At 71.6% G+C, this 53,171-nt stretch carries 61 protein-coding genes and 5 pseudogenes (2 of these 66 running past the window's edge); 29 read left to right on the forward strand and 37 right to left on the reverse strand.

Annotation, left to right across the window (positions count from 1 at the left end; translation table 11 throughout):
• From KRR39_RS09330 to KRR39_RS09340, 3 genes are all read left to right on the forward strand, one after another.
• On the forward strand, nt 1-874 hold the 3' portion of the coding sequence (locus tag KRR39_RS09330) for a LacI family DNA-binding transcriptional regulator (protein ID WP_216941750.1). 140 nt of this gene lie to the left of the window's left edge; the window shows 874 of its 1,014 coding nt (coding positions 141-1,014); its start codon lies beyond the left edge, outside the window; its stop codon occupies nt 872-874.
• A gap of 139 nt (nt 875-1,013) precedes the next feature.
• Entirely contained in the window at nt 1,014-2,330 is a 1,317-nt protein-coding gene (locus KRR39_RS09335) for an AI-2E family transporter (protein WP_216941751.1), read from the forward strand.
• 123 nt (nt 2,331-2,453) lie between these two features.
• The gene (locus KRR39_RS09340; protein WP_216941752.1) at nt 2,454-2,666 is read left to right on the forward strand and encodes a hypothetical protein; all 213 of its coding nucleotides are present in this window, start codon (nt 2,454-2,456) and stop codon (nt 2,664-2,666) included.
• 51 nt (nt 2,667-2,717) lie between these two features.
• Here the strand turns inward: KRR39_RS09340 and KRR39_RS09345 are convergent, their stop codons facing one another.
• The 3 genes from KRR39_RS09345 to KRR39_RS09355 form a co-directional block, all read right to left on the reverse strand.
• The gene (locus KRR39_RS09345; RefSeq protein ID WP_254185634.1) at nt 2,718-3,686 is read right to left on the reverse strand and encodes a YihY/virulence factor BrkB family protein; all 969 of its coding nucleotides are present in this window, start codon (nt 3,684-3,686) and stop codon (nt 2,718-2,720) included.
• A 94-nt stretch (nt 3,687-3,780) separates the two neighbouring features.
• Nucleotides 3,781-4,149 carry a DUF3618 domain-containing protein gene (locus KRR39_RS09350; RefSeq protein WP_216941753.1) on the reverse strand — a complete coding sequence of 123 codons (369 nt, stop codon included), beginning with the start codon at nt 4,147-4,149 and terminating at the stop codon, nt 3,781-3,783.
• Nucleotides 4,146-4,385: a phage holin family protein gene (locus KRR39_RS09355; RefSeq protein ID WP_216941754.1), complete on the reverse strand. Its 240-nt coding sequence runs from the start codon at nt 4,383-4,385 to the stop codon at nt 4,146-4,148. Before KRR39_RS09355 ends, KRR39_RS09350 begins: the two co-directional genes overlap by 4 nt.
• Before the next feature lie 355 nt (nt 4,386-4,740).
• Between KRR39_RS09355 and KRR39_RS09360 the strand changes: the two genes are divergently transcribed.
• A complete protein-coding gene (locus KRR39_RS09360; protein WP_216941755.1) occupies nt 4,741-5,514 on the forward strand; it encodes a TetR/AcrR family transcriptional regulator C-terminal domain-containing protein in 774 nt (257 codons plus the stop codon).
• Nucleotides 5,515-5,601: 87 nt separating this feature from the next.
• Here the strand turns inward: KRR39_RS09360 and KRR39_RS26040 are convergent.
• The 8 genes and pseudogenes from KRR39_RS26040 to KRR39_RS09395 all read right to left on the reverse strand — a co-directional run.
• Nucleotides 5,602-6,029, reverse strand: a pseudogene (locus tag KRR39_RS26040) (NAD(P)-binding domain-containing protein); the annotation flags it as partial.
• Nucleotides 6,014-6,715 (reverse strand): SDR family oxidoreductase, encoded by a 702-nt coding sequence (locus KRR39_RS09370; RefSeq protein WP_216941757.1) that lies wholly within the window; start codon nt 6,713-6,715, stop codon nt 6,014-6,016. The pseudogene KRR39_RS26040 and the gene KRR39_RS09370, both read right to left, overlap by 16 nt.
• Entirely contained in the window at nt 6,712-7,614 is a 903-nt protein-coding gene (locus KRR39_RS09375; protein WP_216941758.1) for a cupin domain-containing protein, read from the reverse strand. The genes KRR39_RS09370 and KRR39_RS09375 overlap by 4 nt, the downstream gene beginning before the upstream one ends.
• Complete coding sequence (locus KRR39_RS09380; protein ID WP_216941759.1) at nt 7,611-8,963, reverse strand: amidohydrolase family protein; 1,353 nt, start codon at nt 8,961-8,963, stop codon at nt 7,611-7,613. Before KRR39_RS09380 ends, KRR39_RS09375 begins: the two co-directional genes overlap by 4 nt.
• A 45-nt stretch (nt 8,964-9,008) precedes the next feature.
• A complete protein-coding gene (locus tag KRR39_RS26045) occupies nt 9,009-9,392 on the reverse strand; it encodes a transketolase C-terminal domain-containing protein (RefSeq protein ID WP_367303732.1) in 384 nt (127 codons plus the stop codon).
• Nucleotides 9,393-9,468: 76 nt separating this feature from the next.
• Nucleotides 9,469-9,990: pseudogene (locus KRR39_RS26050) on the reverse strand (alpha-ketoacid dehydrogenase subunit beta); the annotation flags it as partial.
• Nucleotides 9,978-10,979: a thiamine pyrophosphate-dependent dehydrogenase E1 component subunit alpha gene (locus KRR39_RS09390; RefSeq protein WP_216941761.1), complete on the reverse strand. Its 1,002-nt coding sequence runs from the start codon at nt 10,977-10,979 to the stop codon at nt 9,978-9,980. The pseudogene KRR39_RS26050 and the gene KRR39_RS09390, both read right to left, overlap by 13 nt.
• Nucleotides 10,976-12,298 carry a M24 family metallopeptidase gene (locus KRR39_RS09395; protein ID WP_216941762.1) on the reverse strand — a complete coding sequence of 441 codons (1,323 nt, stop codon included), beginning with the start codon at nt 12,296-12,298 and terminating at the stop codon, nt 10,976-10,978. The genes KRR39_RS09390 and KRR39_RS09395 overlap by 4 nt, the downstream gene beginning before the upstream one ends.
• Nucleotides 12,299-12,465: 167 nt before the next feature.
• Between KRR39_RS09395 and KRR39_RS09400 the strand changes: the two genes are divergently transcribed.
• The 3 genes from KRR39_RS09400 to KRR39_RS09410 all read left to right on the forward strand — a co-directional run bounded on the left by KRR39_RS09400 (nt 12,466) and on the right by KRR39_RS09410 (nt 14,151).
• Nucleotides 12,466-13,086 carry a cupin domain-containing protein gene (locus KRR39_RS09400; protein ID WP_216941763.1) on the forward strand — a complete coding sequence of 207 codons (621 nt, stop codon included), beginning with the start codon at nt 12,466-12,468 and terminating at the stop codon, nt 13,084-13,086.
• Nucleotides 13,087-13,223: 137 nt separating this feature from the next.
• Nucleotides 13,224-13,583 carry a VOC family protein gene (locus KRR39_RS09405; protein WP_216941764.1) on the forward strand — a complete coding sequence of 120 codons (360 nt, stop codon included), beginning with the start codon at nt 13,224-13,226 and terminating at the stop codon, nt 13,581-13,583.
• 85 nt (nt 13,584-13,668) lie between these two features.
• Nucleotides 13,669-14,151, forward strand: coding sequence for a hypothetical protein (locus KRR39_RS09410; RefSeq protein WP_216941765.1), 483 nt, complete (start codon nt 13,669-13,671; stop codon nt 14,149-14,151).
• 38 nt (nt 14,152-14,189) lie between these two features.
• On the opposite strand, the gene KRR39_RS09415 is transcribed toward KRR39_RS09410, so the two are convergent.
• The gene (locus KRR39_RS09415; protein ID WP_216941766.1) at nt 14,190-14,402 is read right to left on the reverse strand and encodes a PLD nuclease N-terminal domain-containing protein; all 213 of its coding nucleotides are present in this window, start codon (nt 14,400-14,402) and stop codon (nt 14,190-14,192) included.
• A gap of 94 nt (nt 14,403-14,496) precedes the next feature.
• Here KRR39_RS09415 and KRR39_RS09420 point away from each other — a divergent pair, with 94 nt between their 5' ends.
• Both KRR39_RS09420 and KRR39_RS09425 read left to right on the forward strand, forming a co-directional pair.
• A complete protein-coding gene (locus KRR39_RS09420) occupies nt 14,497-15,048 on the forward strand; it encodes a dihydrofolate reductase family protein (protein WP_254185635.1) in 552 nt (183 codons plus the stop codon).
• A 62-nt stretch (nt 15,049-15,110) separates the two neighbouring features.
• On the forward strand, nt 15,111-15,464 hold the full coding sequence (locus KRR39_RS09425; RefSeq protein WP_216941768.1) for a UBP-type zinc finger domain-containing protein: 354 nt from the start codon (nt 15,111-15,113) through the stop codon (nt 15,462-15,464).
• Nucleotides 15,465-15,496: 32 nt separating this feature from the next.
• Here the strand turns inward: KRR39_RS09425 and KRR39_RS09430 are convergent, their stop codons facing one another.
• A complete protein-coding gene (locus KRR39_RS09430) occupies nt 15,497-15,859 on the reverse strand; it encodes a YciI family protein (RefSeq protein WP_216941769.1) in 363 nt (120 codons plus the stop codon).
• Between the two features lie 292 nt (nt 15,860-16,151).
• Between KRR39_RS09430 and KRR39_RS09435 the strand changes: the two genes are divergently transcribed.
• From KRR39_RS09435 to KRR39_RS09460, 7 genes and pseudogenes are all read left to right on the forward strand, one after another.
• Nucleotides 16,152-16,577, forward strand: coding sequence for an ATP-binding protein (locus KRR39_RS09435; protein WP_216941770.1), 426 nt, complete (start codon nt 16,152-16,154; stop codon nt 16,575-16,577).
• 170 nt (nt 16,578-16,747) lie between these two features.
• Nucleotides 16,748-17,272, forward strand: coding sequence for a hypothetical protein (locus tag KRR39_RS09440; protein WP_216941771.1), 525 nt, complete (start codon nt 16,748-16,750; stop codon nt 17,270-17,272).
• The gene (locus tag KRR39_RS09445) at nt 17,269-17,637 is read left to right on the forward strand and encodes an STAS domain-containing protein (protein WP_216941772.1); all 369 of its coding nucleotides are present in this window, start codon (nt 17,269-17,271) and stop codon (nt 17,635-17,637) included. Before KRR39_RS09440 ends, KRR39_RS09445 begins: the two co-directional genes overlap by 4 nt.
• Before the next feature lie 415 nt (nt 17,638-18,052).
• Nucleotides 18,053-18,628 carry an RNA 2',3'-cyclic phosphodiesterase gene (gene thpR / locus KRR39_RS09450; protein WP_216941773.1) on the forward strand — a complete coding sequence of 192 codons (576 nt, stop codon included), beginning with the start codon at nt 18,053-18,055 and terminating at the stop codon, nt 18,626-18,628.
• 133 nt (nt 18,629-18,761) lie between these two features.
• Nucleotides 18,762-18,890 (forward strand): hypothetical protein, encoded by a 129-nt coding sequence (locus tag KRR39_RS25610; RefSeq protein WP_302053571.1) that lies wholly within the window; start codon nt 18,762-18,764, stop codon nt 18,888-18,890.
• Nucleotides 18,891-18,919: 29 nt separating this feature from the next.
• A pseudogene (locus KRR39_RS26055) lies at nt 18,920-19,474 on the forward strand (LLM class flavin-dependent oxidoreductase); the annotation flags it as partial.
• Nucleotides 19,475-19,616: 142 nt separating this feature from the next.
• A complete protein-coding gene (locus tag KRR39_RS09460; RefSeq protein WP_216943016.1) occupies nt 19,617-19,910 on the forward strand; it encodes a hypothetical protein in 294 nt (97 codons plus the stop codon).
• Here KRR39_RS09460 and KRR39_RS09465 read toward each other — a convergent pair.
• Both KRR39_RS09465 and KRR39_RS09470 read right to left on the reverse strand, forming a co-directional pair.
• Nucleotides 19,846-22,146 (reverse strand): glycoside hydrolase family 15 protein, encoded by a 2,301-nt coding sequence (locus KRR39_RS09465; protein ID WP_216941774.1) that lies wholly within the window; start codon nt 22,144-22,146, stop codon nt 19,846-19,848. The genes KRR39_RS09460 and KRR39_RS09465 overlap by 65 nt on opposite strands.
• A 71-nt stretch (nt 22,147-22,217) precedes the next feature.
• Complete coding sequence (locus tag KRR39_RS09470) at nt 22,218-23,249, reverse strand: LacI family DNA-binding transcriptional regulator (RefSeq protein ID WP_216941775.1); 1,032 nt, start codon at nt 23,247-23,249, stop codon at nt 22,218-22,220.
• Between the two features lie 190 nt (nt 23,250-23,439).
• Between KRR39_RS09470 and KRR39_RS09475 the strand changes: the two genes are divergently transcribed.
• From KRR39_RS09475 to KRR39_RS09490, 4 genes are all read left to right on the forward strand, one after another.
• Complete coding sequence (locus KRR39_RS09475) at nt 23,440-24,441, forward strand: Gfo/Idh/MocA family protein (protein ID WP_216941776.1); 1,002 nt, start codon at nt 23,440-23,442, stop codon at nt 24,439-24,441.
• A complete protein-coding gene (locus KRR39_RS09480; RefSeq protein ID WP_254185636.1) occupies nt 24,438-25,385 on the forward strand; it encodes a sugar phosphate isomerase/epimerase family protein in 948 nt (315 codons plus the stop codon). Before KRR39_RS09475 ends, KRR39_RS09480 begins: the two co-directional genes overlap by 4 nt.
• A gap of 3 nt (nt 25,386-25,388) precedes the next feature.
• Nucleotides 25,389-26,387 carry a Gfo/Idh/MocA family protein gene (locus tag KRR39_RS09485; RefSeq protein WP_216941777.1) on the forward strand — a complete coding sequence of 333 codons (999 nt, stop codon included), beginning with the start codon at nt 25,389-25,391 and terminating at the stop codon, nt 26,385-26,387.
• Between the two features lie 99 nt (nt 26,388-26,486).
• Nucleotides 26,487-27,674 carry a phytanoyl-CoA dioxygenase family protein gene (locus tag KRR39_RS09490; RefSeq protein WP_216941778.1) on the forward strand — a complete coding sequence of 396 codons (1,188 nt, stop codon included), beginning with the start codon at nt 26,487-26,489 and terminating at the stop codon, nt 27,672-27,674.
• A gap of 110 nt (nt 27,675-27,784) precedes the next feature.
• Here KRR39_RS09490 and KRR39_RS09495 read toward each other — a convergent pair whose 3' ends face one another.
• The 3 genes from KRR39_RS09495 to KRR39_RS09505 all read right to left on the reverse strand — a co-directional run bounded on the left by KRR39_RS09495 (nt 27,785) and on the right by KRR39_RS09505 (nt 30,232).
• The gene (locus KRR39_RS09495; RefSeq protein ID WP_216941779.1) at nt 27,785-27,973 is read right to left on the reverse strand and encodes a hypothetical protein; all 189 of its coding nucleotides are present in this window, start codon (nt 27,971-27,973) and stop codon (nt 27,785-27,787) included.
• A gap of 127 nt (nt 27,974-28,100) precedes the next feature.
• Nucleotides 28,101-29,315, reverse strand: a complete 1,215-nt coding sequence (fdhA, locus tag KRR39_RS09500; protein WP_216941780.1) for a formaldehyde dehydrogenase, glutathione-independent — start codon at nt 29,313-29,315, stop codon at nt 28,101-28,103.
• Between the two features lie 59 nt (nt 29,316-29,374).
• A complete protein-coding gene (locus KRR39_RS09505) occupies nt 29,375-30,232 on the reverse strand; it encodes an MIP/aquaporin family protein (protein ID WP_216941781.1) in 858 nt (285 codons plus the stop codon).
• A 557-nt stretch (nt 30,233-30,789) separates the two neighbouring features.
• On the opposite strand from KRR39_RS09505, the gene KRR39_RS09510 reads away from it, so the two are divergent.
• Together KRR39_RS09510 and KRR39_RS09515 are read left to right on the forward strand one after the other, a co-directional pair.
• Nucleotides 30,790-31,170 carry a hypothetical protein gene (locus KRR39_RS09510; RefSeq protein WP_216941782.1) on the forward strand — a complete coding sequence of 127 codons (381 nt, stop codon included), beginning with the start codon at nt 30,790-30,792 and terminating at the stop codon, nt 31,168-31,170.
• An 80-nt stretch (nt 31,171-31,250) separates the two neighbouring features.
• The gene (locus KRR39_RS09515; protein WP_216941783.1) at nt 31,251-31,754 is read left to right on the forward strand and encodes a metallophosphoesterase family protein; all 504 of its coding nucleotides are present in this window, start codon (nt 31,251-31,253) and stop codon (nt 31,752-31,754) included.
• Between the two features lie 32 nt (nt 31,755-31,786).
• On the opposite strand, the gene KRR39_RS09520 is transcribed toward KRR39_RS09515, so the two are convergent.
• Nucleotides 31,787-33,064 (reverse strand): glycoside hydrolase family 15 protein, encoded by a 1,278-nt coding sequence (locus tag KRR39_RS09520; RefSeq protein ID WP_254185637.1) that lies wholly within the window; start codon nt 33,062-33,064, stop codon nt 31,787-31,789.
• Nucleotides 33,065-33,485: 421 nt separating this feature from the next.
• Nucleotides 33,486-33,992 (reverse strand): annotated as a pseudogene (locus tag KRR39_RS26060) (trehalase-like domain-containing protein); the annotation flags it as partial.
• Between KRR39_RS26060 and KRR39_RS09525 the strand changes: the two are divergent.
• Entirely contained in the window at nt 33,905-34,612 is a 708-nt protein-coding gene (locus tag KRR39_RS09525; protein ID WP_216941784.1) for a GAF and ANTAR domain-containing protein, read from the forward strand. The pseudogene KRR39_RS26060 and the gene KRR39_RS09525 overlap by 88 nt on opposite strands.
• Before the next feature lie 85 nt (nt 34,613-34,697).
• On the forward strand, nt 34,698-35,426 hold the full coding sequence (locus tag KRR39_RS09530; RefSeq protein WP_216941785.1) for a GAF and ANTAR domain-containing protein: 729 nt from the start codon (nt 34,698-34,700) through the stop codon (nt 35,424-35,426).
• A gap of 56 nt (nt 35,427-35,482) precedes the next feature.
• Here KRR39_RS09530 and KRR39_RS09535 read toward each other — a convergent pair whose 3' ends face one another.
• The 6 genes and pseudogenes from KRR39_RS09535 to KRR39_RS26065 form a co-directional block, all read right to left on the reverse strand.
• Nucleotides 35,483-35,938, reverse strand: a complete 456-nt coding sequence (locus KRR39_RS09535) for a FliH/SctL family protein (protein ID WP_216941786.1) — start codon at nt 35,936-35,938, stop codon at nt 35,483-35,485.
• Nucleotides 35,939-36,071: 133 nt separating this feature from the next.
• Nucleotides 36,072-37,313 (reverse strand): PP2C family protein-serine/threonine phosphatase, encoded by a 1,242-nt coding sequence (locus KRR39_RS09540; protein ID WP_216941787.1) that lies wholly within the window; start codon nt 37,311-37,313, stop codon nt 36,072-36,074.
• A 219-nt stretch (nt 37,314-37,532) separates the two neighbouring features.
• A complete protein-coding gene (locus KRR39_RS09545) occupies nt 37,533-38,135 on the reverse strand; it encodes an SIR2 family NAD-dependent protein deacylase (protein WP_216941788.1) in 603 nt (200 codons plus the stop codon).
• Between the two features lie 525 nt (nt 38,136-38,660).
• Nucleotides 38,661-39,563, reverse strand: coding sequence for a bifunctional helix-turn-helix transcriptional regulator/GNAT family N-acetyltransferase (locus tag KRR39_RS09550; RefSeq protein ID WP_254185638.1), 903 nt, complete (start codon nt 39,561-39,563; stop codon nt 38,661-38,663).
• Between the two features lie 48 nt (nt 39,564-39,611).
• Nucleotides 39,612-39,788 (reverse strand): VOC family protein, encoded by a 177-nt coding sequence (locus KRR39_RS24660; RefSeq protein ID WP_254185639.1) that lies wholly within the window; start codon nt 39,786-39,788, stop codon nt 39,612-39,614.
• Between the two features lie 127 nt (nt 39,789-39,915).
• Nucleotides 39,916-40,065, reverse strand: a pseudogene (locus KRR39_RS26065) (VOC family protein); the annotation flags it as partial.
• Nucleotides 40,066-40,084: 19 nt separating this feature from the next.
• On the opposite strand from KRR39_RS26065, the gene KRR39_RS09560 reads away from it, so the two are divergent.
• Nucleotides 40,085-41,203 (forward strand): glycosyltransferase, encoded by a 1,119-nt coding sequence (locus KRR39_RS09560; RefSeq protein WP_216941789.1) that lies wholly within the window; start codon nt 40,085-40,087, stop codon nt 41,201-41,203.
• A 65-nt stretch (nt 41,204-41,268) separates the two neighbouring features.
• On the opposite strand, the gene KRR39_RS09565 is transcribed toward KRR39_RS09560, so the two are convergent.
• From KRR39_RS09565 to KRR39_RS09575, 3 genes are all read right to left on the reverse strand, one after another.
• Nucleotides 41,269-41,769 (reverse strand): DUF6328 family protein, encoded by a 501-nt coding sequence (locus KRR39_RS09565; protein ID WP_216941790.1) that lies wholly within the window; start codon nt 41,767-41,769, stop codon nt 41,269-41,271.
• Between the two features lie 181 nt (nt 41,770-41,950).
• A complete protein-coding gene (locus KRR39_RS09570; RefSeq protein ID WP_216941791.1) occupies nt 41,951-42,349 on the reverse strand; it encodes a YybH family protein in 399 nt (132 codons plus the stop codon).
• A complete protein-coding gene (locus KRR39_RS09575; protein WP_216941792.1) occupies nt 42,346-43,755 on the reverse strand; it encodes a pyridoxal phosphate-dependent decarboxylase family protein in 1,410 nt (469 codons plus the stop codon). The genes KRR39_RS09570 and KRR39_RS09575 overlap by 4 nt, the downstream gene beginning before the upstream one ends.
• A gap of 215 nt (nt 43,756-43,970) precedes the next feature.
• Between KRR39_RS09575 and KRR39_RS09580 the strand changes: the two genes are divergently transcribed.
• On the forward strand, nt 43,971-44,279 hold the full coding sequence (locus KRR39_RS09580) for a putative quinol monooxygenase (protein ID WP_216941793.1): 309 nt from the start codon (nt 43,971-43,973) through the stop codon (nt 44,277-44,279).
• A gap of 434 nt (nt 44,280-44,713) precedes the next feature.
• Here KRR39_RS09580 and KRR39_RS09585 read toward each other — a convergent pair whose 3' ends face one another.
• Complete coding sequence (locus KRR39_RS09585; protein WP_216941794.1) at nt 44,714-45,097, reverse strand: hypothetical protein; 384 nt, start codon at nt 45,095-45,097, stop codon at nt 44,714-44,716.
• Between the two features lie 184 nt (nt 45,098-45,281).
• Here KRR39_RS09585 and KRR39_RS09590 point away from each other — a divergent pair, with 184 nt between their 5' ends.
• On the forward strand, nt 45,282-45,572 hold the full coding sequence (locus KRR39_RS09590) for a MerR family transcriptional regulator (RefSeq protein WP_216941795.1): 291 nt from the start codon (nt 45,282-45,284) through the stop codon (nt 45,570-45,572).
• Nucleotides 45,573-45,596: 24 nt separating this feature from the next.
• On the opposite strand, the gene KRR39_RS09595 is transcribed toward KRR39_RS09590, so the two are convergent.
• The 3 genes from KRR39_RS09595 to KRR39_RS09605 form a co-directional block, all read right to left on the reverse strand.
• Nucleotides 45,597-46,055, reverse strand: a complete 459-nt coding sequence (locus KRR39_RS09595) for a CBS domain-containing protein (RefSeq protein ID WP_216941796.1) — start codon at nt 46,053-46,055, stop codon at nt 45,597-45,599.
• A 134-nt stretch (nt 46,056-46,189) separates the two neighbouring features.
• Complete coding sequence (locus tag KRR39_RS09600; protein WP_216941797.1) at nt 46,190-46,375, reverse strand: hypothetical protein; 186 nt, start codon at nt 46,373-46,375, stop codon at nt 46,190-46,192.
• 167 nt (nt 46,376-46,542) lie between these two features.
• Nucleotides 46,543-47,214, reverse strand: coding sequence for an N-acyl homoserine lactonase family protein (locus tag KRR39_RS09605; RefSeq protein ID WP_216941798.1), 672 nt, complete (start codon nt 47,212-47,214; stop codon nt 46,543-46,545).
• A 268-nt stretch (nt 47,215-47,482) separates the two neighbouring features.
• Here KRR39_RS09605 and KRR39_RS09610 point away from each other — a divergent pair, with 268 nt between their 5' ends.
• Both KRR39_RS09610 and KRR39_RS09615 read left to right on the forward strand, forming a co-directional pair.
• The gene (locus KRR39_RS09610; protein ID WP_216941799.1) at nt 47,483-47,896 is read left to right on the forward strand and encodes a hypothetical protein; all 414 of its coding nucleotides are present in this window, start codon (nt 47,483-47,485) and stop codon (nt 47,894-47,896) included.
• Between the two features lie 255 nt (nt 47,897-48,151).
• Complete coding sequence (locus KRR39_RS09615) at nt 48,152-48,493, forward strand: metallopeptidase family protein (protein ID WP_216941800.1); 342 nt, start codon at nt 48,152-48,154, stop codon at nt 48,491-48,493.
• A gap of 25 nt (nt 48,494-48,518) precedes the next feature.
• Here KRR39_RS09615 and KRR39_RS09620 read toward each other — a convergent pair whose 3' ends face one another.
• The 4 genes from KRR39_RS09620 to KRR39_RS09635 form a co-directional block, all read right to left on the reverse strand.
• A complete protein-coding gene (locus KRR39_RS09620; RefSeq protein WP_216941801.1) occupies nt 48,519-49,118 on the reverse strand; it encodes a hypothetical protein in 600 nt (199 codons plus the stop codon).
• Between the two features lie 83 nt (nt 49,119-49,201).
• Nucleotides 49,202-50,296: a phospho-N-acetylmuramoyl-pentapeptide-transferase gene (gene mraY / locus KRR39_RS09625; RefSeq protein WP_216941802.1), complete on the reverse strand. Its 1,095-nt coding sequence runs from the start codon at nt 50,294-50,296 to the stop codon at nt 49,202-49,204.
• Between the two features lie 173 nt (nt 50,297-50,469).
• Entirely contained in the window at nt 50,470-52,509 is a 2,040-nt protein-coding gene (locus KRR39_RS09630) for a spermine/spermidine synthase domain-containing protein (protein ID WP_216941803.1), read from the reverse strand.
• Between the two features lie 74 nt (nt 52,510-52,583).
• Nucleotides 52,584-53,171, reverse strand: partial view of a magnesium transporter CorA family protein gene (locus KRR39_RS09635; RefSeq protein WP_216941804.1) — the 3' portion only. Its footprint extends 384 nt past the window's final position; the window shows 588 of its 972 coding nt (coding positions 385-972); the start codon falls outside the window, past its right edge — the gene reads right to left on this strand; its stop codon occupies nt 52,584-52,586.

Consider the following 53,171-nt stretch of genomic DNA (forward strand, 5'->3'; position numbering starts at 1 on the left):
GGCGAACCTGTCGGCGCGGTCGCTGCGCCGGGGTCGCTCGGGGCTGATCGCGCTCGCGGTGCCGGCCCTCGACATGCCGTACTTCGCGGAGCTGACCCGCTTCGTCGTGCAGGAGGCAGAGCTGCTCGGGTGGACGGTCCTGGTCGACCAGACCGACGGCCTGCGCGAGCGGGAGCAGGTGGTGGCCACGGGCCTCCGCAGCCACCTCATCGACGGGCTGATCCTGAGTCCCGTCGCGATGGACTACGCCGAGCTCAGCGCGGTCCGCGACGAGACCCCGATGGTGCTGCTCGGGGAGAAGATCGGCGGGGCCGACATCGACCACGTGGCGTTCGACAACGTCGCGGCGGCCCGGGTCGCCACCGAGCACCTGCTCTCGCTGGGCCGCACCCGGGTGGCGGCCATCGGCTACCAGGCAGGGGTGGTCGCCCGGTCCGGGGTCGCGGAGGTCCGGCGCACGGGCTACGAGCAGGCCCTCGCGGCGGCCGGCCTGCCGGTGCGAGCCTCGCTCACCCGCACGGTGGCGGGCTTCCAGCGGCTAGAGGGCGCCCGCGCGATGGACTCCCTGCTGGCGGAGCGCCCGGACGCGGTGCTCTGCTTCAACGACCAGCTCGCGCTCGGTGCCCTGCGGGCCCTGGCGGTCGCCGGCGTGCCGGTCCCCGACGAGGTCGCGGTCATCGGCATCGACGACATCGAGGACGGACGGTTCTCCTCGCCCACCCTCAGCACGATCGCCCCCGACAAGGCCGCCGTCGCCCGGGAAGCGGTACGCCTCCTGCACCACCGCCTGGGCGGACCCGCCGCGCCCAGTCGTGAGGTCAGTGTGGGCTTCGAGCTGGTGGCCCGTGAGTCGACGCTGGGCCGACGGGGCTGACACCGGACCCGGGCGGGTGGGCTCGTTCTCACCGCCGACGTGCCGGACCCGGCGGAGGGAGTGAGAAACAGGCGCCCGGGCACAGGGTCCGAAGGCATCGATTTCCGCGCCCACCGTCGAACGCTCGGAGAACCCGCCGATGAAGGCATGGCCAGTGAAGTACGCCCGCCAGTCCCGCCAGGGCCAGGACCCTGACGTCGACGGAGAACGACGGGCAGGGCTCCCGACGGTTCCTGTCGAGCGCCCCGACGCGACGGCAGCACCTGAGCCGGAGCCGGCTCCGGTGCCGGTCGCCGACCAGATCGCCGAGGCGGACCAGGAGACCGAGCAGCTGGTCGAGGACCACGTCCGCGGAAACGTCGACGACGTCGCGGTGAACACCCTGGGTGCACCGCTGAACCGGCGTTCACCGTTCTACCTCGGACTCATGGCGGGGCTGGGCCTGCTCGTGTCCTACGGTCTCGTGCACATGCTCCTCGAGCTGACCCAGATCCTCACCTTCATCCTGGTGTCGCTGTTCCTGGCGCTCGGTCTCGAGCCGCTGGTGTCCCGTCTCGTGCACCGGGGACTCCGGCGCGGCTGGGCGGTGGTCGTGGTCATGCTCGCGCTGCTCACCGTCCTGGCCTTCATCGGGTGGATGGTCGTGCCCACGTTCGTGCAGCAGATCGGCAGCCTCGTCGAGAAGACCCCCGGATACCTCAGCGACCTCCAGCACAACCGGCTCGTCGAGCGGCTCGACAGCCGGTTCCACGTCGTGGAACGAGCCCAGGCCCGTGCGACCTCCAGCATCAGCGCGAGCACCCTCACCTCGGTGCTGGGTGGGGTGCTGGGAGCCGGCAAGGCGCTGGTCGACGGCGTCGTCGCCGTGGTCACCGTGCTGGTCCTGACGTTGTACCTGATGGCCGCGCTCCCCTCGGTCAAGACGGCCTGCTACAAGCTCGTGCCGCACGGGAGGCGGGTCCGGGTGGTGTACCTCGGGGAGGAGATCTCCCGACGCGTCGGCGGCTACGTCCTGGGGCAGACGGCGGTGGCCACCGTCAACGGGGTCCTCACGTGGATCATGCTCATGGTGCTGGGACTGCCGTTTCCCGCGGTGCTGGCGGTGCTGGCCGGGCTGCTGGCCCTCGTCCCCATCATCGGTACCGTCATCGGCGGCGTCGTCATCACGCTGGTGGCGCTCTCGGCCGGCTGGAGCACCGCCCTGCTCGCGCTGGGCTACTACATCGCCTACCACGTCTTCGAGGCCTACGTGCTCTCACCGCGGATCATGCACCACGCCGTCGACGTTCCCGCCGTGGTCACCATCGTGGCGGTCCTGGCCGGTGGTGCCCTGCTGGGGGTGGTCGGGGCCCTCATCGCGATCCCGGTCGCCGCGGGGCTGGCACTGATCTACGACCAGGTGCTCGTGCCGCGCCAGCAGGGCCTCACCGCCTCGGCTGCCTCGGACGCGCACTGACCGGCGGCGTACGGCTGAGCGGCTCCACCCGTCCCGCCCGATCGCCGTTTGTGCGCCGGCTCCCGGGGTAGGACCTCGCCAGCCAGTTCACCCGGACCCTGTGGATCAGGTTGAGGAGACGTCATGACCTGCGCACGCTGCGGAGCCACCGTCCTGGACCGCATGAGGCACCTCGCGTGGCACGCGAGGAACGACGATCCGGACAACCGCCTCGCGGAGCCCACGGGCACCCGCGGCGCCGCCGAGACGACAGCCCCGCGGACCAGGACGGCCGAGGCCGCGCTCTCCACCACCGCGCTGGCGCCGGAGCACGAGCGCGGTCACGACGAGCCCTAGGGCAACGAGCACGAGGCCCGGGTCGTCCGGCGGGGCGCACCGGTCGCGTCGTCAGTCGGCGTCCTGGGTCTCGCCGCGGCTCTCGCGCAGCGCACGACCCCTGTCGACGTCCTTCTGCCGCTTGCCCCGTTGCTTCTCGAGGTTGCGGTCGTCGCGGGGTGGCAGCTGCACGGTCTCCTCGGCAGCGATGCCGGCCTGCAGCTCGCGGCCGCGCTCGATCTCGGCGTCGAGCTCGGCGCCGAAGAGCAGGACCAGGTTGGTGATCCACAGCCAGAGCAGGAACACCACGACCCCGGCGAGGGAGCCATAGGTCTTGTTGTAGGAGGAGAAGTGGGCGACGTAGAAACCGAAGAGCGCCGTGGCGAGCACCAGCACGACGATGGCGACGAGGGCGCCGATGCTGACCCACCGGAACTTCGGCTGCTTGATGTTGGGGGTCGCCCAGTAGAGGATCGCGACCACCAGCACCACGACCAGGAGCATCACCGGCCACTTGGCGATGTTCCACACGGTGATCGCGGTGGAACCGATGCCGATTGCGTCGCCGACGGCGGAGGCGGCCGGCCCGGTCAGCACCAGCGCGAGCAGGACGGCCGCCACCAGCAGCAGCTCGACCAGCGTGACGAGCAGCTGGACCGGGCGGAGCTTCCACACCGGACGCCCCTCGCCGACCTCGTACATGCGGTTCATGGCCCGGCTGAACGCGCCGACGTAGCCCGACGCCGACCACAGCGCGGTCGCCAGTCCCACCACGAAGGCGATGCCGGCCGCCTGTGGCTGGCCGGCCAGGGACGTCAGGGTCGGCTCGAGCGTCTTGGCCGCCGATCCGGCACCGACCTGCCGGAGCACGTCCAGCAAGGCGGTGACCGTCTTCGGGCCCTGGCCGAACAGCCCGATGAGCGAGACCAACGCGATGAACGCGGGGAACATCGCCAGCACGGCGTAGTAGGTCAGCGCCGCCGCGAGGTCGGTGCACTGGTCCTGGGAGAACTCCCGGGCCGTCTTGCGGGCGACGTACACCCACGAGGGCTTCTTGATGTCTCGGGGGGGGAGTCGGGCTTGGCGTCGTCCTCGGGGTGCGGCGCGTCGGTCCGGTCGGTGCTGGTGGAGGACGTCATCGTCCCCGCCTCCGGACGAGCACCACGGCGACCCCGACTGCCACGACCAGCGCGGCCGCTCCCGCGCCGCCTGCGAGCACGGCCGGGGTCGGCTTGCCCTCGTCGGTGGTGGCGGCGGCCTTGCCGTCGCGCGCCCAGTCCGCGACCTGTGCGCGGGCGGCGACCGTCCGGTCCTTCAGCCTCAGCCTGGTCGTGGCCACCTTCTCCTTCGCCCGGGACTTGACGTCGAGCTTGGCGGTCAGCGCGTCGACGGTCTCGCCGAGCTGCTCCCGGGTGTGCTCGATGTCGGCCTGGAGCTCGGGGACGGTCGGCTTCTCGTCCGCTCCGGCGGGGGCCGGGCCTGGGGCGTTGTCCGGTGTGCTCATGCGCGCGAACCTCCCTTGACGGTGGCGAGCAGGGTGCCGCCGCCGTACAGCGCGACCACGCCGGCGCCGCCGAACAGTCCGACGCCCAGGCCGGCCTTCTGCGCCTTCTGGCTCATCTCGGCCTGCGCCAGCCTGATCTCGCTGCGGATCAGCTCGGTCGACTGCTGGGTGAGCCTGCCGATCAGCTCACCGGTCGCCGGCTCGGGGGTGTGGACAGTCGGGTCCTGACGGCTCATGCCGGCCCACCACCCGGTGCCGTGGTGACCGGCGAGGTCGCCGGGATCTGCTCGGAGCGCTCGCGACCGTCGCGGGTCCCGAGGACGGAGCCGGCAGCGCCGGCGAGCAACGTCAGCTTCTTCCATGGTTCCTCCGTTCGGTCCGCGAGCGGACCCGGTCAAAGGGGGCGGTTCCCCGCGTCGGCGGGGCGGCGCCGAGGCGCTGGTTCTCGTCATCGGTCACGCCGCACCAGCGGGGGTGCCCACACCCTTACGCCGTAAACCTGCTCGTCTTACGTTGTAAGTCGGCGGTGGCACCGGCGCCCGGCGGCCGTGACGGGGCTGGATGTGTACGCTCGCCGCGGAAGGGGGCCCGATGCCCGACGAACCTCGCGACGTCCACACCGACGCCGACGCGGACCTGGTGGCCGGCCGCGAACCGCCGTCGACGCGGCAGCCGCTGGACCGCGCCCGCATCGTGGCCGCAGCCATCTCCTACATCGACGAGTTCGGGCTGCCGGGACTCTCCATGCGCCGGCTGGGCGGGATGCTCGGCGTGGAGGCGATGTCGCTCTACCGCTACGTCCCCGGTCGCGAGAACCTGCTGGACGCCGTCGTCGGCTCCGTCCTCGACGAGATGGCCGTGGACGAGGAGGTGCTCGACGCGCCGCGCGACGGCTGGCAGGACTTCCTGCAGAGGCTCGCCCACGGGGTGCGCCGGGTGGCCCTCGCCCACCCGCGGGCGTTCCCGCTGGTCGCCTCACGCCCGACCGAGGCGCCGTGGCTCCGGCCGCCGCTGCGCAGTCTCGACACCGTCGAGACGTTCCTGCGCGGGCTCATCGAGGAAGGCTTCACCGACGACGCCGCGGTCGCCGCCTATCGGGCCTTCACCAGCTTCTTGCTCGGTCACCTGCTGCTGGAGGTCTCGACCTACGGCGCCGACGTCGGGCCCCTGGACGTGATCGACGACGCGGAACCCCGCAACGAGCGGCCCCTGGACCACCCCACCGTCCAGAGGCTCAGCGCGGCACTCGGCGAGGACCACGCCGCGACGGAGTTCGAGGAGGCGCTGGAGAACCTGCTCGACCGCATCGCGCTCGTGCAGTCCGAGAGCGCGCCCGGTGGTGTCGCCGGTCCGGACCGGGGCTGACCCGCACGAAGGGCACTTGAGGGCGTGCAGCACGCCGTTGACCGCCAGCTTCATCGCGGCGCCCGTCCCGACCGGACCGAGGTGCACCACGCGCCGGGCCATCAAGTCGTGCACCGGGCGGGCCCGGTCGAGGGCGTCCGCGTCCCCGCGGGCCATCACGACCAGGCCGCCGGACTCGACGGTCGAGACGCTGCCGCTGACCGGGGTGTCGAGCGGCGCGGCGCCGGAGTCGTGAGCCTGCCCAGCGAGCCCGCGCACCGTGGCCGGGGCGACGGTGCTGGCGTCGCAGACCACTGCGCCGGCCCGCAGTCCGGCCAGGACCCCGTCCGCACCGTCGTACGCCGCGACCCGCGGGCTGCCCGCGCCGAGCAGTCGTGCGTGTCCGCGACCTGCTCGGCCTTGCTGCGGGTGCGGTTGTGCACGACCACCGGGAAGCCCGCGCCGCGGATCCGGCCCACCATCGCGGCGCCCATCCGCCCGGTGCCGACCACCGCGACGATCACTGCAGCAACCACCCGCCGTCCACGAACAGGTCGACCCCGTTCACCGACCGGTTCCGGATCAGGAAGTCCACCGCGTCGACGATGTCGGCCATCGCGACGTTGCGACCGGTGGGGGTGCGCTCGCGCACCGCCGTCGTGGCGGCGTCCTTGCCCGCCCAGAACGGGCTGTCGCCCACGATCCCCGGGTGCAGCGCGTTGACCCGCAGGGGCGCGAGCTGCACCGCCAGCGTGCGGACCATGCCGCTGACGCCGCCGTTCACGGTCGAGACGGTGGTCGAGCCCGGGTAGGGGCGCTCCTTCGCCAGCCCGCCGAAGAGCACGATCGACCCTGCCGTCGAGAGCCGGTCCCGCAGGGCGTGCACGGTCGCGGTGTAGCCGACCAGCTTCATCGTCACGAGGTACGTCGCCGCTGCGACGTCGTACTCCCGGACGGTGTTCGCGTCGCGGGTGATCGCGGCCAGCACCAGGTGGTCGAGCGGGCCGACGTCGGCGAGCACCGCGGGCAGGTCGTCCGGTCTCGACAGGTCCACCGCGATGCCCGTCGCTCCCCCGCCCACCTCCGCGGCGACCTCGCCGGCCCGGTCGGCGTCGCGGCCGCTGAGCGTCACCGCCCAGCCCTCGCCGGCGTAGCGGCTGGCGATCTCCCGGCCGATGCCCGAGGTCCCGCCGACCACGAGGATCCGTTGTGCGTCCGTCATCCCCTCACCCTGCCTGTCGTGTCGTTCAGGTAGTCCCAGTCCCGGGCGAACCGGTAGGAGTGCCGCCGCGGCGGCTGTGGCGCCTGGGTCTCCAGCCAGCGCAGCGGTCCGTCGCCTACGTTGCGGAACCCGTGCACGGTGCCCACCCCGGCCCAGGCCACGTCGCCGGCACCGAGCAGGTGGTGCTCGCCGTCGAAGGTCGCCTCCGCCTGCCCCTCGAGGAAGTAGTAGGTCTCCTCGAACGGGTGGTCGTGCGCACCCGCGACACCGTCGGGGTCGTAGCGCACCATGAACATGGTCGACAGCTGGGCGCCGAGGTCGGAGTCCACCATCATCTTCACGGTGATGCCGCTGTAGACGAGCAGCGCGGTGCGCATGCTGGCCGAGACCGCGAGCACCTCCTGGCTCTGCCGCCCGACGTCCAGGTGGCCCGGGGTGACGGTGCCGAACCGCCGCGTGCGCGGGTCCCGTACGTCGATCGGGCGCGGGTCAGGGGTCGTCGGCAGGTCGACCAGGGTGGTGTCGTCGTCGTACCTGCTGCGCGGCACGGGCGCCTGCATCTCCGCCCAGCGCACGGCGCGCCCCTCGTCGTTGCGCCAACGGTGCGGGACCCCGACCGGGAACAGCCCGTAGTCGCCCTCCCCCACCCGGAAGGCACCCTCGGGCGTCTCCACGACGCCGCCGCCCGCGACCACGAAGAAGCTCTCCTCGAAGGAGTGCACGTGCGCCGGCAGCCGGCCGCCGGGGTCGAGCTCGCAGACGCCGAAGCCGGTGTGCACCGCACCGGTGTCCTCCCCGACGGGGTCCCACCGCCGGTGGCCGGACGCGCCCGCGGCCCAGCCCCGGGGCACCGCGAGCACCGCGTCACCGCCGGACCGGACCAGGTGACCTCCCGTCATGCCGACTTCGCGGTCGCGACGGCGTCGAGCAGGTAGTCGCGCGAACGCTCCACCCCGCTCCGGGCGGCGTCGATGTCGGCGAGCAGCCTGCCGTCCCGCTTCCGCACGGACCCGGCGACGACCACCGTGTCCACGTTCGACACGTCCGCGCAGAGCACGACCGCGGCCACCGGGTCGACGACCGGGGCGACGTTCAGCGCGGTCGCGTCGATCAGGACCACGTCCGCCTGCTTGCCCGGGCTGAGCGTGCCCACCTTGTCCTCCAGCCCGGCGACGTACGCCCCGTCGACCGTCGCCGCGTGCAGCATCTCCTGCGCGGTCAGCACGTCCTTGGGGACCTGCTCGTTGGGCTCGTACTTCTCCTCGTGCACGCGCGCGCGGTCGGTGCCGAAGGCGGACCGCATCTGGGTGAACATGTCGCCGGGCACCGTGGTCACCACGTCGATCGACAGGCTCGGACGCAGGCCCAGGCGGAGTGCCTTGCGCACCGGCGGCCAGCCGTGCCCCATCTGCACCTCGACCTGCGGCGCCACCGAGACGCGACCGCCGCTGTCCTTGACCAGCCGCCACTCCTCCTCGCTGAAGTGGCAGCAGTGCACGAAGGTGGTGTCCGGGCCGAGCAGGTCGTACTCGTGCAGCGTGGCGACCATGCCGAACCGGCCGGCCAGCCGGCCCATCGCCACGTGCACGGTGAGCGGGAGGTCGAGCTCGCGGGCGAGTGCCCACTCGCTCCGCACCACCTCCTCGGTGCAGAACCCGGGACCGCGGGTGGCCAGGCCCATGGTCAGCAGGCCGTCGTCGGAGCTGAAGTAGGTGTCCCGGATCCGCCGCACGTCGTCACCCGGGATGGCGATCGTGCTGTCGAACCAGTAGTCGGCCAGCGACAGGTTCGCGCTCCCGTAGGCGTAGAGCGAACGGATCCCGGAGTCCCGGAGGGCCGAGACGGCGGCGTCCGGGTGCTCGGGGGTGTTGTTGATGTGCGACCAGTCGACGAGCGTGGTGATGCCCGCGTTGAGGCACTCCAGCGAGCCGGCCAGGTTGCTGGCGTACACGTCCTCGGGCCGGTACACCGGCGCGAACGTGTCGAGCACCTCCACGAAGTAGTCGTCGAGCGTCGCGTTCGGGGCGCAGCCGCGGATCGCCGCCTCCCAGGTGTGCCGATGCGTGTCGACGAACCCGGGGAGCACGATCCGCCCGGTGGCGTCCACGACCTCGGCGTCGGCGGCGATCTCGGTGTCGACGGCGACGATCTTGTCGTCCTCGATCAGCACGTCGCCACGGGGAAGGTCCCCGATGGCTGGGTCCATGCTGAGCACCGTCCCCCCGCGGATCAGCATTCGGTCTGTCATGGCTGCTCCCTCTCCTCCGGCTGTGTCATCTGGGTCGAGCTGTGGCTAGTAGGCGGCCAGCCGCCGTACGACGTCGACCACCGACCCGACGGTGGGCAGGACCTGGTCCTCGAGGGCGTCCGCGAAGGGCAACGGCACGCACGCGGCGGCGACCCGGCGGATCGGGGCGTCGAGCAGCTCGAAGCCCTCGTCGGCGACGAGCGCGGCGACGGTCGCGCCCCAGCCGCCCTGGTAGGGGTTCTCCTCGACCGTGACCAGCCGCGAGGTCCTCGCGACCGAGGCGAGCACGGCCGACGCGTCGAGCGGGACCAGGCAGCGCAGGTCCAGCACCTCCGCGGAGACCCCCTCCTCGCGCGAGCTGCTCGGCGGCGGTGAGCGCCATCGGCACGGTGGAGGCGAGCGCGACGAGCGTGACGTCGCTGCCCTCACGCACCGTCGCCGCGCGACCGAGCTCCACCACGTGGTCGGCGGGCGCCGGCTCGCCCTTGGAGGCGAACAGTCCCTTGTGCTCGAAGACGACCACCGGGTCGTCGCTGCGGATCGCCGCCGCCATCAGCCCGACGACGTCCGCGGGGGTGCTGGGCGCGACGATCTTGACGCCGGGCACGGTCAGCACCCAGTTCTCGACGGCCTGCGAGTGCTGCGCGCCGAAGCCGAGCCCGCCGCCGTTCGCGGTGCGGATCACCAGCGGCACGGTGACCTGCCCGCCGGTCATGTAGCGCACCTTCGGGATCTCGTTCGCCACGTAGTCCCAGCAGCAGGCGAGGAAGTCGGAGAACATGATCTCGGCGACCGGACGCAGCCCGGTCATCGCGGCGCCCAGGGCGGCACCGACGATGGCCTGCTCGGAGATCGGGGTGTCCCAGACCCGGTCCGGGCCGAACTCCCTGAACAGTCCGGTCGTGGTCTTGAAGACGCCCTCGGCGGCGCCGATGTCCTCGCCGAGGCAGACCACGGTGGGGTCGCGCCGCATCTCGCGGGCGATGCCCTCGGCGACCGCCTCGCGGTAGGTGATCACGTCCGCCATGCCGAGCCCCCGTCGGCCCACACGTCGGTCAGCGCCTCGGCCGGGTCGGCGGCGGGCGCCTCGTCGGCCTCGCGCACCGCGTCCGCGACCGTCCGCTCCACCCGCTCGTCCACCCGGGCGAGGTCGTCCTCCCCGACCCCGAGGGCGCCGAGCCGGGCCCGCGTGACGATCAGCGGGTCCCGCGCGAGCCACGCCTCGACCTCGTCGGCCGGACGGTACCTGCCAGGGTCGGTGCGGCTGTGCCCGAAGTGCCGGTAGGTCCGGGCCTCCACCACCGTCGGCCCGTCCCCGGCCCGCGCCCGTCGTACGGCGTCCAGCAGCGCGGCGTGCACCACCTCGACGTCGTTGCCGTCGACGACGCTCGCCGGCATCCGGTGCGCCGCGGCCCGGTCGGCGGCGGGGTTCTCCGCGGAGGTGACCGAGGCGATCGGGGTGTACTCCATGTAGAGGTTGTTCTCGCACACGAAGACCACCGGCAGCCGCCACACCGCGGCCAGGTTCAGCGCCTCGTGGAACGCCCCGATGTTGGTCGCGCCGTCCCCGAAGAACGCCACGGCGACCTGGTGCGTGCCCCGCACCCGGGCCGACCAGGCCGCCCCGACCGCCATCGGCAGGTGCGCCCCGACGATCGCGTAGGACCCCAGCATCCCGGCCGCGGACTTGGTCAGGTGCATGCTGCCGCCCTTGGCCTTGCACAGGCCGGTCGCCTTGCTCATCAGCTCGGCCAGGCACTCCGCGGGTGACGCGCCGCGGGCCATCGCGTGGTGGTGACCCCGGTAGGTGGCGAACACGTAGTCGTCCGGTGCGAGCGCGGCGCTCGCACCGACCGCGACCGCCTCCTGGCCGGATGCCAGGTGCGTGGTGCCCTTGACCTTGCCGGCCATGAACAGGTCGAACGCGGCCTTCTCGGTGCGCCGGATCACCGCCATCTGCTCGTACAGGCCGAGCAGGGCCGCGGCGTCGAGCCGCTCGCTCGTGTCGACGGTCATGCCCCCTCCTCACCCCGCCCGGCCGCCGTGTTCAGGTGCGACTGCGCGTCGCGCAGCGTGTCCAGCTCGCCGCCCACCGTCCAGTACTTCCGCCCGGCGACCAGCAGGTCCTCGGCGGGGAACTTGGTGATCACCTCGCAGCCGTCCGCGGTGACCACCACCTCTTCCTCGATGCGGGCGGCGCCCCAGCCGTCGGCCGAGGGCCAGTAGGTCTCGAGCGCGAACACCATCCCCTCCTCGAGGACCTCGGGGTGCTCGAGCGAGACCAGCCGCGAGAAGATCGGCTTCTCCCAGATGGACAGCCCGACGCCGTGGCCGTACTGCAGCGCGAACGCCGCCTCCTCGTCCGAGAAGCCGAACTCCGGCGCCGTCGGCCACAGCGACACGACGTCGGCCGTGGTGACGCCCGGCCTCACCAGCGCGATCGCCCGGTCCATGTACTCCCGGCAGCGCACGTAGGCGTCGCGCTGCGCGGGTGAGGCGCTGCCCACCGCGAACGTGCGGTAGTAGCAGGTCCGGTAGCCCAGGTGGCTGTGCAGGATGTCGAAGAACGCCGGGTCGCCGGGTCGGACGACCCGGTCGGAGTACACGTGCGGGTGCGGCGCGCAGCGTTCCCCCGAGATGGCGTTGACCCCCTCGACGTACTCGCTGCCGAGGTCGTAGAGCACCTTCGCGACCAGCCCGACGCACTCGTTCTCCCGCACGCCCGGCCGCAGGAACGCGTAGAGCTCGTCGTACGCCGCGTCGACCATCGCGCACGCCTGGGTCAGCAGCGCGATCTCGTCGGGGGTCTTGATCCGGCGGGCCTCCAGGAAGACCTGCTGCCCGTCCACCACGTCGAGGCCCGCGGCCCGCAGCGCGGCCAGCACCGGCATCTCGACCACGTCGACGCCGACCGGCTCGCCCTCGAGCCCGTGCCCGCGCAGCACCGTGACGATCTTCCGGGCGACGTCCTCGGCGATCGGGGCGTCCGGGTGGAAGGCCCCGCGCAGGGTGGAGATCCCCGCCCGGGCCCGGTCCGTGCCGTCCAGCCAGGGGTTGAAGAGCTGGTGGTGCCGGGCGGCCGAGCCGAAGTCCCACACGACCGGGTCGCCCCCGCGAGGCAGCAGCGCGAACCGGATCAGCTTGTCCATCGCCCAGGTCCCGATGTGGGTCGAGGTCATGTAGCGGATGTTCGCGAAGTCGAAGGTGAGCAGCGAACCCAGCGAGGAGCTCTCCAGGGAGCGGTGCAGCCGCACCAGCCGCGCCCGGCGCAGCCGGTCCAGGTCGACACGCTGCTCCCAGTCCACGGCGTTCGGACCATACGTGCGGATGCTCACGGCTGCACCTCCACGACCTGCCAGGGCGGCGCACGGGGCCCGAGGCGTGCAGGTGAGCGGAGCACGGGGTGACCCCGTGAGGAAGTGACGTGGTCACGTGTGTTCAGCATCACTTACCATCAGTACAACCCAGGTGGACGTGCTCGTCAACGGGTGAGGAGCAGCCGGTGAAGCCGCACGACATGCCGCCGATCGGGGCCCGGATCCGTGCCCGGCGAGCGGGCCGGGGCTTGACCCTGCGCGGGCTCGCGCGCGAGATCGGTGTCTCCGCGAGCCTGATCTCCCAGATCGAGACCGACAAGGCGCAGCCCTCCGTGAGCACGCTGTACGCCATCTCCTCCGCGCTCGGCGTCGGGGTCGAGGACCTGATGACGATGGCCGGGGACGGACACCCCCAGGGCGGCACCGGTCCCGAGGACGCCGAGTCGTCCGTCGTACGACGGGTGGGGCCGGTGGTGACGCCCGAGGACCGCGAGTCGATCACCTTGGACTCGGGGGTCTCCTGGCAGCTGCTGGGCCAGGTGCCCGGCGTGCCCGTCGAGTTCCTGCTGGTCACCTACGCACCAGGCGGCGCGTCGTCGTCGACCGGGCTGCTGATGCGGCACACCGGCACCGAGTACGGCTACCTGCTCCACGGCGAGCTGGTGCTCACCCTCGGGTTCGAGGAGCGGCGGCTGGCACCGGGCGACGCCGTCTGCTTCGAGTCCGCGACGCCGCACGCCTACCGCAACGAGGGCGATCAGCCGGCTGTCGGCGTCTGGTTCGTCCGCGAGGGCGGGACAGGCTGAGCCCCCAGCCGCCGCCCGTTCAGCAGGCGAGAGTGTCCGCGCGGCGGTCGATGCCCTGGAGCTGGAGCACGGGGGCGCTGACAGCGACCGACCAAACCGGACGCGATCCGTCCGGGAACGGACCTATCGTTCCGGTCATGGCTATCGCACGATTCCCGGTCGTCGTCCTCGACTGCCCGGACCCCCAGATCCTGGCCGAGTTCTACGGCGCCCTGCTCGACTGGAAGGTCGAGCAGAGCGGAGACGACTGGTGCACCCTCCGCGCCGAGTACGGCGACTCGCTGTGCTTCCAGAAGGTCGAGCGCTTCACACCACCACGGTGGCCCGGCCAGGACGTTCCGCAGCAGATGCACCTCGACGTCGTGGTCGACGACCTCGACCTCGCGGAGACAGCGGTGCTCGAGCTTGGCGCGACCAAGCACGAGCACCAGCCGGGGACGACGTTCCGAGTCTTCCTCGACCCCGCGGGCCATCCGTTCTGCCTCTGCTCGAACTGAGGCGACCCGGGCCACCGGTGGTCGTACCCGGCGATCGGGAGCAAGATGAGGTCACCGGACGCGCCAGGGGTGAGGGAGCGGTGAGATGTCCGAAGACACGATGGTCCACAGCGTCGAGGCGGCGCTGCACTCTCTCGGGGTCCAGGAGCAGGTGACCGCGGCCGGTCAGTTCCAGCCCCGCGGTCACACGGGCAGCATGTTCGCCGGCGGCATGATCGGCGACAGCCTGGCAGGCGCGCTCGGCAGCCCGGCGGACTCCGTGGCGACCGTCGGCGGCGCGCTGGCCGGGGCTCGGATGCACGACGCCGCCAGCGGGCTGCCGACGAGCATGCTGGTCGCCGTCACCGCCACCCATGTGTACGGGTTCGCTGCGGCGCACCGCAGCAGTCCCGTCGGTGCGCTGGTGTTCGGGATGCCTCGGGACCGCATCGAGGTGAAGGTGCACCAGCGGGTGAACGTACGGGTCCTGGAGCTGGTCGACGGCTCCACCGGCTCGGCCATCCAGCTCGAGGGCAACCGGATCCCGCTCACGCACAGCAAGGACGTCATCGACGCCCTCCGCGAGTGAGCGGAGCGGCGCGGTTCGGTCCGGCGAGGGTTCGAGCGCTAGCGACGCCCGGCAGCGAAGTAGGCGATCGGCCCGAGGGGCTGGACGACGAAGGAGAGCATCCAGGCCGCCTTCGGCCCGCGGACCTCGTCACTGCGTCTGCTCGCAAGATCGCGCAAGGCCGCCAGCGTCATCGCCGCCTCGAGAGTCCCACCCACGACGACGGCACGCTTCTGCGTCGTGCTGAGGTCCGACCACGTCCGCTTCGCCATGGCCTCAGGTTAGCCGCGGCTCCGATGAGTTCGGCACTCGCCGACGGTCGACCCCGTGTGACGGCACGACGGACCCGACACGAAGGAGCACGTGATGAGCACCCTCACCGTCGACCTCTTCTCCAGCCTCGACGGGTTCGGTGGAGCCGAGGGCTGGCCGGGCTACTGGGGCAAGGAAGGCCCTGAGCTGATGGCCTGGTTGGAGGAGAAGCTGGCCGAGGACCACGTCCTCGTCATGGGCGCGCACACCTACCGGACCATGTCCGAGATCGTTGCCGCACAGGAGGACCCGACCTTCGCCAGGATGGCCGAGATCCCCAAGGTCGTGTTCTCCACGACGCTGGACCTGCCGCTGGCCTGGGAGAACACGGAGCTGGTCGCCGAGGACGCCGTCGCGGCGATGGCCAGGATGAAGCAGGAGCGGTCGGCACCGATGCGGACGATGGGAAGCATCTCGCTCAGCACGTCCCTGCTGCGAGCAGGTCTCGTCGACTACCTCCAGGTCACGGTCTTCCCGGTCGTCACCGGGCAGTCCGGGCGGGAGCCGTTGTTCGCCGGCGGGCCGGACCTGGATCTCGAGCTCGTCGACTCGCGCACGTTCGACGGCCGCGCACAGCTCCTCGGGTACGTGCCGACCCTTCACTGACGAGGCGTCCGCGCCCTGCCGTCCTAGTCTGGTCCGGAGACCTCACAGAGAGGAACGGCCACATGGACGAGAGCGAAGGCATCGACGCCAGCGCGGTACCCGACGGTCCGGGGTGCTCGGACTGCTCCGCCTCCGAACCGTCGGGGTGGTGGCTGCACCTACGCCGCCGCGCGCAGTGCGGTCACATCGGCTGCTGCGACTCCTCCCCCGGTCGGCACGCCCGGGAGCACGCGATGGCCCTGGGCCACCGCTACGTCCAGAGCTACGAGCCGGGCGAGGACTGGTTCTGGGACTTCGCCACAGGCCGGATGTTCGAGGGTCCGCGCCTCGCGCCACCCACTTCGCACCCGGCCGAGCAACCGGTGCCCGGTCCGCGCGGTGGGGTGCCCCTGGACTGGCAGACGCAGCTCCACTGACCCCGCGGCTCCGGGACCGGGTGCGCGGCGTCTCAGGCCAGCCCGTCGAACGGGCGGACCTCGACCTTGGCTCGGCAGGCCTTGGATCCGGCGGCCGCGAGCTTGAGCGCCACGTCGAGGTCAGGTGCGTCGATGACCCAGAAGCCCCCGATGACCTCCTTGGACTCCAGGTAGGGGCCGTCGGTCAGCACCGCGGTCTCCCCCCGGCCGTCGACGACGGTCGCGGTCGATGCCGACTGCAGCCCACCGGCGAAGACCCAGTAGCCGTCGGCGCGAAGCTGGTCGTTGAAGGCGCCGGTCGCCGCGAACGCCTCCTCCATCTCCTCCTTCGAGCCGTAGTTGCCGTACTCGTCCAACTCGGCGGGGCCGTGCACGGCCAACAGGTAGTGCGTCATCTCACTTCTCCCTCATCCCGGGCGGTCCTGCTGACCGCCTGCTACTCCCACGACGAACGGCACACCGTCGATCCGACAAACCTGCCACAGGAGGGCCGGCGACCGGGTCCCGTAGCTCGCCTCCCCCGGGGCCGGGCGCCGGCGCTGCCTATTTCCGGACTGTTGACATGCTCTTGGTTCCGGTTAGGGCGGCTCCGTTCGGGTACCGGGGTCCATACGGTGAGTCGTTGCCCAGACCCGCACTGACGTCAGCCGTAGCGGATGTGCGGAAGCTGCAGGCCGGAGGCCAGCAATGAGTGACCGCACTCCGTGGTCGCACGACATCGACCTGGACGATCGTTCCGCCAGCGCGTCGCGGGCGCGGGCGTTCGTCCGCCGTCGCCTCGAGGAGCACTGCCTCTCACCCCTCGGCGACGACGTCCAGGTCGTCGTCAGCGAGCTCGTCACCAACGCCGTGCGGCACGCCCGCACGCCCGTCACCGTGACCTTGCACGCCTTCGACCTGACGTTGCTCCTCGAGGTCCAGGACGGCTCCGCCGTCCGGCCGGCCCGCGGCGCCGCCCCCGACGTCCTCGCCACCCACGGACGAGGCCTCCACATCGTCGGCATCCTCAGCCGCGACTGGGGCACGGACGCGCTCCCCGACGGGGGCAAGTCGGTGTGGGCCGAGTTCGGACTGCCCGAGCGACGCATCCCGGGTGGACGAGCGACCGCCTGAACGAGGGCGCTCGCCGCGCATCGTCCGGCACCGGTGAGGCTGACCGGAACTGTCCGCGAATCCGCGCCTTTTCCGGACATGTCGGATACCGTCGAAGGGAGCCCGGACGTGACCGGGCCCCGTTCGTCGCCCCAGACCCCGGTGACCGACCATCGGACCGGAGTCATGGCATGGCATCGCAAGCGGCGTACGACGACGCCCGGGAAGTGCCCCGCCCAGCGCGCCCGGACCGTCGCACGCTGGTCAGTGACGCCTACGACCAGCACGGGACCGCGTTGTTCCGCCTGGCCCACGCGATCTGCGGGGACGAGGAGAGGGCAGCGACAGCGGTGGTCCAGGCCTTCGATGTCGCCTTCACCGACTCCCGCCGGACCGGTCGGGACGTGCGCATCCCCCAGGACCTGGTGCGGCTCACCTACCTCGCCTGCGTCGCCTGCTGCACGGCCCCCCGCGGAACCGCGGACGGGAGTCCGGAGGCGAACGACGCGACGCCCCTCAGCGCCTGTCTCGTCGGCCTGGACTGTCAACGACGAGCCCTGATCGCGCTGACGTTGTACGGGGACCACACGTACGACGAGGCCGCCGTCCTGCTGAACATCGACCCGGCCGCAGCTGCCCGGGCACTCCGGATCACGCTCCGCGAGGCTGCTCGCGGCCCACGCTCGCGCCACGCATCACCGGGGTCCGCACCGTGAGAGACCGACGGCTCACCCTCCCCCTCCAGCGGACCCCTGCACGGGACGGCGAGGCCGCGCAGGCGCCGACCTGCGTCCGCCTGCACCCGGGAACAGGGCCTGCCGTCGTCGCGCTCGTCGGAGAGCTGGACCTGGACACCGCTCCCCAGCTCAGCCCGGTCATCCGCCGACTCCTCGCCCAGGGCCGCAGCCGCATCACCATCAACCTCGACGAGGTCACCTTCATGGATGGCTTCACCCTCGGACTGCTGATCCGTGCGCACCACGACGTCGCGCGAGCCGGCGGGTTCCTCGACCTCACCCACAACCGCCTGTGCGCCCGCCTGATGGTCGTCACCGGCACCACGACCTTCCTGCACCCGTGACGAGCTGGCACCGCCGGTCGAGCGGCTGAGCCGGGTCGTCTACTCGGCGGCGCGGGGCTTCTCGGTGCGGAGCTCGAGGAAGCGTTCCACGTCGTCGCGTTCGGACCGGCGCTGGGCCGCGACGGCGCTCGCGCGGGCGGCGTTACGTCTGGCGGTGTCCTGGGAGAAGGCTCGAAGCGGGCTGGGGACCGAGATGCTGGGCAGGGTCAACACGGGGCGTTGTCCTTCCGAGAGAGTGGGACACCTTCTCGAAGTTACGTGTGCTGCACGCCCTGGTAAAGAAGCCGTTCGGATCATCTCTCGGCCTCCCGTATGCCCCGATTGGGCCAGTGAAGAGGAACATTTCCGGTTTTTGTGCGACGCGGACGGCGGCGAGCTGGTCGACCGGCGCGTCCCCGGCTGTCACCGTGGTCGCATGCGGATGTTCGTCGCCCTGGTCCCGCCGCCCGACGCCCTCGACGACCTGGCGGAGTTCGTCGGTCCGCGCCAGGAGGCCGAGCCCGGGTTCCGGTGGACCACGCCCGAGCAGTGGCACGTCACCTTGGCGTTCCTGGCCGACGTCGCCGACCGGCACCTCGACGACCTCGTCGTCCGGCTGGGGCGGGCCGCCGCTCGACGTACGCCGTTCGAGGTGACGCTCGCGGCAGGCGGAGCGTTCCCGGACCCGAGCCGGGCCAGGGTGCTCTTCACGGGGGTGGAGACGTCGTCAGAGAGCGGGGGCCAGGAGCTCCACCGGCTGGCGACGGGAGCACGGGCCGCCGCGGCGAAGGCCGGCTGCGAGGTGGACGGCGGCCGGTTCCACCCGCACGTCACGCTCGCGCGCACCCGTCGGCCGGTGCAGGCCACCCGCTGGCTGCGCGTGCTGGACGCCTACCGCGGCCCGACCTGGACTGCCGGCGAGATGACGCTCGTCGCGTCCCACCTCGGTGAGGGCCCGCGTCGCCGGCCGCGCTACGAGCTCGTCGAGAGCTTCCCGCTCGCGCGCGGGTGACCCCCGTCGGGGCAGGGCGTGTCCTCCCGCCACGACCGACGGGCGTCCGGCCCGGACGAGCGCCTTGACGACCGCGAAGCCCGCGTTGCACCGTGGAAGCGAGGGGGGATCACGCGCAGGGAAGGACGTCCTCATGAACGACCTCCGTCCGGACACCGTGGTCCTCGTCCACGGCCTGTGGACGACTCCCCGCAGCGAGGAGCACCGGGTCGCGCACGTCGAGGCCCGGGGACGCTACGCGTTCGACGGGCGTGACGCCTGAGCACCCTCGTCACCGGCGAAGGACACGGCATGCCCACCCGACGGCTGGCGGTCGGACTGACGCCCCTCGAAACGCGGCGCGAGGTCGTGCTGCACGTCGCGGACCGGGCGCAGCAGCTGGGGTACGACGCGTTCTTCCTGGCCGAGGGCTGGGGTCACGACGCGGGGGTGCTGCTGGCCGAGGTCGCGAGCCGGACGGACCGGATCACCCTCGGCACCGGCATCATCAACGTCTGGGGACGCACACCGGCCAGCATCGCGATGCTGGCCGCCAGCCTCGCCGAGGTCTCCGGTGACCGGTTCGTGCTCGGGCTCGGAGCCGGCAGCCCACCACTGGCGGAGGGCTTGCACGACGTGGCGTTCGCTGCGCCCGTCGAGCGGCTCGGCGCGGTCACGCGGCAGGTACGCCGACTGCTGGCCGGCCAGCGCCTCGAACCGACCGTCGAGCGGACCACCCGTCCCCTGAAGCTGGCCGTCGTCCCGCAGACCGCGATCCCGGTCTACCTGGCCGCGCTCGGACCCCAGTCCGTACGACTGGCGGGTGAGCTCGCCGACGGATGGTGCCCGTTCCTGATGCCGCTGTCCGGTCTCGACGACGGCATCCGGCTGCTCGAGCAGGGCCTGGCGCGCGGGGCGCCCGGCCGCACGCTGCCGACCATCGCCCCCCTGCATCCCCACCGCCGTCTCCGAGGATCCCTCGCGGGCACTCGAGGTGGCCTCCTGGTGGGTGGCGTTCTACCTGGTCAGCATGGGCCCGCTGTACCGCAGGACCCTGCACCGGCTCGGCCACGGCGAGGGGGTCGAGGAGGTCCTGGCCGCCAACCCCACCCCGCGCACCTTCGAGGTCCCCGAGCCGGCCCGGGGACTGCTCGACGAGCTCACCCTGTGGGGCGACGCCGAGCACGCCCGGGCGGCGCTCGACCGCTGGTACGCCGCCGGCGCCCAGCTGCCCTGTCTCACGCTTCCACCGGGCCGGCCCGTCGACGAGCTCGACCAGGTGCTCGAGTCCCTTCGGCCCTGACCCTCGGCCTCAGTACCGGTCCGCGACCACGGCCTGCTGGTCGACCGGAGCCCCCCCGTTGGATGGTCCACGCCAGCCGCACCAGACCGGCGTGCGACCAGGTCAGCGGCGTGGCCGAACGGGTGCCCTCACCGGCAGGGCAGCACGCCTTGCCGGTCGGCGGCCGGTTGTCCCAGACCTGCTCCGCGAGCATGTCGGCCTGCCCGGTCGCGCGCGCCATCGCCCGCAGATAGGGCGTGCCGGAGCCGCCGGCGGTGACGGTGTACTCGCCGCGCTCCCCCGCGAGCAGCGGCCACGCGCGCCCGAGCGTCGTACCCGTGCCGGGTTCGGTGATCCGCCACTCGCCACCGGTGCGCGTCTCGCCGTACCCGTCGAAGGAGTAGCGGCGCCAGAACGGCCCGTTGGGCGTGCGCACCTTCAGCTCCTTGTCGATCACCGGCAGCGAGGACAGCACGGCCGGGTCCTTCGGCGACTCGATGCCGTACCGCACGAGGTCGAGGAAGCTCGCGTCCACGACCGCCCGCTGGTCGGTCTTCGCGGGTCCGCCGTCACCGACGCCGTACGGCGTGCCGGCGTCGGGGTTGCCGTCCTTGGTGAGCCGCAGGAAGTACGGCCGGTTCGAGAGCGGGCCGTTGGTGGTCACGGTCCAGCCCTGCACCTTGGACGCCCACTCGTCCGCCAGCGCCAGCCACTTGGTCGAGGAGGCGGCGTCGCCGTTCGCACGGGCGATCGCGGCGGCGCACACGAGTCCGTTGATCTGCGCCGCGACGGAGTTCGGCGAGTAGCCGCCCTGGTTCTCCCAGCGCTCCTGCGGCGAGTACGGCGCGGCGAGGCCGGTGTCCTTGTCCTTGTACGTCGCGAGGAAGTCGGCCGACTTCTTCACGTGCGCGTACGTCGCCGCGTCGGTCCTGCCGGTCAGCTGCGCGAGCACGATCGGCAGGGCGACCTCGTCGAGCTGGAGGTTGGTCCACACCGGCTTGCCGGTCACGTCGGAGTTCTGCGGGAAGGAGCCGTCGGCCTTCTGCTGCTGGGTGAACAGCCAGTCGACGATCCGTCGCGCGGCCGCCTTGTCGCCGTCGGCCCACAGCGCGGTGCCGAACTGGTAGGCGTCGCGCGACCACACCTCGTGGTAGGCGCCCGACGGCTTGGAGAGACCGTCGATGTTGTCGCCCCACACCCACGGCGCGCTCGGCGAGGCGACGAACGCCCCCGGGTGCAGCTTGTCCTCCGCTGCCGCGAGCACCAGGGCGGAGGCGAGGTACTGCCGCCTGACGCCTGCCGCGCTCGCGGGCACGCCGCGGATGCTGCCGAGGTAGGAGTGCCAGCCGGCGTCGTAGCGACGAGCCGTGGTGGCGTACGACGTCCCGGCCGACGTGGCCGCCGTACGCCTCGCGGCCGTCGGCGTCCCTCCGAAGCCGAGGGCCAGCGTCGCGTTCTGGTGACCGGCCCGTCCCGTCACGCCGGAGACCCGGCCGACCTGGACGACGTTGCCCGGCCCGGCGTCGGCGTACCGCTTGCTGATCCGGTGGTGCGCCTCGAGGTCGCGCCAGCCGTCGCTGCCAGTGCCGTGGTAGCCGCTGGAGGTCCGGTCGAACCCGGGACGCGACACCAGCGCGCTGCCGGTGGATCCGTCCCGCGCGACGAGCGCGTCACCGGCGGTGCGGGCGCGGTCGTCCTCGCCGTCGTTGCCGAGCGCCGGGTCGTGCAGCGCGTAGAGGTGGTACGTCCTCCCGTCCAGCGAGACCAGCCGCACCCGCAGCACGACGCTGTCGCGCTGCGGGTCGGTCACGACGCTCTTCACGATCCGGTAGTGGCCGCCCTTGTCGGTGTTGGTCTGCGTGAAGCGCAGGCTGCCGACGTCCGGCCGGGCGACGCCGTGCCGCATGTCGGTCGACTCGCGGTCGGTGAAGGAGTGACCGTCGGTGACCACCAGCTCGAGGTTGCGCGTGCTCGGGGTGGAGAGGTCGGGGTAGAACACCTCGCTGATCCGGCCCTGCTGGAGCGTGAACCACACGTTGCTCCCCCGCGCTCGTGCCGTCCCGAAGCCGGCCTTGTCGGCCTCGCTCCAGACCGTCTTCGCACCCGGGCTCCCCGGCGCCGCCCCGGTTTCCCGACCCGGTCCGGTTGGTTGAGCTTGTCGAAACCCCGCGGCCTCGGTCGGGAGAGCGCCGGCGGCCAGCGAGCCGGTGGCGGCGAGGCTGAGGGCGGCGAGCAGTGCGGGTGTGCGTCGGGACATGGGTGGACCTCCGAGTCGGCTCCGCCCCGGTTACCCCCGTGACCCCGGTCACAAACGACCAGCCGCCGGCTTCAGCTCCTCGGTGGCGTGGGGAGGTTGTACGGGGTCACGATGTGGATCGGCGACCGGACGGACTCGATGGGTCCGTCGATGGCCCCCTGCGCCTGCATGATGATGCGGCACGCGAGCCGCATGTCGTACCTGAGGTCGTGGTGCAGGACGGCGGTCAGCCGTTCGTCGTGGAGCAGCTGCAGGTTGTCCCGGTCGAGATCGTGCCCGACGAACACCTGGCAGCGCCGGCCCGCGGCGTCGAACGCCTCGAGGATGGCCTGGTTGCCGCCGCCGATGGAGTAGACCGAGCTGATCGCGGGGTTCCGCTGCAGCGTCCGCAGGGTCGACTCCTTGACCGTGGCGTCGAGCCCGTCGGTGTCGGTCTGCTCCACCAGCACCCGGTCGGGCGAACGGTTCCTCATGGTGGCCCGGAACCCGATCTCGCGTTCCTCCTCACCACGGAACACGCTGCGACTCAGCGCGATCAGCACGTCCCCGGGCCCGTCGCCGAGGAGCCGGTCGACCAGGTACGCCGCGGTCGACCCGGCGGCCCGGTTGTCGATCCCGACGTAGGCGACGCGTTGGCTCAGCGGAAGGTCGGTGACCAGGGTGACCACGGGGATCCCGTGCTGGACGAGCCGCGCGACGGCGTCGGTGATCTCGGGGACGTCGGGAGCCTTGAGCACGACCCCCATGGAGCCGCGGTGCCGGATGTCGTCCAGCACCTTGACGAGGTCCGCGGGGCGACCCTTCTCGCGAAAGTCGAACCGGGACCGCACCACGGCCGGCCGGAGCGACGGCAGCTCCGCCTCCAGCGCGGACTTGACGGCCGAGGAGAACCGGTCCGGGGTCTGCATGACGACGTCGACCAGGAACGTCCGGCCGTTCAGCCGCAGCTGGCTGCGCTGCCGGTCCAGGTCGGTGATGGCCTGCCGCACGTTGCTCACGGTGCTGGCGCGCACCCCTGGCCGGTTGTTGAGCACCCGGTCGACGGTGGCTTCGCTCAACCCTGCCTGGCGGGCGATCTCCCGGATCGGATACGCGTGTCCCATGCGGCGATCGTGAGGGCTCGATGAGGTCTCGGTCAAGGTGCACAGCCGTCATACCCGGCAGTGGCCAGGGCTGAGAGTCCGCTGGCATGAGGTGTTCTTGACGGCTTCCACCTGTTGACCTGGGTGGTGACGGACCGCAGGCTTGATCAGGCCTCCTGTCCTCCTCACCGTTCTTGCGAAGGAGACCGACATGCGTCTCGGCCTGATCGGACTCGGCCGGATCGGCGCGTTCCACGCCGACACCCTGTCCCACCTCGACGAGGTCGACTCCCTCGTCGTCACCGATGCGGTGCCCGCGGTGACCGCATCGGTCGCCGAGCGGTTCGGCGCCGAACCTGCGGAGTCCCCGGCGGCGCTGATCGGCAGCGGCGTCGACGGGATCGTGATCGCTGCCGCCACCGACGCGCACACCGCGTTGATCAAGGCCGGCGTCGACGCCGGCATCCCGGTGTTCTGCGAGAAGCCCCTCTCCGGTGTCGTCGACGAAGCCGTCGCCATCGCCGAGTACGTCCACGCCAGCGGGGTGCCGGTCCAGATCGGCTACCCGCGACGCTTCGACCCTGCCTACCTCGCGGCCCGCGAGGCACTCGCCGGCGGTGAGCTCGGCTGGGTGCACACCGTGCGGTCGACCACCTTGGACCCGGCACCCGCGCCCCGTGGGTACATCGCCGTCTCCGGCGGGATCTTCCGCGACTGCTCGGTCCACGACTTCGACAGCGTGCGGTGGGTGACCGGCCGGGAGGTCGTCGAGGTCTACGCCACCGGCAGCGCCCGCGGTGACGACTTCTTCGCCGAGCTCGGCGACGTCGCCACCGCGCAGGCCCTGCTCACCTTCGACGACGGCGCCACCGCGGTCGTGTCCAACACCCGCTACAACCCCCGCGGGTACGACGTCCGGCTCGAGCTGCACGGCACCACGGACAGCGTCGTGGCCGGCTGGACCGAGAGCACCCCGCTGCGCAACCTCGAGCCGGACACCAGCTGGCCGTCGGACAAGCCCTGGACGTTCTTCATGGACCGGCTCACGAACGCGTTCCGCGCCGAGCTCGCCGCGTTCACCGAGGTCGTCGCCGGGCAACGACCCTCCCCCTGCACCGTCGACGACGCCCTCGCCGTGACGTGGATCGCCGAGGCAGCCACCCTTTCCCTCCACGAGCACCGTCCGGTGCGGATTGACGAGGTCCAGAAGTGACCACCACCCCCACCCCCTCCGCCGGCTCCACGCCCTCGACCCCGAGTCGGTCCCGGATCGCCGGGGCGCCGATCTCCTGGGGGGTCTGCGAGGTCCCCAACTGGGGCTACCAGCTCTCGCCCGATCGGGTTCTCGACGAGATGCGCGAGGTCGGTCTCGCCGCCACCGAGCTCGGTCCGGAGGGATTCCTGCCCGCCGACCCGGACCAGATGGCCGGGGTGCTCGCGGCGCACCAGCTGACCGCCGTCGGTGGGTTCACGCCCGTCGTGATGCACCGTCCCGGTCACGACCCGCTCCCGGCGATCGACCGCATCCTCGAGCAGTACGAGGCCACGCACGCCGAGGTCCTCGTCCTCTCCGCGACGTCCGGGCAGGACGGCTACGACAGCCGCCCCACCCTCGACGACGACGAGTGGGACCTGCTGTTGCGCAACCTGGACCGGATCAGCGACCGGGCCGCCGAACGTGGCGTACGCGCGGTGCTGCACCCGCACGTGGGCACGATGGTCGAGAACGGCGACGAGGTGCAGCGGGTGCTGGGCGGCTCCTCCATCTCGTTGTGCCTGGACACCGGTCACCTCCTGATCGGCGGCACCGATCCGGCGGACCTCACCCGACAGGCACCCGACCGCATCGCCCACACCCATCTCAAGGACGTCGACAGCCAGATCGCCGACAAGGTCCGCGCCGGCCGGCTCAGCTACACCGAGGGCGTGGTCGAGGGCATGTACCGACCGCTCGGCACCGGCGACGTGGACGTGGAGACGATCGTCAGCACCCTGCAGGGCAACGGCTACACCGGCTGGTACACCCTCGAGCAGGACACCATCCTCACCGAGGAGCCGCGCGGCGAAGGACCCGTGACCGACGTCCGGACCAGCGCCGGCTACGTCCGCAGCCTGCTCACCTCGACGGCCGAGGCCGACAGCGCCGAAACCCTCTGACCCGTGGAGCCACTACGCATCGGGGTGCTCGGCGCGGCGCGCATCAGCGAGCGGTCCATCGTCGGCCCGGCCGCGGAGACCGGCACGCGTCTCGTGGCGGTCGCCGCACGCGACCGGGACCGGGCCGAGACCTTCGCCCGGACCCACGGCGTCGAGCGGGTCCATGCGTCGTACGCCGACGTGATCGCGGACCCCGAGGTCGAGGCGGTCTACAACCCGCTCGCCAACAGCCTGCACGCGCCCTGGAACAAGGCCGCGATCCTCGCCGGGAAGCACGTCCTGACCGAGAAGCCGTTCGCCAGCAACGCCACCGAGGCCGCCCAGGTGCGGGACCTGGCGCAGGGCAGGTCGCTGGTGCTGTTCGAGGGGTTCCACTACCTCTACCACCCGCTGATGCGACGGCTGATGTCGATCCTCGCCGACGGCGAGCTGGGGACGGTGCAGCGCGTCGAGAGCACGCTGTTCATGACCGCTCCCCCGGCGGACGACCCGAGATGGTCGCTCGCCCTCGCCGGCGGTGCCCTGATGGACCTCGGCTGCTACGCGCTGCACGCCCAACGGGTCCTCGGTGACTTCGCCGGCGGCGAACCCCGCCTCGTCGGCGCGACGGGCGCGGAACGCCCGGACGCCCCGTGCGTCGACGCGTGGGCCGACGTGCACCTCGAGTTCCCCTCCGGCGCGACCGGTCTCGCGCGGTGCAGCATGACCAGCGAGCACTGGGACATGTCGCTGCGGGTGGTCGGCACGGCCGGGGAAGCCCGCATCCCCGACTTCCTCTTCCAGAAGTACGACGACCGGATCATCGTCCGGTCCGGTGCCGGAGAGCGGACCGAGCACTGCGGCAACGCCACCTCCTACACCTACCAGCTGCGTGCCTTCATCGACGCGGTCCGGGCCGGCGCGCCGTACCGCTCCGACGCCGAGGACGCGGTGGCGACCCTGTCGCTCGTCGACAGCTGCTACCGCGCCCTCGGGCTCGAGCCCCGCCCGGCGGCCACCTGACCCGCAGATGAGGGGTTATTGACGGTTCTCTGCGGGTCGTCAACCCCCAGAGCACTCGTAGGCTTGCTCCATCCCGCTCCCCGAAGGAAGTCACCGCCCATGAACGCGTCCACCGCCTCCTGCACGACCGGCCGGTTCTCCGCAGCCGACTGCTCGATCGACGACTTCGCCGCCCTCGTCGCCCAGCAGACGCACCTGCCGGACTACCCGCACGCCGACGCCGTCGAGCGCAACGTGCTGATCTACGGCGAGCGGCTCCGCGCCGCGCTCGGTCCGCCCGCCGGCCGGGCCGCGGTGCAGGCCGAGCTGATGCGGGCGCTGACCGACGGTCCCGGCATCGTGGTGTTCAAGCGAGCCTTCGCCGACCTGTCCGTCGTCGACCGCGCCACCGAGGCCTTCCTCGGCCGGATCGCCGCGGAGAAGGCGGCCGGAGTCGCCGGGGGCGACCACTTCGCCAAGCCCGGCGCGAACGACCGGGTCTGGGGTGCGCTGGACAAGCTGGCCGTCGCGGAGCCCGCGGTGTTCGCCGAGTACTACGCCAACGACATCCTCGCGCTGGTCAGCGAGTCCTGGCTCGGCCCCGGCTACCAGGTCACCTCGCAGGTCAACGTGGTCAACCCCGGTGGCGAGGCGCAGACCGCGCACCGCGACTACCACCTGGGCTTCATGGACGCCGAGAAGTCCGCCCGCTACCCGGCACACGTGCACCGGCTGTCGCCGGCGATGACCCTGCAGGGCGCGGTCGCGCACTGCGACATGCCCGTCGAGACCGGCCCGACCCTCTACCTGCCCTACTCGCACCAGTACGGGCCCGGCTACCTCGCCTTCCACCTGCCGGAGTTCACCGAGTACTTCGCTCGGCACTACACCCAGCTGCCGCTGGACAAGGGCGACGCGGCGTTCTTCAACCCCGCCCTGTTCCACGGGGCCGGCACGAACGTCTCGACCAGCGTCCGGCGGATGGCCAACCTGCTGCAGGTGTCCTCGCCGTTCGGCCGCGCCATGGAGACCGTGGACCGGGTCGCGATGTGCCGGGCACTGTTCCCCGTGCTGCTGGAGAAGAAGGCGGCCGGCGCGTCCGACGGCTACCTGGACAACGTCATCGCCGCCTCCGCCGAGGGCTACGCCTTCCCGACCAACCTCGACCGGGACCAGCCGATCGGGGGCATGGCGCCCCGGACGCAGGCCGACCTGGTCCGCCAGGCCGTCGCCGAGGGATGGACGGCGGCAGCGTTCGAGTCCGCGCTGGACGCCCAGACCGCCCGGACCCGTCCCTGCCCCGCCTGAACCGCCGACGTCACCTGAGACCGAGCAAGGGCCCCTGATGACCCCAGAGGCCGCTGGACGAGGCGCTGGCGGACGCACCGCACCACGACGGCGCTGTTCGAGCGGCTGTCCTAGGACCCGTGGCGCGACGGCTCGAAGTGCGGCTCCCAGCGCACCCGCTGGGCCCCGAAACCGGCGGCGTGGTCGCCTTCGTGCCCGCCCGGCCGGCGGCACAGGTACTGCGGCGAGTAGAGGTCTCGGCAGGAGTCGCGGTAGCTGGTGTAGGCGAACTCGAGGTCGAGTCGGTCGTCGCTGCTCATCAGATGGCTCTCCGTGGTCGTCTCGCCCCCGTGATTGCGACAATACGCGGAAACAACCCCAAGACGACCAACTGGTCCAGAGCGGGAGCCGGCCGGGCCGGCTCCCGCCAGGGCCTGGGAACCTCGGCTACTTGATCATCCCGTGCGGGTCCAGGACGAACTTCCGGGCCGCTCCCTTGTCGAAGTCGGCGTACCCCTTGGGCGCCTCGTCCAGGGGGATGACGGTGGCGTTGACGTTCTTCGCGATCTGCACCCGGTCGTGCAGGATCGCCTGCATCAGCTGCCGGTTGTAGCGCATGACCGGGCACTGGCCGGTGGCGAAGGACAGCGACTTGGCCCAGCCGAGCCCCAGCCGGATCGACAGCGACCCCTGCTGGGCCGCCTCGTCGACGGCACCCGGGTCCCCCGTGACGTAGAGACCGGGGATGCCCACGGCTCCGCCCGCGCGGGTGACGTCCATGACCGTGTTCAGCACCGTCGCCGGCCGCTCCTGCTGGGCGTCCGCGCCGTGGCCGTGGGCCTCGAAGCCGACCGCGTCGACGGCACAGTCCACCTCGGGCTCGCCGAGCAGCTGCTCCACCTGGTCCCGCGGGTCGCCCTGGGACACGTCGACGGTCTCGCAACCGAAGCTGCGCGCCTGGGCCAGCCGCTCCTGCTGCAGGTCCGCGACGATCACGACGGCCGCGCCGAGCAGGAACGCCGACGTGGCAGCCGCGAGACCGACCGGCCCGGCGCCAGCGACGTACACCGTGGACCCCGGCTGTACGCCGGCGGTGACGGCGCCGTGGAAGCCGGTGGGGAAGATGTCGGACAGCATCGCCAGGTCGCGGATCTTCTCCAGGGCCTGGTCCCGGTCGGGGAACTTCAGGAGGTTCCAGTCGGCGTACGGCACGAGCGCGTACTCCGCCTGGCCACCGACCCAGCCGCCCATGTCGACGTACCCGTACGCCGACCCCGGCCGGTCAGGGTTCACGTTCAGGCAGACACCGGTCTTGCCCTCCTTGCAGTTCCGGCACCGACCGCAGGCGATGTTGAACGGGACCGACACGAGGTCGCCCTTCTGGATGAACTCCACGTCGCGCCCGGTCTCGACGACCTCCCCCGTGATCTCGTGGCCGAGCGGCAACCCCTTCGGCGCCGTCGTCCGGCCCCGCACCATGTGCTGGTCGCTGCCGCAGATGTTGGTGGCGACGACCTTGAGGATCGCGGCGTGCGGGAGCTTGCGGCCCACGTTGGCCGGGTTCACCCCAGGACCATCCTTGAGCTCGAACGTCGGGTACTCGGTGGTCTCGACCGCGACGGTTCCGGGCCCCTTGAAGATGACTGCCTTGTTGCCTGGCATGCGCGCTGCTCCCTTCCGTGAAGCTGGCTGGTTGGACCGATCGGTGACGGAGGACGGACTCAGGTCTTGGACTGCGACCGTGTCGGGGCCTCCCGGCGTGACTGGGCCGGGACCTCGGACGGCCGCTGGCGAGGCTCCGGCGAGGGCTCTCCGGGCGTCTCCGCGCCGGGCATGCCCTCCTCGACCGCGGCGCCGACCGGCGGGACCGCGGCGGCCGGACGCGCCACGACGTCGTAGCAGAGCGCACCCGCGACGCCGCCGACGAGCGGTCCGACGACGTAGACGTAGAACTCGGACCACGGCGTCGACCCGCCGAAGAGCTGGTTCACCACGTAGGGACCGAACGAACGCGCCGGGTTCACGGACCCGCCGGAGAACGGGCCGATCAGCATGATCTCGACCGCGACCGCGAGCCCGATGAGGAAGCCGGCCCAGCCGGCCGGGGCCCGCTGGTCGACCGCGACCGCCATGATCGTGAAGACCAGCAGGAACGTGCCGAGGGCCTCCGCGACGATGCCTTGCACGCCGTTGACCCCGGGCCCCAGAGCCGTCAGACCCACGCTGCCGAGATCGGTGGCCCGGCTGCCGACGTACGCCACGATGAGCAGGCCGCCGACGAGCGCACCGAGCAGCTGGGCGACGACGTACGGCGCGACCTCGGCCCAGCGGAAGCGCCGGGCCGCCGCGAGGGCGACGGTGACGGCCGGGTTGATGTGCGCGCCCGACGTCGTGCCGACGGCGTAGATCACGAGGGCGACCACCAGGCCGAAGGCCAGCGAGATGATGCCCAGCCCGGCGTAGTCGAGGCGCCCCCGGTTGAGCTCGAGCGCGGCGACCACCGAGCCCGCCCCGAAGAGGACCAGCAGGCCGGTGCCGACGAACTCGGCGACAAGTCGGCGAAGCAGAGAAGGACTCATGGCGCTCTCCCGATTCCCAGTTGGTGCCTGGCCGCCTGGTTCTCGGAACGGGCCTCGCTGAAAGGCGACCCCTTGCTGCAGGAACTCCTCGACGCTAAGTCGGGCACCGGCACACGGTCAAGGGCCGCGGCACCCGCACCGCAGCTCGTTCGGGTCGAGATGATCGGTTGTTCGGAAGATCCAGTTTCCTCAAGCAGGACAGGCACTTCCATGCGTCGCGCGCCACGCAGGCGGCCCACCAGGTAGCCGGCACCTCACCAGTCCAGGGCGAGATAGTCCTCGCCGCGGCTCCGGACCAGCAAGAGCGTTGGCCGCGAGGCGTCCCCGTAGTCGCGCAGGAAGGCAGCGCCTCTTCGGGGGTGGACGACCCTCCGCTGACCGGAGCGCGATGGCTCTCGATGACGACGGCTCGTCCGTTCTCCAGCTCGACCCCCCAGACGACGTCGATGCGTCCGGCCCGGAAGAGAACCTCTGCTGGCCGGGGAAGCGTCGGCGGGCTCCACAACCACAGCGTCCCACGGCGAGCATCGGTCCACCGGCCGACGTACCCTGCAGCGATGGACAACCCCGCGGTCGTGCCGCGCGTGCTGGTGATCGGGCTGGATCCGTACCGGGTGCCGGGGCCCTGGGATCCCGGACCGGTCGCCGAGGGCATCGAGGTCGGACGAGCACGCTTCGTCCGGCACGGGGTCCCCGCCACGTTCTGCCTGTTCGGCCTCGACGGCAGCGACGACGTCGACGGGGTCGTCGCTGCTGCCCTGCAGGCCCAGGCGTGGGACTGCGTCGTCGTCGGAGGCGGGGTGCGTCACCAGCCGGAGCTGTTCGAACGCGTGATCAACCTGGTTCGTCGGCACGCTGCCGGTGCGGCCATCGCGTTCAACGCGACCCCCGAGGACACGTTCGACGCGGCCGCTCGCTGGGTGGAGATGCCCGGCTGAGCCCTCCCCGCCGGGACGCGCGGGGCGGAGGTCGTCGTACCCACGTTGCCTGGCGCGGACGTTGTCTGTTCACTGGGCCGATGACGACACGGCTGCTCCTGCTGGCGGACACCCACGTGCCCAAGCGCGCACGCGACCTTCCCGGCCAGGTGTGGAGCGAGCTGGAGAGCGCGGACCTCGTCCTGCACGCCGGCGACTGGGTGGACGAGCGCCTCCTCGACGAGCTCGAGTCGCGGGCCCAGCGCCTGGTCGGCGTGTGGGGCAACAACGACCACGGCAGCCTCAGGGAACGCCTCACGGAGGTGGCTCGGGTCGAGGTCGAAGGAGTCCGTATCGGGTTGGTGCACGAGACGGGTGCCGCGAAGGGACGCGAGGCACGGTGCAGCGAGCGGTTCGCCGACCTCGACGTGCTGGTCTTCGGGCACAGCCACATCCCCTGGGACACCACCAGCGAGACCGGTCTCAGGCTGCTGAACCCGGGCTCGCCCACGGACCGGCGCCGCCAGCCGCACTGCACCTACATGACCGCGACCGCGGACGCCGGACACCTCCGGGACGTCACCCTGCACACCGTCCCGAGGTAGCAGCGACGCGCTCGCGCCCCGCTACTGCTCGATCAGGTGCTGCGGTGGGCCGGCGTGAACAGGGTGGAGCGGTCGGCCTCCTCGGCCCGGATGAGGTGCACGAGCGCGTTGATCAGGGCCAGGTGGGTGAAGGCCTGCGGGAAGTTCCCGAGGTGGCGACCGCTGACCGGGTCGAGCTCCTCGGCGTAGAGCCCCAGCGGACTGGCATAGGACAGCAGCCGTTCGCACAACGCCTTGGCACGGCCCACCTCCCCGATCTCGACCAGGGCCGAGACGAGCCAGAACGAGCAGATCGTGAAGGTCCCCTCGGTACCGCTCAGCCCGTCGTCGGTCTGGTCACCCCGATATCGCAGCACGAGCCCGTTCCGGGTGAGCTCGTCGGCGATGGCCAGGACGGTGGCGCGCACCCGTGGATCCTCCGCAGGCAGGAAACGGACCAGGGGCACCAGCAGCAGCGAGGCGTCGAGGCCGGTCGTCCCGTAGGCCTGGACGAAGACGCCACGCTCGTCGACGCCGTTCGTGCAGATGTCGGCGTGGATCTCGTCGGCGATCGTCTCCCACTTCACCACGTACTCGGCCTGCCCGTGCAGCCGCGCGAGGCGAGCGCCGCGATCGAGGGCTACCCAGCACATGAGCTTCGAGGAGGTGAAGTGCCGGGGTTCGCCACGGACCTCCCAGATCCCGTGGTCGGGGTCTCGCCAGTGCGCGGCGGCCTGCTCCACCTGGCGGAGCAGGACGGGCCACAGCTGCTCGGGCAGCTGGTCGCGGGACTTGGCGTGCAGGTAGACGGAGTCCAGCATGGTCCCCCAGACGTCGAGCTGCCGCTGCTGGACCGCGGCGTTGCCTATCCGGACAGGGCGGGCTCCGTCGTACCCGTCCAGCTCCTCGACCACGGACTCGGGGAGGTCCCGCTCCCCGCCGATGCCGTACATGACCTGGAGGTCGTCCTCGGCGGCGACGTCGCGGATGAACGCGAAGAAGTCGTCGGCCTCCCGGTCCAGGCCGAGGGTGTACAGCGCCCAGAGTGCGAAGGTGGAGTCGCGTACCCACGTGTAGCGGTAGTCCCAGTTCCGCTCTCCCCCGGGTGTCTCGGGCAACGACGTGGTCGGTGCGGCGACCAGTGCTCCGGTCGGCGCGTAGGTGAGCCCCTTCAAGGTCAAGGCACTGCGTTGCAGCTCCTCCCGCCACGGGTGGTCGGGGAACTCGCCGACCGTGATCCACTGCCTCCAGAACTCGGTCGTCTGCCACTGCTTCTGGGTGGCTTCCTCCCACGTGCGGGGCGGCGGCATCGACGCCCAGGACAGCGCCACGAACGCCTGCTCCCCCCTCGGTCATCCGGCTCCGGATGATCACGGTGGAGTCCTCGATGCCGAGCTGACGGTCGGTGGTGAGTCGGAGGACCGGCACGTCCGCGCCGGCGCCGGCGGTCGTCGCCTCGCCGTACCCGTCGCCGACGAACTGCCACCGCGCCCGCCGCCGGCCGTAGTCGAGGACCGGCTCGCACAGCACCGACAGCTCCACCGCCCCGCTGACGCACCGGACCGTCCGCAGCAGGCAGTGCTCCGCCTCGTGGTCCATGGGTGCGCGCTTGTACCGCTGCGCACGCTCCTCGAGGTGGTGCCAGGGGCCCATCACCATGGCGTCCCGCACGATCATCCAGCCGGTCCTGGTCTGCCACGTGGTCTCCAGGATCAGGCTGCCAGGGAGGTACCGCCGTGCGGTCGGCTCACGCAGGCCGTACGGCGCCACCTTGAAGCACCCTGCGGCCCGGTCGAGCAGCGTGGAGAACACGCTGGGAGAGTCGTGCCGCGGCAGGCACATCCACTCCACCTGACCGCTGGGGGCGATCAGGCAGCTCGCCTCGCAGTCGGACAAGAACGCGTAGTCGGCGATGGGGGGAAACGGGCTGGTGCCCGGCGCGCGCGGATGCCGGCTCGACGTGCGCGCTCCGGCATCGACCACCACGACTCCCGCATGCTCCAGGGGCTGAGCACCAGCATCCCTCACTGCGACCGCCTCGTCACGAGGCCGGCGGCCCGGCGATCGGTGGCAGGGGGGCGGGACGACGTAAAGTGGTGGGCTACGGCCGTGCTGTGTGGCTATCGCGTGGTCTGCCGTGGAATGGACGGTGCATGGTGGCGTCGGCCCGAGTGGCAGAGATTCTCGCTGGTGTTCTCGACGACACCGCCCTGTCGGCGAACGCCCCGCACCGGCTGGTGACCGCCTGTGCCCGGGCACTGCCGGTGACGGGTGTCGGCATCATCCTGATGACGCTGGACGGCCCGGCCGGCACGCTCGCGGTCACCGACGGGCCGGCCGCGACGATGGAGGAGCTCCAGTTCACCCTCGGTGAGGGGCCGTGCGTCGAGTGCTCGGCGACGGGCCGCCCGGTCCTGCAGCCGGACCTGGAGGCGACCGGGACGTCCCGGTGGCCGGCGTTCACGGCCGGTGCGGTCGAGGCCGGCATCCGTGCCATCTTCGCGTTCCCGTTGCGGGTCGGCAGCATCCGGCTGGGAGTCCTGGACCTGTACCGCGACACACCTGGCGATCTGGACATGAACCAGCTGCGGGAGGCGCTGTCCTTCGCGGACGCCGCCACCGCCGTGCTGCTGCACTCGGCAGGTGGACCGTCCCCGGACGGGTCGAACGGCCGGCCCGGTCAGGACGCGACTCGCCTTCCGATGCTCGAGGACCACGCCGAGGTCCACCAGGCCACCGGGATGGTGTCGGTCCAGGCGGACGTGTCGATGGCCGAAGCGCTAGTGCGGCTGCGGGCCCGTGCGTACGCGAGCGAACGACCCGTCGTGACCGTGGCGCGCGACGTCCTGGACGGGTTGGTGACGTTCGACGGCCAGTAGCATGCAGAAGGTGACGGGCGCACTGGGTCTCCCCGGTGACGCCGTCTATGCCGGCCCATCGGGACGGCAGGAAGCGGAGAAGAACATGGATGACGCGACGCGGATGGCGCAGGTGTTCGTCGAGCTCGCCGACACCTTGACCGAGAACTTCGACGTGGTCGACTTCCTGCAGACGCTCACCGACCGGTGCGTGGAGCTGCTGGACGCCGACGCGTCCGGGCTGATGCTCACCGACCAGCGCGGCGGGTTGACGCTGATGGCCGCGACCCTGGAACGAGCCCGGGTCCTGGAGCTGTTCGAGCTCCAGGTCCAGGAAGGTCCGTGCCTGGAGTGCTTCACCACCGGTGAGGCCATCACGAACGTCGACCTCGCCGAAGCGCAGCGCCGCTGGCCCACGTTCAGCCCGGCGGCCGTGCGGGCCGGCTTCGGAGGCACGCACGCCCTCCCGATGCGGCTGCGCGGCCAGGTCATCGGCGCGCTCAACCTGTTCACCGACGAGCCCGTCGAGCTGTCCGCGACCGACATCGGAGTCGGGCAGGCGATGGCGGACGTCGCCACCATCGGGCTGCTCCACCAGCGCAACACCCACGAGCAGACCATCCTCTCCGAGCAGCTGCAGAGCGCCCTGCACAGCCGCGTCCTGGTCGAGCAGGCCAAGGGTGTCCTGGCCGCCCGCGCCGACATCAGCGTGAACGCCGCCTTCGTGCGGATGCGCACCCACGCCCGCACCCACCAGCTGAGCCTGACCGAGGTCGCGACCGCCGTCGTCGAGGGCACCCTGACCCCGAGCGACATCGGCGCCCGCGCCCAGTAGGCCCGGTCAGCGGCGGCCCGGGGTCCTCAGGGCCGGGGTCCTCAGGGCCAGGGGCGTCAGGGCCGGGGTCGCTGGCACAGACGGTGTCCCGTGGGACAGAGGAAGTAGCTGACCCCCGACTCGACGGGGGCTCGCGAGGCGATCCGGTAGGTGATGCCGCCCAGGCCCCGCCGGACGGTGACCACGTAGGGGGTCGACAGCGCCCAGCCCCCGTCGTAGCCGGCAAAGACGTCGTCGGCGCCGGCGGCGTAGCCGGCGCTGAACGCGTCCGTGGCCACGTGACGGTCGGGGGCCGGCAGGGAGCTGCCTGCCTGGAGAGCGCGGCCCTCCCGCCTGCCCTGCGCCTCCCCCACCGGAAGGCCGTCGAAGTAGCCGTCGTAGAGGCCGGCCCGGTAGCCGCGCTGGTGGGCATCGTGCGTGTCGACGGTGGCCCGTCCGACCAGGATGCCGGCGCCCGCCACCAACGCCGCCAGGACCACGAGCCGTGCGATCGTGCGGATCCGGACGCCCATCAGCACTCCTCGGGACAACGCCTCGACCCGGTTCCCCGGGGAACACCGATTCTCGCGCGGCCGGGCGCGCGTGCGAAGCGCGCGAGCAGGCTTCCGCAGAGGGGCACAGCCGAGCGCCGTCGAACGGCGGTCCTCAGGGAAGGCGGTTGCTGGCGCGCTCGGGATCGGCACCTGAGCGGATGGACCGTTCCTGGGCGTTGCTCCCGTGCCAGTCCAGGCACAGCACGGTCGCGTCGTCGCTGAGCGCGTGGCCGGTCGCCTCCAGCGCGCTGTCGGCCAGCGCACGGACGACCTCGCGCGGGTGGAGCTGTCTCGTGGCCGCGATGGCCCCGGGTAGGTCGACCGTGCTGACGTTGCGCTCCAACATGCCGTCGGTCACCAGGACCACTCGGTCACCGGGCCGCAGCGTCCCCCGCGTGCTGCGGTACGCGGTGTCGGGGAACAGGCCGAACGGGAGGTCCACCGGCAGCTCCAGTGCTGTGACCTGACTGCCTCGAGCGAGGTACGGCGCGACGTGCCCGGCATTGACCATCTCGTAGGCGCCGGTGCGGAGGTCGACCCGGGCCAGCAGCCCGGTGACGAAGTCGTCGAGGTCCCGGGACGCTGCCTGTTCTGCCAGCACCGTGTTCGCGTCGGTGGCCTGCTCGAGCAGCGTGGCTCCGGTCTGCCGACTGCCTCGCAGGCTGCCGATGCACAACGACGCCGTCAGGGCGGCGCCCACGCCGTGCCCCATCGCGTCGGTCAACGACAGGTGCAGCTGGTCACGGCCCAGGCTGTAGTCGAAGGTGTCACCCCCGATGCTCGCCGCGGGTTCCAGCCATCCCGACAGCGTGAAGGCGGCCGCCTCGCAGGTCCGCGAGCCGGGCAGCAGGCGTTGCTGGATCTCCGCGGACAGGCTGAAGGGGCGGCTGCGCTGGCCCCACTCGAACAGGTCGGTGTGCCGTCGGTTCGCGATGACGACGAACGCGAGCAGGTACGCAGCGTGCCCGATCTCGGCCACCGTCTGCCGGCCCGGTTCGTCGGCGAGGTACAGCTCCAGCAGCCCGATGGACTCCCCGCGCTCGGTGACCGGTGCGAGCACCCGCCACCTCCCCAGGACCCCGTCCCCTGCGCGCGCCGGGTCGGGCGGCAGCACCTGGACGGTCTGGGTGCGCACCGCCTGCTCCGCGGGGCCGCCGTCGAAGGGCAGCACGGTCGCGGACTCCTCGAGATGGCGTCGCTCACCGGGACCCAGCTGCGTACGGACCTCGGCCTCGCCGTCCACGAGGGGGACGTGCGCCAGCCGGACCAGAGCACGCCCGGACAGGTCCGCGATGAGGAACGAGACGGCTTCGGCATCGAAGATCCCGCCGAGCTCGCGGGCGACAGCCTCCACGGCCTCGACCGGAGACCCCGACTCCGCTGCCTCGAGCACCCGCCCGACATCGAGACCCCGACCGGACACCATTCGTCGGAGCATAGACCGGCCGTTCTCCGACGTCGGAGAACGGCCCCTCCCGTGCCACGGAGCGCCTCGCCGCTGCGGACGTGTGACCGCGACGCAGGGACGGTGCTGTCGACGGTCGAGGACGGCCTCCCGAGATCCTCGGCAGCCTCACGTCTCGAAGAGCAGGGGCGCGGCCACGTCGGCCTCGAGCCGCACGTGCAGGTCGAACCCGTCCCCGGCGTCGGGGTCCGGGTTCACCTGGATGGAGGGCGCACCCACGTCGCGGGCGTACCGCAGCCAGCTGTACGGCGGGGTCACCGCGCCGGAGGTGCCGATCGCGACCAACGCCTCGCACTGCCGCAGCATCCGGCGCGCCGCCCACTGTGCATCGAGGTCGACCACCTCGCCGAAGAGCACCAGCCCCGGCCTGGTCGCGCCGCCGCACACCGGGCACGGAGACGTGGACGGATCGGACCGTGCGTCTCCGTCGACGCGTCCGGGGCAGGCGGGCGAGAGGCAGGTCGTGGTGAACACGCTGCCGTGCAGGTGGTGCGCCCGCTCGCTGCCGGCCCGCTCGTGCAGGTCGTCGACGTTGGCGGTCACGAGCGTGATCTCGTCCCCGGCGGCTGTGCGCGCCCGCTGCCAGGCAGCCAGGACTCGGTGGGCGTGGGTGGGCTCCGCGGACCGCACCCGGTCGCGGAACGGCGCCCAGTACGCCCACAGGTCCGGCAGGCTGGCCGGCAGCGACTCGGCAAGCAGGAGGTCAGGCACTCCCGCCGACCCGGTGTAGAGCCCACCGTTCCCCCCGGTACGTCGGTAGCCCGGCCGCGACGGAGAGCCCCGCGCCGGTGACGACGAGGATCCGGCGGGCCGTCGCCACCGCGGACCGGGCCGCTGCGAGGTCGGCGCACGTCGCGTCGTCGGCACGCCCCCGGACTGGTTCCGTGCCGCTGGGCAGGAATCGGATGGCCACTCTGTCCCCCCTCGTGAGAGCTCCCAGTGGACTATCGGCGGCCGGCTCCTCGAACTGAACCGCGACGCGTGAGTCGTCACCGGCTCGACCATCCAGGGGTCACAGCCGCTTCCACGGTGAACAGGGTGGTCCCGTGGACCGCGTCCACCTCCGTCCGGCCGGTCTCGGCGAACCCGACGACGTCCCCAGCAGCCTTCCGTTCGACCGCCAGCAACCGATCGACGACAGCGTCGGCGACCCGCCGAGGTCGGAGCATCAGGCGACCCGTCTCGAGCACGACGTCGCGGCCCGGAGTCGCGTCCCCTGTCATGCCGGCAACCGTCTCACCCGAGCGTGCCCTGACCGAGGTCCTTCTCGAACCAGTGGTCGGCGTACGGCTCCGTGTTGAAGGCCTCGACCTCGCGGTAGCCGCTCGAGCGGTACATCGCCACCGCCTCGGGAAGCGCTGCGTTCGTCTCGAGGCGGATCACGCGGCTGCCGTGCTCGACGGCCCTGCCCTCCAGCTGCTCGAGCAGACGTCGTCCCACCCCGAGACCACGCACGGCCGGCGAGACCCACATGCGCTTCAGCTCGACGGGTCCGTCGGCGTGGAACTTCACGGCACCACAACCGACCGGTTCGCCGTGCAACGTGGCGACCAGGAACAGGCCCGCGGGCGGCCGCATGTCGTCGGCGACCGCCGGCATGCTGCCGTCCGGGTCGAACCCGCCGTCGAACCGGTGGTCCAGCTCGGAGAAGTACGCGCCGAGGCAGAACCGCGCGTGGGCGTGGGCCGGGTCGCGCGCCTCGATCTCGACCATCGAGGCGGTGAGCAGCCTTCGGACCTGCGCCATGGCCGTGACCAGGCGGTCGCGCTGCTCGGCGCTCAGTGGCGCCACCATCGATCGCGCGAGCTCGTCACTGCGGTCGTCGAGCAGAGCACGTTCCCTGCGCCCGGCCGCGGTCAGCCGCACCAGGCGGATCCGCCTGTCCCCCGGGCCGGCGACGACCGTGACCAGACCCGAGGCCTCGAGCGAGCGCAGCAACCGGCTCAGGTACCCCGCGTCCAGGTCGAGGCGCGACCGCAGGGTGCGCACCTCGCACCCGGGCTCGCCGATCTCCCACAGGACCCGTGACTGGGCGAGCGGCCGGTCCCTCGCCAAGTAGCTGTCCTGCAGCGCTCCTACGCGCTGGGTGACCAGCCGGTTGAAGCTCCGGACCGTCTCGACCATCGCATGATCGCTCATCTCTCTGACCCTAGTCAGAGGAGTGAGCCAGGCACAGTCACCGGGGCGTCAGTACTCAGTCCCCTGGCGCCAGCTCATCTCCTGCAGCTCGAGTGTGTTCCCGTCAGGATCGGAGAATCCTGCTCCCCTGACGCCGCGGCCGAAGTCCTGCACCTCGCCGATCTCCACACCTCGCCGGGCAAGCTCGGCGCGCGCCTCGTCGATGTCCTCCACGACCAGGTGCACGCCCCTGACGCTGCCGGGCTCCCCCCGCGTACGCATCCAGCCCTGTCCCGAACCCGACCGAACATCCCGACCCCTCGGGCGTCAGCTGGACGACCCGGACGCCCTCGCTGGGCTGCACGTCGAAGTCCTTCTTGAAGCCGAGCTTGTCGGCATAGAAGGCGATCGCTCGGTCCACGTCCGAGACCGGGAGCGGGATCAGCTCCAGCTTCATGCGCATCCGGTTCGAGCCCCCCTCGGGCCTGATGTCCACTGCCGTCAGCATGCCACAGGGTGGCATCCTGACGGATGTGGTTCGGGTGCTGTTCACCTCGTGCCCGGCGTACGGGCACGTACTGCCGTTGCTGCCCCTCGTCCGGGCGGCGGAGCGTGCCGGTCACGACGTGCGGGTGGCCACGGGCTCGGACATGGCGGGTCCTCTCGCCTCTCGCGGGCTGGACGTGCACGCTGTCGGACCGACGTGGGAGGCGGCCTGGTCCGCGCACGACGCGGCGTGGGCGGCCGCCGGCGTCCCGGAGGAGCAGAAGATGAGGGACGGGGTGGTGGCGCTGTTCGGCGCTCCGGCACTCGCCCGACTCGACGACCTGTTGGCCATGGCCTCGACGTGGCGCCCCGACGTGGTCGTCCACGAGGTGGTCGAGCAGGCCGGGTCCATGCTGGCCGCGCGGCTCGGGATCCCCGCCGTCGTACACGGGATCGGACCGATGTTCCCGTTCTACGCGCACCTCATCGACGCCGCGGGTGCCGCCATCGGCGAGCCTGAGCGGTGGGCCCAGCTCTCGACCGAACGAGCCCTGGACCTGTGCCCACCCTCGTTGCAGCCCGACGGACCCCAACCCTGGCCCTCGGCCGTCCCGGTGCGGCCGAGTGCCGGTGAGCGCGGCGAGGTGCCGCGCCGCGTCGCTGACGTGCTCGCCTCCGACCGTCCCGTGGCCTACTTCACCCTCGGGACCGTCAAGAACGCCGACCCCGGCGACTTCAGGACCGGGCTCGCTGCCCTGGAGGGGTACGACGGCACGGTGATCGCCACCACGGGGCGTCGCGTCGACCCCGACGAGCTGGGTTCCCTCCCCGCGAACGCCGTGGTCGCGGAGTTCGTGCCCCAGGCCGACCTGCTGGAACGGGCCGACCTGCTGGTCTCGCACAGCGGATCGGGCACGATGCTCGGCGGCCTCGTGCACGGAGTGCCCCAGGTGGCACTGCCGCGTGGGACCGACCAGCCGCAGAACGCCGCGCTCCTGGTCCGCGCCGGCGCCGGGCTGCTCGTCGCCCCCGAGGACTACGCGGTCGAGACGATCGCGGCCGCGGTCACCGAGGTGAGCGGGGACCCGGCGTTCCGGGCGGCGGCCGGTCGCGTGCGCGACGAGATCGCCGCGATGCCCGACGCCGACGCGGCCTGGGCCGGCCTGGCCGTCTGACCCGCCGCTGCCTCACAGGTGCGCTCGCGGGACGACCACCTCGACGTGCACGCGGGTGCGGAGACCTAGTGGTCGTGCGACCGGTTCGACGGCGCGCCGCGATGCCCGACCAGCGGCACCGCGGCCCACAGGGTCACGAAGAACAGCAGCGACAGGGAGCCGGCGACGTGGGCGGTCAACGGATCGGTGACCAGGTCGAAGACCAGCCACACCACGCCGCTCGTGGTCAGCGCCAGGGACAGCAGCCCGGCCAGCGCGGCCCGGTTCGCGTTCTTGACGATCCACGGGCGCTGCCCGCGCTGGAACAGCATCCGGTGGAACGCGACCGGTGCGACGATCAGCCCCGTCGCGATCACCGAGCCGGTCAGGATCGCCAGGTAGACGTGCCGCTGGGTGCTGGTCAGGTCCGCGAACCGGGTGCTGAACGGCAGGGTCAGCAGGAACCCGGTGAGGATCTGCACGCCGGTCTGGGTGACACGCAGCTCCTGCAGGAGCTCGTGCAAGTTGCGGGTGAGCCTCTTGTGGTTGATGTCGTGCGGATGGTCGATCTGGTGTGGGAGCGTCATCTCTGTTCCTCGGCCGGGAGGCTCAGGGGCGGCCCCCGGCTCGCGGCAGGGTCGCCTCCTGCTGTCGAAGTGGACACCGTGGAAGTACCCGTCGTCACCCTCGGTGATGCAGTCGAGCCGCCGCGAACCGGACAGGTCTAGGTGCCGCGCGCGCCGCGCTCCAGTGGGCGTTCGAGAGCCGTCACCCGGCCACGGTGTCGCCGTGCCGGTGGACCACCCGCCACTCGCCTGACTCACGGCGGTACACCTGGGTCACCCGCAAGGTGTACGTGCGGGGGCGGCCCTCCACCGAGACCGACGTGTGCTCCAGGCCCGCTGTGTAGGCCATGTCGCCGAGGACGTCGAACGCCTGCAGCTCGAAGGCGTAGGAAGAGCAGTCGGAGAAGCTGTCGCCGAGCGACGTGAAGAGCTCGTCGATCTCGGGTCGGCCCCGGGCGTCGCGCCACGCACCCAGGACGCTCACGGGCTCGTTGCGGGACCACAGGGCCCGGCGGGGGCCGGGATCACCGTCGTGCAGCGCGCGCTCGGCGTCGTACAGCACGGTCCGCACCCAGGCCAGGAAGTCCTCACGGTCGGTCATCGCTCCTCAGCGCTCCCCTCGCGACCCGCACCGACCGCGGCCGCCGCGCGCAGGATCGCGTCGGCGGAGCGGTCGATGTCCGCCTCGGTCGTGGTCCAGTTCGAGACCGAGATCCGGATCAGGCGCTTGCCCTGCCACGTGGTGGCCCCCAGCCAGCAGGTGCCGTCCCGCTGGACCGCCTCGACGACGGCATCGGTGCGCGAGAGGTCGTCGAAACCGACCAGCACCTGGTTGAGCACGACCTCGTTGTGGATCGTCGCGCCGCCGGCCGTCAGCAGGTCGGCCATCCGTGCGGCGTGCGCGCAGCACCGGTCGACCAGGTCCGCGACGCCGCTGCGCCCGAGCTCCTGGAGCGCTGCCCAGACCCCGAAGCCGCGGGCCCGGCGGGACGACTCGGGGGTGACGTCCCCGAGCACGTGGTCGGTGCCGCCCGAGCCGGTCAGGTACGCCGCGACGTACGCCATCGCCGCGGCGTGTGCCTGCGCGTCGCGGCAGAAGGCCAGGCCCGAGTCGTAGGGGACGTTGAGCCACTTGTGCGCGTCGGTGCCCCAGGAGTCCGCGAGCCCCACTCCCCGGGTCAGGTGCTCGTGCCGAGGGCTGGCGGCGGCCCACAGACCGAACGCCCCGTCGACGTGCACCCAGGCGTCGTGGCGACGAGCCAGCGGGACGGCCCGCTCGAAGTCGTCGCACGCGCCGGTGTTCACGTTGCCGGCCTGGAGACAGACGATCGTCGGGACTCCCGGGTTCTCGGCCAGCACCTGGTCCAGGTGCTCCACGTCGATCGCGCCGTTGCCGTCGGCCCGCACCGGCGCGATGCCGGCGGTGCCCATGCCGAGCAGCCGGAGGGCACGGTCGACCGTGGCGTGGCGTTCCTCGCCGGCGACCACCCGGACCCGCGGGGCGCCGTGCAGACCGTCGCGGGCGACGTCGTGGCCGAGCCGGGCGAGCACCTCGTTCCGGCCGATCGCGAGGCCGACCGTGTTGCCGGCCTGGGCGCCGGTCACGAAGGCCACCGACGACTCGCTCGGCAGGCCCAGCAGCTCCTTGGCCCAGGTGCCGGCCGCACGTTCGGCCGCACCGGCGGCGGGTGAGAGGACCTCGTTGTAGGCGGGCTGGTCCCATCCGGTGGTGAGCACCTCGGCGGCGCTCGCGGCCGGTAGGGCACCTCCGATGACGAACCCGAAGTAGCGCGGTCCCACCGTGCCGGTGATCGCCCCCTCGGCGGCCTGCAGGAGGCGGGTCAGGACGTCGTCGGGACTCGTCGGTCCGTCGGGGAGCGGTCCGGCGAACGCCGCTCGGATGTCCTCGGGCGACCGGTCCGGGGTGACGGAGTGCTCGCCGACCGTCATCCGGTGCTCGGCCGCCGCCCGGGCCGCGCGGACGAGAAGGTGCTCCACATCGCTCATGCCTTCACCGTCCAGTACCTGCAGGCATCGCACAACCACCGAAGAACGTCCCGGGCGGGCGACCGCGACGTGGCTGTGAGGGGGGCGCCGGGCGCCCCGACCGACGGCCCGGAGGCGTCTGATCGGCTACGTTCGGGCGACGCGACGTCCGACGTCACGGCGGGTCCGACACGGCCCGCCTCCAGCAACCAGGAGACACATTGATCCTCATCACCGTGAAGACGAAGGTGAAGCCGGGCACCGCTGAGGACTACCTCGCGGCGAGCCGGCCCTTCCTCGAGGCGACCCGCCAGGAGCCCGGGAACAAGTGGTTCGAGCACTTCCGCAGCGTCGACGACCCCGACACGATCCTCACCCTGGAGGCGTTCGAGGACGCGGCGGCCGGCGAGGCGCACGTCAGCTCGGACCACTTCCAGCAGTACCTCGTCGACGACCGGACCAAGCCGTTCGTCGCCGAAGTTCCGGACATCATCTACGTCGACCTCCCGGATCGGCAGGGGTGGGACAAGATGGCGGAATTCTGAGGGTGCACGCCGCTTCCGGTGGACGCCCGCGGCGGGCGTGAGCAGGATCATGGCGCGCCCCCGGCATCGTTGACGCGCTCGTGACGTTGGGAAACGTGACGGACACAGTGGTTCGTCATCCTGAACACGACCGCACCCCTCTCGTCCCGGAGGACAGCCATGCTGCCCCTGCCACCCATCCGCACCTCGACGTCCTCGTTCCGGCGGCTCGCCCGCCGGATCGACGCCTACACGCTGTGGGCGTTCAACCCTCAGCATCCGTTCGGTCGCTGACCGACACCGGCTCACCGCCGGCCACGGCCCCGTCTGCCCCGCAGGCGGGGCCGTCGCCGTAGCCGGCCAGCACCCGGGCCGTGTCCACCCGGTGCCGAGGTCCGGTCCCAGACGACCCCGCTCGGAGAGCACCCGACGCTAGGCGGCAGATCCGCCGCCGGTCACGCCGGGGCGTCGGTGCGCGGTGGGGTGATCGGCGTGTCGGACCAGGCCTTCGACAGTGCGGCCCGGCTCAGGTGGGTGACGGTCGCGTTGTCCTCGTCGAGTCCTAGTGCGTTCCAGAACTCGCGGTGTCGATCGCAGGGCAGCACCGCGGCGACCCGCCCCCGGACGGGGGCTGCGTGACGGTCGGCTGCGACCTGGACGTAGCGGTGTCCCGAGTCCTTGGCTCGCCAGGCGACGACCTCGGCATCGGTGAGAACCGACGCCCAGGCGAGCAGCTCGGCGGGGTCGGCCACGGTCGCACTGACGTCGCCGACGATGTCGAGCTCTCGACTGATCGCGAGGAGCACGGAGAGCTCGCGGGCATCCTTGGACAGGTACATCGTCCCCTCCTTCACACCTTCACAGGTCGAGATCCTCGGCGGCCCGAGCGCCACCCGTCCGGGACAGAGGTCCGATCCGCCTCCCGTCGCCCCGCGGCCGCCTCGTCTGTATTCACAGTTACAGATTTTATATAGCGGTGGTAACGTCAGAGCGCAAGCACCACTCTCTTCCAGGACGTTGACGATGGCCACCTCACCCGCTCGTGGCGTCTACGCCATCTCGGTCGCGGCCGAGCTCACGGGCGCAGGCGTGCAGAACCTCCGCGTGTACGAGCGTCGAGGTCTCGTCTCACCGAGCCGCACGGACGGGGCCACCCGCCGCTACAGCGAGGACGACCTGGACCGCGTCCGCCGCATCCTGCAGCTGCTCGAGGACGGTCTCAACCTGGCCGGCATCGCGCTGGTGCTCGAGCTGGAGGACGACAACCAACGGCTGCGCACCCGCCTGGGCAGCCCGCCCCGCGGCGGCGGATGAGGCCCGGACGGGGCTCCCCGTCGGTCAGTCCGTGTCGGCGTGCCGCGACCGCGCCCGCGAGGCGACGTCGTCGTCCGAGCAGAAGCCCGTCCTGGACCGCTTGAGGCACATCAGCCCGAGCAGGGTGCCCTCGTGGTCCACCACCGCCATCCGCCGCAACCCCCGCTCCACCAGCAGCGCCTGCACGGTCTCGGCGGCTGCGTCCGGCGGCACGGTGCGCTCCAGCAGCCGCGACCAGGACAGGGCGGGGGCAGCGGCGGGAGCCTGCGGCGGCAGGTCGGCACCGACCAACGTGCCGACCAGGGACGCTCCATCGGTCAGCAGCACCATGTGCACGTGGTCGTCGGCGAGCGCCGCGCGCACCTCCGCGACGGAGGCACGGGCAGACAGGGTCTTCGGCCGTCGCAGCATGACCTCGGCAGCGATCGGGCCGCCGCCGGCGTCGGGCGTCCGGCCGGCCGTGCCTGTCGGGGCGAGGCGCACGTGCATCACCCTGTCCATTCCGCGTCGTGTCCGAGAACCGGCATCCACCGTACGTCGCCGCCGATCGCAACCACCACGAGGTCGCGCGGACGTCCTCCACGAGCGAGTCGCCCCGGCGGCGAGCGCTCGACGCGTCAGTGCGCGAGCAGGGTACGCCGCCACTCGAGGTGCCACCGGCGGTGACGGCGGGGGCGGCCAGCGGGAACGCCGTGGTCGCGCACGAGGCGGGACTGCCGGTGCCGCTCGGCCCGCCTCAGGTGCTCGTCACGAGCCTGACGGGCGAGGGCGAGCGCGGTGCTCGGGTCGATGTAGGTGCTCACGGTGTCCTCCGCTGGTCCTCCGCTGGTTCGGGCCGGGGTCCGGCCCGGTCAGGACAAGGCTCCGGCTAAGACGGCCTCCGGCGCATCGGGCGAACTCCCTATCTCGGCGGACCGTGCCGCCGCGCTACCTCAGACGAGCTCCGCTGCCCGGGAGGTCGCTCCCCCGGTCAGACGTGCTGGTCGGTCCGCGGCCGCCACGGCTCGTGCTCGTGGGAGAGCCAGACCTCAGCAGGGTCGAGTGCGCGGACCAGCCGCTGGCCCTCGGTGCGCGGCTCGTCGAGCTCGGCGAAGAACACCGCCGTGTCACCCGCGATGACGACGGGACGCCGGCCCGTCTCGACGACGACCACCTGCGAGCCCCGTGTGTGGCCTGACGCCGGGACGAGCCGGAGTCCCGGTAGCACCTCGACAGCGCCGTCGACGGGTACGTACTGCACGCCGGGGGCGTCGACCCACTCGCGGATCGTGTAGTCGTCCTCACCGCGCGCGTCGTCGAGCTCCCGGCGCTGGACGTAGATCGGCCGGCCGGGGAAGAGGTGGTTGCCGCCACAGTGGTCGAAGTGCAGGTGGGTGTTGATGACGACGTCGATGCCGGCCGGGTCGAATTCCGGCTGCGCGCTCAGTGGAATCAGGCGTGGATCCATGTCGGCCACCGCCGGGTGCAGCTGCGTCATGCCGGTGTCGACGAGCACGCGTGCGTCCGGATGGTCGATGAGGTGCACGTAGACCGGCATCCGTTCGCCCTCGGCGAGCAGCGCGGCCACGAGAACCGGGGTGACGGTCGGCGGCGGGGCCTCGCTTCCCGCTCCCCCCTCCTGACGAGGCCGACGATCACGCATCGCGGACACCTCGTGCGGTTGCCTCGTGCCCGTCGCGGCCGCCGTACCCGATGGTCATGAACGTCACCATGCCTGCTCGACTCCCTCGATGTCGGTGCGCCGCTGGGCGCGACTGCTCAGCACTACGACTTCGTCGCCGAGCAGAACTCATCGGTCGGACGGTGCCGGCGTGGGACCGCGAGGACGCCCTGGGCTGCCCGTACCGGAAGAGCGAGACCTGAGTACGCGTGCGGATGTGCGGCGAGCCACGGAGGGTCACGCTGGGGAGATGACCACACGAACGCGCATCCTCCTCGACCTGGTCGTTCGCGGAGGTGTCCTGCTGGCGGGGCACTGGGCCTTCACCACCCTCTGGGACGCCTCCACCCCCGGCCCGCACGAGACGGACATCGGTGGCGGTCTGCTCGGGCTCGGGCTGGTCGTCCTGGCGGCGCTCGTCTGGGGCGGCCTCGACGGCCGGCGCCGCGACCTGGCCCGGCTCACGGTCACCTGGGTCGGCGCCGGCCTGGTGACCGCCGCGTTCGCGGTCGTGGGCCTCGCCGTCCAGGGCGGCGAACGCGACGAGGTGCTGATCGCGATGGCCGCCCTCGCACCGTTCCTGACGGTGCTCGTCGCAGCTCCAGCCGTGATCGCCGGCTCGCTCAGCTGGGGCTTCGCGCACCGCAGGCACGCGCACGGCTGACGGCTGGCGTCCTCACGGGTGCTCCCGCGCACCGGGACCCGGGGGAGGCAGCGGCCACAGCCACACGTCCCGGCACCAGGCGCCTCCCCAGACAGTCGGCCGGCCCAGCCCGGTGAGGGGCGGCCGCTCCGGCACCCCGTCCGGGTCCCATTCGTCGGGTCGTGCGTTCCCAGTCCTGATCAGCCTCCTCGGGCCTGTCGAGGTGCTGCACCGGCGGGAAGGAGGATCCCTCGCCCACGGCTGCATCATGGCTCCATGGTGGAGATCGATCCACAGCGATTCGAGCTGATGGTGAGCGAGGCGCTCGACGGCATACCCACGGAGCTGGGCCAGCTGATGAGCAACGTGGCCGTGACCGTGCAGCACGACGGCGGCCCGACGGGTCTGCTCGGGCTCTACCAGGGAGTGCCGTTGACCCGTCGCTCGACGTTCTACGCCGGCGCGCTGCCCGACCGGATCACGATCTACCGGCGTGCCATCTGCGCGGTCTGCGACAGCGAGTCCGAGGTCCTCGAGCAGGTTCGGCGGACGGTCATCCACGAGGTGGGTCATCACTTCGGGATCGGCGACGCTAGGCTCCGCGAGCTCGGGTGGTGAACCGCGGTGGCGGGCCTCCTGAGTCTCACGGACCGCGATCAGCTCGGTCCTTCCGCTCCATGCCGCACCGAAGCAGGTAGCCGGGCAACTTGCTGACGTCACCCCAGGCATCGGTCCTCTCCACCGTGACGAGACCGGGTCCCGTGTCCGCTCGGACGGTGGAGGCACCGTCCCGGAGAGCGTCCGTCCCGGTCCTCTCCTGTATCTCGTGCACCGTCCAGGAGTAGGTCAGGGCCGGGAACCCCTCCTCATGCGCGAGCTCGTCGAAGTAGAAGAACGGATCGACGGACAGGTTGATCACGCCTGTCACCCAGGCACCGACGTGCGGCTGGTGCTCCGGGTCCGCGATCCCGATGAAGTGGTAGGCGAGCATCCCGAAGTCGATCACCTGCGCGTTCGGCCGGTCATGCACGATCTGTGCCGTGACCTCGTACTGCGAGCCGCCGATCCCGTGCACGGCCACCTCGTGCGCCTCGTCCAGCTGCCTCAGACCGCCTCGGCTGGCGAACTCCACGGCGAAGTCGATCCGCTGACCCGTGACGAGGTCGGGGTAGCTGCCGTCCTGGATGACCCATGAGTCGAGGCCGATCGTCCACGAGGGCCGGTCGAGAAGGTCGTCGTGCATGACGCCAGGGTGACAGACCTGGCGGACGGTCGATGCCCGTGCGGACGCCTGCTCGGCCCTTCTGCGTCTGGGCCGCTGGGCCGTCAACGGGGCGGCAGGCTCGCGACCCAGTCGCCGTAGAAGATCCCCATCGCAGCCGCCACGCAGACTCCGGCGACGATCCAGAAGCGGATCACGACGGTCACCTGCTCCCACCCGAGCAGCTCGAAGTGGTGCTGGAGCGGCGTCATGCGGAAGATCCTCCTGCCCACGCCGGTGGTGCGCCGGGTGAACTTGAACCAGGACACCTGGAGCATCACCGACCCGGTGACGGCCACGTACAGGCCCCCGAGGACGACCAGGAGCAGCTCGGTCCGGGTCAGCAGTGCGAGCCCGGCCATCGCCGCCCCCAGGGCGAGGGAGCCGGTGTCCCCCATGATGATCCTGGCCGGCGAGGCGTTCCACCACAGGAACCCGAAGCAGGCGCCGGTCAGGGCGGCCGCGACGGCGGCCAGGTCCAGCGGGGAGGCCACCTGGTAGCACAGGCCGTTCGCTCCGCCGCCGGACCCGCACGAGTGGTTGTTCTGCCAGATGCCGATGATGACGTACGCCGCGAAGACCATCGAGGCACTGCCGGTGAGCAGCCCGTCGAGACCGTCGATGAGGTTCGTGGCGTTGCTGGTCCCGCTGACCATGAACCAGATGAGCGCCATGACGATCACCCACGGCAACGCGGGGCCGACGTCGCGCGTGAGGGACAGCCGGTGAGAGACGGCGGCTGCCGCGCCGTCCGGGAGGGCGGGATGAAGGGCCAGGAACGCGAACGTCAGGCTGACGACGGTCTGCCCCAACAGCTTGGCCTTGCTCCGGAGACCGAGGCTGCGCTGCATCCTGACCTTGATGAAGTCGTCGAGGAATCCCACCCCGGACATCCCCACCAGGAGGAAGAGCACCAGGAGCGCGGACCGCGAAGGCAGCTCCCCCGTCACCAGCTTGGCGGACGCGTAGCCGATCACCGTCGAGGCCACGATGACGGCGCCGCCCATCGTGGGCGTCCCCCGCTTGACGTGATGCGTCTTCGGGCCGTCCTCGCGGATCAGCTGTCCAAGACCCCAGGACGCGAACTGCGAGATCGCCCAGCGGGTGAGGACCAACGTCACGAGGAGTGCGACAGTGCCGCTGAGCAGGATGGCCTTCAACCCGGGTCCGCACCGATCGTGTGTGAGCGTCCGGTAGGACCGTCACGGGTCCGGCCGGCTCGCTCGTGGTGGACAGAAACACATACGAGACCACATTCAGCGGTGCGCATCGGACTGATCGGGCGCGTGTCGTCGAACTGCGGTCCGTCCACCCGGCGCGACGACCGAGCCTCTCAGGACGGGCTGCGGGTCAGCACCGAGCGGCGCGCGTCCCGGGGAAGCAGCGCGAAGGCGACCAGGTAGATCGCTGCCGTGACGACCAGCAGGTTGTCGTACCCGGTCAACAGCGCGACGTACTCCAGGCAGCCGCCGACGATCGCTCCCAGCAGGTTGACGCCGAACGCCTCCTGGGAGTCGGCGGTGTCGGCGAAGCGCTTCGCGAACGCGACGTTCGCCAGGAAGATCGGCAGGAACGCCAGCAGCGTCGCGCAGAGCAGACGTGGCACGAACGGGAGACCCAGCAGGTACTCCGGCCGAACCGCCCAGGCCAGCGCCAGGGCAGCCAGGATGCCCGCGAAGACCACCGGGAGGGGTGGCGTGCGCACCCTGCGGGTCGTCTCGACCGCCGCCAGCACGACCACGAGGACACCCGCGAACACCAGGGCGTTGACCAGCCAGGTGGTTCCGAACAGGAGCGCGAACGTCGCGACGTTCTTGGTCTCCAGCAGGAGGAAGGCGGCGCCCATGAAGAACAGGTCCGCGTAGGGAGCCATGCTGCGCATCGGTCCGCCGACGGCCCGGACCAGCGCCAGGGACACCAGCAGGATGCCGGCCAGCGTCCAGAGGTACATCTGCGGGATGCCACCTCCGCGGAAGTAGAGGAAGGGGGCGTTGTCGGTGGCCGGGGCCACGACGGCGGTGGTCGGACGGTAGCCGGTGGCGCACGCCTGGTTGCCCTCCCTGGCGGCGACGGTGACCACTGCCTGGTGCCTGGCGAAGACGTCGACGCAGGGCGGGTGGCCGAAGGCGGTGGCGGCGGTGCCGGCCAGCCGGTCGATGAGCCAGTTCTCGCGGTAGAAGTTGTACATCGCGAAGCCGCCGTCAGGCTCGAGGTGGTCGCGGGCGGAGCGGAGTGCCTCCTCGGTGAACAGGAACGACTCCAGCCGGATCTGCGAGGCCCCGTTGACCAGGGCCAGGGAGTCGGGGAGGGCGAACAGGATCAGGTCGTACTTCGTGTCGGTGCTCTCGAGGAACGCTCGCCCGTCGTTGACGTGCGTCGTGACGCGCTCGTCCTGGTAGACGTGGTCGGGGTTGTGTCTCCTGCCCAGGTCCAGGATCCGCGGGTCGATCTCGACGGCGTCCACGTGCTTGGCACCCTTGCGCAGCGCGATGGCCACGTCCGAGCCCGAGCCGGCACCCACGACCAGGACGTTGTCGAGCGGGAGGTGGGGCAGGCGTGCGTACGGCGTGCCGTACTGCTGCGCGGCGTGCTTCAGGCGCCAGTCGGCGCGGGCCATCGTCTGATGAGGGACCCCGTTCACCCAGATCGACAGGGCACCGGGTCCCGCCTTCGAGGGATGCGTCTCCACCTTGTAGTAGGGCGACCAGCTCACGCCCGCCGTGAGCGTCTCCGAGAGCAGCATCGCGGTGAACACCAAGGCGCAGCCACCTGCGAGCAGCCGGCGGCGGGCCCCCTGGTTCAAGAAGACCAGCGCGGCGCCGACGAGCGTCCCCCACACGACGGACGGAGCCCACAGCAGGGACAGCACGGTGAACAAGCCGATCCCGACGAGCGAGCCGAGCAGGTCGTAGCGGTAGGCCGTCAGCGCCGGCAGGACTCCGAAGCACCGCCCGACGACCTCCGCGGGACCGGCCAGCGTGGCTGCCACGAGCAGGAAGATCACCGGCAGCGCCAGCCACACGGGCGGCCCGCTGACCCGCATCGCGGTGAAGTAGATGACGTCGCTCCCCCGGCGTTGGATGCTCACCGGGAAGACCAGCGTGACCACCACGAGCACCGCCAGCAGGGGGGCGGTCAACGGCAGCGCCGACCAGGGCTTGCGGCTGATCAGGAACCCGATCCCGATCCCCAGGAACGACCCCAGCAGGACGAAGTTCGAGAAGTAGCTCAGGTGCACCACGTTCGCGCCCAGCCAACGGATCAGCGCCAGCTCGAGGAACAGCATGAGCGCGCTGCCGAGCAGCAGCCGGCGCACGGGGTTGAGGACAACCTGGTCGACGTGGGCGCTGAGCGCGTCTGCCAGCCGGGACATGGTTAGAACTTAAGGGCCACGGCCCGGTTCCGATAGACGCTGCCGGGCCCACACTGCTCGGAGCGGCGGCCCGCTCAGAGCCAGTCGTTGCGCTTGAAGGTCACGTAGAGGAGACCCGAGAGGGCGACGATGAGGATCGACGACGTGGCGAAGCCCGACGCGTGGGCGAATCCTGGATACGGCAGGTTCTGGCCGTAGAAACCCGTGATCGCGGTCGGTACGGCGATGATCGCGGCCCAGCTCGTGACCTTCTTGGTGATGATGTTGAGACGGTTCCCCTGGATCGTCAGGTTCGTCTCGAGGATGGTGTTCACGAGGTCACGCAGGCTCTCGGTCCACTCGGTCGCGCGCAGCACGTGGTCGTAGACGTCCTGGTAGTAGGGCATCAGCTCATCGGGGACCAGCCCGGTGTCGCGACGCATCAGGGTGTTGACGACCTCCCTCATCGGCAGCACAACGCGGCGCAGCTGCACCAGGCTCTTGCGCAGCTCGAAGCTGCGGCGTTGGACGGCCTGGTCGTGGGGCCGGTCGTCGAACAGCAGGTCCTCGAGCTGCTCGATCTGGTCGTCGAGCGACTCGACCGCCTCGAAGTGCCCGTCGACCACGAAGTCCAGCAGCCCGTGCAGCAGCGCACCGACGCCGAGGCTGGTGAGGTCGACCTC

The sequence above is a fragment of the Nocardioides panacis genome (assembly GCF_019039255.1).
Taxonomy (GTDB): domain Bacteria; phylum Actinomycetota; class Actinomycetes; order Propionibacteriales; family Nocardioidaceae; genus Nocardioides_B; species Nocardioides_B panacis.

Excerpts from the sequence above, each read along its gene's own strand:
- KRR39_RS09510 (WP_216941782.1), top strand. The coding sequence starts at position 30,790 with ATGGACAACCCCGCGGTCGTGCCGCGCGTGCTGGTGATCGGGCTGGAT.
- KRR39_RS09490 (WP_216941778.1), top strand. The coding sequence starts at position 26,487 with ATGAACGCGTCCACCGCCTCCTGCACGACCGGCCGGTTCTCCGCAGCC.
- KRR39_RS09550 (WP_254185638.1), bottom strand. The coding sequence starts at position 39,563 with ATGAGCGATCATGCGATGGTCGAGACGGTCCGGAGCTTCAACCGGCTG.
- KRR39_RS09405 (WP_216941764.1), top strand. The coding sequence starts at position 13,224 with ATGGCTATCGCACGATTCCCGGTCGTCGTCCTCGACTGCCCGGACCCC.
- KRR39_RS09380 (WP_216941759.1), bottom strand. The coding sequence starts at position 8,963 with ATGACAGACCGAATGCTGATCCGCGGGGGGACGGTGCTCAGCATGGAC.
- KRR39_RS09410 (WP_216941765.1), top strand. The coding sequence starts at position 13,669 with ATGTCCGAAGACACGATGGTCCACAGCGTCGAGGCGGCGCTGCACTCT.
- KRR39_RS09515 (WP_216941783.1), top strand. The coding sequence starts at position 31,251 with ATGACGACACGGCTGCTCCTGCTGGCGGACACCCACGTGCCCAAGCGC.
- KRR39_RS09585 (WP_216941794.1), bottom strand. The coding sequence starts at position 45,097 with ATGTACCTGTCCAAGGATGCCCGCGAGCTCTCCGTGCTCCTCGCGATC.
- KRR39_RS09335 (WP_216941751.1), top strand. The coding sequence starts at position 1,014 with ATGAAGGCATGGCCAGTGAAGTACGCCCGCCAGTCCCGCCAGGGCCAG.
- fdhA (WP_216941780.1), bottom strand. The coding sequence starts at position 29,315 with ATGCCAGGCAACAAGGCAGTCATCTTCAAGGGGCCCGGAACCGTCGCG.
- KRR39_RS09475 (WP_216941776.1), top strand. The coding sequence starts at position 23,440 with ATGCGTCTCGGCCTGATCGGACTCGGCCGGATCGGCGCGTTCCACGCC.
- KRR39_RS09340 (WP_216941752.1), top strand. The coding sequence starts at position 2,454 with ATGACCTGCGCACGCTGCGGAGCCACCGTCCTGGACCGCATGAGGCAC.
- KRR39_RS09430 (WP_216941769.1), bottom strand. The coding sequence starts at position 15,859 with ATGACGCACTACCTGTTGGCCGTGCACGGCCCCGCCGAGTTGGACGAG.
- KRR39_RS09370 (WP_216941757.1), bottom strand. The coding sequence starts at position 6,715 with ATGACGGACGCACAACGGATCCTCGTGGTCGGCGGGACCTCGGGCATC.
- KRR39_RS09530 (WP_216941785.1), top strand. The coding sequence starts at position 34,698 with ATGGATGACGCGACGCGGATGGCGCAGGTGTTCGTCGAGCTCGCCGAC.
- KRR39_RS09610 (WP_216941799.1), top strand. The coding sequence starts at position 47,483 with ATGACCACACGAACGCGCATCCTCCTCGACCTGGTCGTTCGCGGAGGT.
- KRR39_RS09605 (WP_216941798.1), bottom strand. The coding sequence starts at position 47,214 with ATGCGTGATCGTCGGCCTCGTCAGGAGGGGGGAGCGGGAAGCGAGGCC.
- KRR39_RS09535 (WP_216941786.1), bottom strand. The coding sequence starts at position 35,938 with ATGGGCGTCCGGATCCGCACGATCGCACGGCTCGTGGTCCTGGCGGCG.
- KRR39_RS09435 (WP_216941770.1), top strand. The coding sequence starts at position 16,152 with ATGAGTGACCGCACTCCGTGGTCGCACGACATCGACCTGGACGATCGT.
- KRR39_RS09375 (WP_216941758.1), bottom strand. The coding sequence starts at position 7,614 with ATGACGGGAGGTCACCTGGTCCGGTCCGGCGGTGACGCGGTGCTCGCG.
- KRR39_RS09565 (WP_216941790.1), bottom strand. The coding sequence starts at position 41,769 with ATGACGCTCCCACACCAGATCGACCATCCGCACGACATCAACCACAAG.
- KRR39_RS09630 (WP_216941803.1), bottom strand. The coding sequence starts at position 52,509 with ATGTCCCGGCTGGCAGACGCGCTCAGCGCCCACGTCGACCAGGTTGTC.
- KRR39_RS09575 (WP_216941792.1), bottom strand. The coding sequence starts at position 43,755 with ATGAGCGATGTGGAGCACCTTCTCGTCCGCGCGGCCCGGGCGGCGGCC.
- KRR39_RS25610 (WP_302053571.1), top strand. The coding sequence starts at position 18,762 with ATGAACGACCTCCGTCCGGACACCGTGGTCCTCGTCCACGGCCTGTGG.
- KRR39_RS09425 (WP_216941768.1), top strand. The coding sequence starts at position 15,111 with ATGGACGAGAGCGAAGGCATCGACGCCAGCGCGGTACCCGACGGTCCG.
- KRR39_RS09495 (WP_216941779.1), bottom strand. The coding sequence starts at position 27,973 with ATGAGCAGCGACGACCGACTCGACCTCGAGTTCGCCTACACCAGCTAC.
- KRR39_RS09440 (WP_216941771.1), top strand. The coding sequence starts at position 16,748 with ATGGCATCGCAAGCGGCGTACGACGACGCCCGGGAAGTGCCCCGCCCA.
- KRR39_RS09470 (WP_216941775.1), bottom strand. The coding sequence starts at position 23,249 with ATGGGACACGCGTATCCGATCCGGGAGATCGCCCGCCAGGCAGGGTTG.
- KRR39_RS09590 (WP_216941795.1), top strand. The coding sequence starts at position 45,282 with ATGGCCACCTCACCCGCTCGTGGCGTCTACGCCATCTCGGTCGCGGCC.
- KRR39_RS09355 (WP_216941754.1), bottom strand. The coding sequence starts at position 4,385 with ATGAGCCGTCAGGACCCGACTGTCCACACCCCCGAGCCGGCGACCGGT.
- KRR39_RS09350 (WP_216941753.1), bottom strand. The coding sequence starts at position 4,149 with ATGAGCACACCGGACAACGCCCCAGGCCCGGCCCCCGCCGGAGCGGAC.
- KRR39_RS09420 (WP_254185635.1), top strand. The coding sequence starts at position 14,497 with ATGAGCACCCTCACCGTCGACCTCTTCTCCAGCCTCGACGGGTTCGGT.
- KRR39_RS09570 (WP_216941791.1), bottom strand. The coding sequence starts at position 42,349 with ATGACCGACCGTGAGGACTTCCTGGCCTGGGTGCGGACCGTGCTGTAC.
- KRR39_RS09415 (WP_216941766.1), bottom strand. The coding sequence starts at position 14,402 with ATGGCGAAGCGGACGTGGTCGGACCTCAGCACGACGCAGAAGCGTGCC.
- KRR39_RS09465 (WP_216941774.1), bottom strand. The coding sequence starts at position 22,146 with ATGTCCCGACGCACACCCGCACTGCTCGCCGCCCTCAGCCTCGCCGCC.
- KRR39_RS09620 (WP_216941801.1), bottom strand. The coding sequence starts at position 49,118 with ATGCACGACGACCTTCTCGACCGGCCCTCGTGGACGATCGGCCTCGAC.
- KRR39_RS09360 (WP_216941755.1), top strand. The coding sequence starts at position 4,741 with ATGCCCGACGAACCTCGCGACGTCCACACCGACGCCGACGCGGACCTG.
- thpR (WP_216941773.1), top strand. The coding sequence starts at position 18,053 with ATGCGGATGTTCGTCGCCCTGGTCCCGCCGCCCGACGCCCTCGACGAC.
- KRR39_RS09505 (WP_216941781.1), bottom strand. The coding sequence starts at position 30,232 with ATGAGTCCTTCTCTGCTTCGCCGACTTGTCGCCGAGTTCGTCGGCACC.
- KRR39_RS09390 (WP_216941761.1), bottom strand. The coding sequence starts at position 10,979 with ATGACCGTCGACACGAGCGAGCGGCTCGACGCCGCGGCCCTGCTCGGC.
- KRR39_RS09615 (WP_216941800.1), top strand. The coding sequence starts at position 48,152 with ATGGTGGAGATCGATCCACAGCGATTCGAGCTGATGGTGAGCGAGGCG.